General features: G+C 60.9%; 52 protein-coding genes, 1 tRNA gene and 1 pseudogene. 29 read left to right on the top strand and 25 right to left on the bottom strand.

Annotated elements, in window-relative coordinates:
• Positions 1 to 171: 171 nt before the first annotated feature.
• From K9B32_RS27185 to K9B32_RS27170, 4 genes are read right to left on the bottom strand one after another with little or no spacing between them, the layout of a single operon-like run.
• Positions 172 to 960, bottom strand: a complete 789-nt coding sequence (locus tag K9B32_RS27185) for a rhomboid family intramembrane serine protease (protein WP_224568146.1) — start codon at positions 958 to 960, stop codon at positions 172 to 174.
• A gap of 43 nt (positions 961 to 1,003) precedes the next feature.
• Positions 1,004 to 1,582, bottom strand: a complete 579-nt coding sequence (locus K9B32_RS27180) for a cob(I)yrinic acid a,c-diamide adenosyltransferase (RefSeq protein ID WP_007790737.1) — start codon at positions 1,580 to 1,582, stop codon at positions 1,004 to 1,006.
• A 22-nt stretch (positions 1,583 to 1,604) separates the two neighbouring features.
• Entirely contained in the window at positions 1,605 to 1,808 is a 204-nt protein-coding gene (locus K9B32_RS27175) for a twin transmembrane helix small protein (protein ID WP_007790735.1), read from the bottom strand.
• Positions 1,809 to 1,828: 20 nt separating this feature from the next.
• Complete coding sequence (locus tag K9B32_RS27170) at positions 1,829 to 2,662, bottom strand: SDR family oxidoreductase (protein ID WP_224568144.1); 834 nt, start codon at positions 2,660 to 2,662, stop codon at positions 1,829 to 1,831.
• 77 nt (positions 2,663 to 2,739) lie between these two features.
• Between K9B32_RS27170 and K9B32_RS27165 the strand changes: the two genes are divergently transcribed.
• The gene (locus tag K9B32_RS27165) at positions 2,740 to 3,654 is read left to right on the top strand and encodes a YihY/virulence factor BrkB family protein (protein WP_224568142.1); all 915 of its coding nucleotides are present in this window, start codon (positions 2,740 to 2,742) and stop codon (positions 3,652 to 3,654) included.
• Here K9B32_RS27165 and gluQRS read toward each other — a convergent pair.
• Entirely contained in the window at positions 3,619 to 4,500 is an 882-nt protein-coding gene (gluQRS, locus tag K9B32_RS27160; RefSeq protein WP_224568140.1) for a tRNA glutamyl-Q(34) synthetase GluQRS, read from the bottom strand. The two genes, K9B32_RS27165 and gluQRS, sit on opposite strands and share 36 nt — an antisense overlap.
• On the opposite strand from gluQRS, the gene K9B32_RS27155 reads away from it, so the two are divergent.
• Positions 4,499 to 5,185, top strand: a complete 687-nt coding sequence (locus tag K9B32_RS27155; protein WP_224568138.1) for a DNA-3-methyladenine glycosylase family protein — start codon at positions 4,499 to 4,501, stop codon at positions 5,183 to 5,185. The two genes, gluQRS and K9B32_RS27155, sit on opposite strands and share 2 nt — an antisense overlap.
• 111 nt (positions 5,186 to 5,296) lie before the next feature.
• Positions 5,297 to 5,854: an HNH endonuclease gene (locus K9B32_RS27150; RefSeq protein WP_007790722.1), complete on the top strand. Its 558-nt coding sequence runs from the start codon at positions 5,297 to 5,299 to the stop codon at positions 5,852 to 5,854.
• A gap of 21 nt (positions 5,855 to 5,875) precedes the next feature.
• Here the strand turns inward: K9B32_RS27150 and K9B32_RS27145 are convergent, their stop codons facing one another.
• From K9B32_RS27145 to K9B32_RS27135, 3 genes are all read right to left on the bottom strand, one after another.
• On the bottom strand, positions 5,876 to 6,388 hold the full coding sequence (locus tag K9B32_RS27145; RefSeq protein ID WP_224568136.1) for a disulfide bond formation protein B: 513 nt from the start codon (positions 6,386 to 6,388) through the stop codon (positions 5,876 to 5,878).
• Positions 6,389 to 6,410: 22 nt separating this feature from the next.
• Entirely contained in the window at positions 6,411 to 7,007 is a 597-nt protein-coding gene (locus K9B32_RS27140; RefSeq protein ID WP_007790716.1) for a YqaA family protein, read from the bottom strand.
• A gap of 121 nt (positions 7,008 to 7,128) precedes the next feature.
• A complete protein-coding gene (locus K9B32_RS27135) occupies positions 7,129 to 8,880 on the bottom strand; it encodes a cation:proton antiporter (RefSeq protein ID WP_224568134.1) in 1,752 nt (583 codons plus the stop codon).
• A gap of 273 nt (positions 8,881 to 9,153) precedes the next feature.
• Here K9B32_RS27135 and K9B32_RS27130 point away from each other — a divergent pair, with 273 nt between their 5' ends.
• On the top strand, positions 9,154 to 10,284 hold the full coding sequence (locus tag K9B32_RS27130) for a glycosyltransferase family 39 protein (RefSeq protein ID WP_224568132.1): 1,131 nt from the start codon (positions 9,154 to 9,156) through the stop codon (positions 10,282 to 10,284).
• A gap of 67 nt (positions 10,285 to 10,351) precedes the next feature.
• On the opposite strand, the gene K9B32_RS27125 is transcribed toward K9B32_RS27130, so the two are convergent.
• Positions 10,352 to 10,436 (bottom strand) — tRNA-Leu (locus K9B32_RS27125).
• A gap of 120 nt (positions 10,437 to 10,556) precedes the next feature.
• Positions 10,557 to 11,855, bottom strand: coding sequence for an MFS transporter (locus K9B32_RS27120; protein WP_224568130.1), 1,299 nt, complete (start codon positions 11,853 to 11,855; stop codon positions 10,557 to 10,559).
• A gap of 124 nt (positions 11,856 to 11,979) precedes the next feature.
• Here K9B32_RS27120 and K9B32_RS27115 point away from each other — a divergent pair, with 124 nt between their 5' ends.
• A complete protein-coding gene (locus K9B32_RS27115) occupies positions 11,980 to 12,564 on the top strand; it encodes a TetR/AcrR family transcriptional regulator (RefSeq protein WP_224568128.1) in 585 nt (194 codons plus the stop codon).
• On the opposite strand, the gene K9B32_RS27110 is transcribed toward K9B32_RS27115, so the two are convergent.
• Positions 12,561 to 13,355 (bottom strand): class I SAM-dependent methyltransferase, encoded by a 795-nt coding sequence (locus K9B32_RS27110; RefSeq protein ID WP_224568127.1) that lies wholly within the window; start codon positions 13,353 to 13,355, stop codon positions 12,561 to 12,563. The two genes, K9B32_RS27115 and K9B32_RS27110, sit on opposite strands and share 4 nt — an antisense overlap.
• A 72-nt stretch (positions 13,356 to 13,427) precedes the next feature.
• Positions 13,428 to 14,408, bottom strand: a complete 981-nt coding sequence (locus tag K9B32_RS27105; RefSeq protein ID WP_224568126.1) for an aldo/keto reductase — start codon at positions 14,406 to 14,408, stop codon at positions 13,428 to 13,430.
• Between the two features lie 183 nt (positions 14,409 to 14,591).
• Between K9B32_RS27105 and K9B32_RS27100 the strand changes: the two genes are divergently transcribed.
• Positions 14,592 to 16,220: an AMP-binding protein gene (locus K9B32_RS27100; protein WP_224568125.1), complete on the top strand. Its 1,629-nt coding sequence runs from the start codon at positions 14,592 to 14,594 to the stop codon at positions 16,218 to 16,220.
• Positions 16,221 to 16,235: 15 nt separating this feature from the next.
• Here K9B32_RS27100 and K9B32_RS27095 read toward each other — a convergent pair whose 3' ends face one another.
• From K9B32_RS27095 to secA, 5 genes are all read right to left on the bottom strand, one after another.
• On the bottom strand, positions 16,236 to 17,525 hold the full coding sequence (locus tag K9B32_RS27095) for a GNAT family N-acetyltransferase (protein ID WP_224568124.1): 1,290 nt from the start codon (positions 17,523 to 17,525) through the stop codon (positions 16,236 to 16,238).
• A 1-nt stretch (position 17,526) separates the two neighbouring features.
• Positions 17,527 to 18,939, bottom strand: a complete 1,413-nt coding sequence (locus tag K9B32_RS27090; RefSeq protein ID WP_224568150.1) for a lipopolysaccharide biosynthesis protein — start codon at positions 18,937 to 18,939, stop codon at positions 17,527 to 17,529.
• Between the two features lie 109 nt (positions 18,940 to 19,048).
• Complete coding sequence (locus K9B32_RS27085) at positions 19,049 to 20,152, bottom strand: D-alanine--D-alanine ligase family protein (protein ID WP_224568123.1); 1,104 nt, start codon at positions 20,150 to 20,152, stop codon at positions 19,049 to 19,051.
• Positions 20,153 to 20,176: 24 nt separating this feature from the next.
• Positions 20,177 to 20,797, bottom strand: coding sequence for a C39 family peptidase (locus K9B32_RS27080; RefSeq protein ID WP_224568121.1), 621 nt, complete (start codon positions 20,795 to 20,797; stop codon positions 20,177 to 20,179).
• 186 nt (positions 20,798 to 20,983) lie between these two features.
• The gene (gene secA, locus K9B32_RS27075; protein WP_224568119.1) at positions 20,984 to 23,698 is read right to left on the bottom strand and encodes a preprotein translocase subunit SecA; all 2,715 of its coding nucleotides are present in this window, start codon (positions 23,696 to 23,698) and stop codon (positions 20,984 to 20,986) included.
• Between the two features lie 246 nt (positions 23,699 to 23,944).
• Between secA and K9B32_RS27070 the strand changes: the two genes are divergently transcribed.
• From K9B32_RS27070 to K9B32_RS27045, 6 genes are all read left to right on the top strand, one after another.
• Positions 23,945 to 24,832, top strand: coding sequence for a peptidylprolyl isomerase (locus tag K9B32_RS27070; RefSeq protein ID WP_224568117.1), 888 nt, complete (start codon positions 23,945 to 23,947; stop codon positions 24,830 to 24,832).
• A 118-nt stretch (positions 24,833 to 24,950) separates the two neighbouring features.
• Positions 24,951 to 26,192, top strand: a complete 1,242-nt coding sequence (gene argJ / locus K9B32_RS27065) for a bifunctional glutamate N-acetyltransferase/amino-acid acetyltransferase ArgJ (protein ID WP_224568115.1) — start codon at positions 24,951 to 24,953, stop codon at positions 26,190 to 26,192.
• Positions 26,161 to 26,982, top strand: coding sequence for a GNAT family N-acetyltransferase (locus K9B32_RS27060; protein WP_411969758.1), 822 nt, complete (start codon positions 26,161 to 26,163; stop codon positions 26,980 to 26,982). The genes argJ and K9B32_RS27060 overlap by 32 nt, the downstream gene beginning before the upstream one ends.
• Positions 26,979 to 27,392, top strand: a complete 414-nt coding sequence (gene mutT, locus K9B32_RS27055) for an 8-oxo-dGTP diphosphatase MutT (RefSeq protein ID WP_224568110.1) — start codon at positions 26,979 to 26,981, stop codon at positions 27,390 to 27,392. The genes K9B32_RS27060 and mutT overlap by 4 nt, the downstream gene beginning before the upstream one ends.
• A gap of 123 nt (positions 27,393 to 27,515) precedes the next feature.
• Positions 27,516 to 27,833: a hypothetical protein gene (locus K9B32_RS27050; RefSeq protein ID WP_007790674.1), complete on the top strand. Its 318-nt coding sequence runs from the start codon at positions 27,516 to 27,518 to the stop codon at positions 27,831 to 27,833.
• A 65-nt stretch (positions 27,834 to 27,898) separates the two neighbouring features.
• Positions 27,899 to 28,063: a Flp family type IVb pilin gene (locus tag K9B32_RS27045; RefSeq protein WP_224568107.1), complete on the top strand. Its 165-nt coding sequence runs from the start codon at positions 27,899 to 27,901 to the stop codon at positions 28,061 to 28,063.
• An 8-nt stretch (positions 28,064 to 28,071) separates the two neighbouring features.
• Here K9B32_RS27045 and K9B32_RS27040 read toward each other — a convergent pair whose 3' ends face one another.
• Entirely contained in the window at positions 28,072 to 28,956 is an 885-nt protein-coding gene (locus K9B32_RS27040) for a methyltransferase domain-containing protein (RefSeq protein WP_037082237.1), read from the bottom strand.
• 196 nt (positions 28,957 to 29,152) lie between these two features.
• On the opposite strand from K9B32_RS27040, the pseudogene K9B32_RS27035 reads away from it, so the two are divergent.
• From K9B32_RS27035 to K9B32_RS27020, 4 genes and pseudogenes are all read left to right on the top strand, one after another.
• Positions 29,153 to 29,305 (top strand): annotated as a pseudogene (locus K9B32_RS27035) (ComF family protein); the annotation flags it as partial.
• Positions 29,306 to 29,337: 32 nt separating this feature from the next.
• Positions 29,338 to 29,595 carry a glutaredoxin 3 gene (grxC, locus tag K9B32_RS27030; RefSeq protein WP_224568104.1) on the top strand — a complete coding sequence of 86 codons (258 nt, stop codon included), beginning with the start codon at positions 29,338 to 29,340 and terminating at the stop codon, positions 29,593 to 29,595.
• A 9-nt stretch (positions 29,596 to 29,604) separates the two neighbouring features.
• Positions 29,605 to 30,462: a carbon-nitrogen hydrolase family protein gene (locus K9B32_RS27025; RefSeq protein WP_224568102.1), complete on the top strand. Its 858-nt coding sequence runs from the start codon at positions 29,605 to 29,607 to the stop codon at positions 30,460 to 30,462.
• Positions 30,459 to 30,887, top strand: coding sequence for a DUF1178 family protein (locus K9B32_RS27020; protein WP_007790650.1), 429 nt, complete (start codon positions 30,459 to 30,461; stop codon positions 30,885 to 30,887). Before K9B32_RS27025 ends, K9B32_RS27020 begins: the two co-directional genes overlap by 4 nt.
• Before the next feature lies 1 nt (position 30,888).
• Here the strand turns inward: K9B32_RS27020 and K9B32_RS27015 are convergent, their stop codons facing one another.
• Entirely contained in the window at positions 30,889 to 31,644 is a 756-nt protein-coding gene (locus K9B32_RS27015) for an SDR family NAD(P)-dependent oxidoreductase (protein WP_224568100.1), read from the bottom strand.
• A gap of 293 nt (positions 31,645 to 31,937) precedes the next feature.
• Here K9B32_RS27015 and K9B32_RS27010 point away from each other — a divergent pair, with 293 nt between their 5' ends.
• From K9B32_RS27010 to K9B32_RS26985, 6 genes are all read left to right on the top strand, one after another.
• Positions 31,938 to 32,513 carry a L,D-transpeptidase gene (locus tag K9B32_RS27010; protein ID WP_224568098.1) on the top strand — a complete coding sequence of 192 codons (576 nt, stop codon included), beginning with the start codon at positions 31,938 to 31,940 and terminating at the stop codon, positions 32,511 to 32,513.
• A 170-nt stretch (positions 32,514 to 32,683) separates the two neighbouring features.
• On the top strand, positions 32,684 to 32,815 hold the full coding sequence (locus tag K9B32_RS27005) for an ABC transporter (RefSeq protein WP_081499031.1): 132 nt from the start codon (positions 32,684 to 32,686) through the stop codon (positions 32,813 to 32,815).
• Between the two features lie 151 nt (positions 32,816 to 32,966).
• The gene (locus K9B32_RS27000) at positions 32,967 to 33,545 is read left to right on the top strand and encodes a hypothetical protein (protein WP_224568096.1); all 579 of its coding nucleotides are present in this window, start codon (positions 32,967 to 32,969) and stop codon (positions 33,543 to 33,545) included.
• Between the two features lie 64 nt (positions 33,546 to 33,609).
• Positions 33,610 to 34,197: a protein-S-isoprenylcysteine O-methyltransferase gene (locus K9B32_RS26995; protein ID WP_224568094.1), complete on the top strand. Its 588-nt coding sequence runs from the start codon at positions 33,610 to 33,612 to the stop codon at positions 34,195 to 34,197.
• A gap of 10 nt (positions 34,198 to 34,207) precedes the next feature.
• Entirely contained in the window at positions 34,208 to 34,993 is a 786-nt protein-coding gene (locus K9B32_RS26990; protein WP_224568148.1) for a 2-oxo acid dehydrogenase subunit E2, read from the top strand.
• Positions 34,990 to 35,847, top strand: coding sequence for an SDR family NAD(P)-dependent oxidoreductase (locus K9B32_RS26985; protein WP_224568092.1), 858 nt, complete (start codon positions 34,990 to 34,992; stop codon positions 35,845 to 35,847). The genes K9B32_RS26990 and K9B32_RS26985 overlap by 4 nt, the downstream gene beginning before the upstream one ends.
• Before the next feature lie 32 nt (positions 35,848 to 35,879).
• On the opposite strand, the gene ubiG is transcribed toward K9B32_RS26985, so the two are convergent.
• The gene (ubiG, locus tag K9B32_RS26980) at positions 35,880 to 36,629 is read right to left on the bottom strand and encodes a bifunctional 2-polyprenyl-6-hydroxyphenol methylase/3-demethylubiquinol 3-O-methyltransferase UbiG (protein ID WP_224568090.1); all 750 of its coding nucleotides are present in this window, start codon (positions 36,627 to 36,629) and stop codon (positions 35,880 to 35,882) included.
• Between the two features lie 190 nt (positions 36,630 to 36,819).
• On the opposite strand from ubiG, the gene K9B32_RS26975 reads away from it, so the two are divergent.
• A complete protein-coding gene (locus K9B32_RS26975) occupies positions 36,820 to 37,797 on the top strand; it encodes a FecR domain-containing protein (protein ID WP_224568088.1) in 978 nt (325 codons plus the stop codon).
• On the opposite strand, the gene K9B32_RS26970 is transcribed toward K9B32_RS26975, so the two are convergent.
• The 3 genes from K9B32_RS26970 to K9B32_RS26960 form a co-directional block, all read right to left on the bottom strand.
• Positions 37,794 to 40,001, bottom strand: a complete 2,208-nt coding sequence (locus K9B32_RS26970) for a CHASE2 domain-containing protein (protein ID WP_224568087.1) — start codon at positions 39,999 to 40,001, stop codon at positions 37,794 to 37,796. The two genes, K9B32_RS26975 and K9B32_RS26970, sit on opposite strands and share 4 nt — an antisense overlap.
• Before the next feature lie 171 nt (positions 40,002 to 40,172).
• Complete coding sequence (locus K9B32_RS26965; RefSeq protein WP_224568085.1) at positions 40,173 to 41,276, bottom strand: NADH:flavin oxidoreductase/NADH oxidase; 1,104 nt, start codon at positions 41,274 to 41,276, stop codon at positions 40,173 to 40,175.
• 66 nt (positions 41,277 to 41,342) lie between these two features.
• Positions 41,343 to 41,555: a hypothetical protein gene (locus tag K9B32_RS26960; RefSeq protein WP_037082229.1), complete on the bottom strand. Its 213-nt coding sequence runs from the start codon at positions 41,553 to 41,555 to the stop codon at positions 41,343 to 41,345.
• Between the two features lie 370 nt (positions 41,556 to 41,925).
• Here K9B32_RS26960 and K9B32_RS26955 point away from each other — a divergent pair, with 370 nt between their 5' ends.
• The 5 genes from K9B32_RS26955 to K9B32_RS26935 all read left to right on the top strand — a co-directional run bounded on the left by K9B32_RS26955 (position 41,926) and on the right by K9B32_RS26935 (position 48,676).
• A complete protein-coding gene (locus K9B32_RS26955; protein WP_224568083.1) occupies positions 41,926 to 43,200 on the top strand; it encodes an aspartate kinase in 1,275 nt (424 codons plus the stop codon).
• 90 nt (positions 43,201 to 43,290) lie between these two features.
• Complete coding sequence (gene ptsP / locus K9B32_RS26950; RefSeq protein WP_224568081.1) at positions 43,291 to 45,558, top strand: phosphoenolpyruvate--protein phosphotransferase; 2,268 nt, start codon at positions 43,291 to 43,293, stop codon at positions 45,556 to 45,558.
• Between the two features lie 28 nt (positions 45,559 to 45,586).
• On the top strand, positions 45,587 to 46,666 hold the full coding sequence (prfA, locus tag K9B32_RS26945) for a peptide chain release factor 1 (protein ID WP_132594054.1): 1,080 nt from the start codon (positions 45,587 to 45,589) through the stop codon (positions 46,664 to 46,666).
• Positions 46,663 to 47,544 carry a peptide chain release factor N(5)-glutamine methyltransferase gene (gene prmC / locus K9B32_RS26940; protein ID WP_224568079.1) on the top strand — a complete coding sequence of 294 codons (882 nt, stop codon included), beginning with the start codon at positions 46,663 to 46,665 and terminating at the stop codon, positions 47,542 to 47,544. Before prfA ends, prmC begins: the two co-directional genes overlap by 4 nt.
• Before the next feature lie 343 nt (positions 47,545 to 47,887).
• Entirely contained in the window at positions 47,888 to 48,676 is a 789-nt protein-coding gene (locus K9B32_RS26935; protein ID WP_224568077.1) for a DUF4167 domain-containing protein, read from the top strand.
• Between the two features lie 167 nt (positions 48,677 to 48,843).
• Here K9B32_RS26935 and K9B32_RS26930 read toward each other — a convergent pair whose 3' ends face one another.
• The gene (locus tag K9B32_RS26930) at positions 48,844 to 50,286 is read right to left on the bottom strand and encodes an FAD-binding oxidoreductase (protein WP_224568075.1); all 1,443 of its coding nucleotides are present in this window, start codon (positions 50,284 to 50,286) and stop codon (positions 48,844 to 48,846) included.
• A 315-nt stretch (positions 50,287 to 50,601) separates the two neighbouring features.
• Here K9B32_RS26930 and clpB point away from each other — a divergent pair, with 315 nt between their 5' ends.
• Positions 50,602 to 53,205 (top strand): ATP-dependent chaperone ClpB, encoded by a 2,604-nt coding sequence (clpB, locus tag K9B32_RS26925; RefSeq protein ID WP_224568073.1) that lies wholly within the window; start codon positions 50,602 to 50,604, stop codon positions 53,203 to 53,205.
• 54 nt (positions 53,206 to 53,259) lie between these two features.
• Here the strand turns inward: clpB and K9B32_RS26920 are convergent, their stop codons facing one another.
• Positions 53,260 to 55,200 carry a M23 family metallopeptidase gene (locus K9B32_RS26920; protein ID WP_224568071.1) on the bottom strand — a complete coding sequence of 647 codons (1,941 nt, stop codon included), beginning with the start codon at positions 55,198 to 55,200 and terminating at the stop codon, positions 53,260 to 53,262.
• Between the last annotated feature and the right edge of the window lie 300 nt (positions 55,201 to 55,500).

Below are 55,500 nucleotides of genomic sequence, written 5' to 3'. Positions count from 1 at the left end.
GGGTCCTTCCTTCAACTCTTTCGCCAAGAAAATGCGCGTTTCGGCGCTGCTCCGATTGTCGAATGGCGACATGGATACGCGTTTTTCCTCCAAACACAACGCTTCCATTGACGCAGACAGGCAAATTGAGCTCGTCAATATATGACGTTTACGTTCACGTCAATATTGCGGTTATTCCCTGTTCCAGGGAAGGCGCGGGCGTAATTGCTGGCCGGGCGCCACGGCCATTGCCGGGTTAGCTGTTCGCCGGTCTCTGACGGCCCTCGGTGTAACGACTTCCCGATCGAATAGAGGGACGCCGCGGCGACGCATGAAAAGGACCAACAGGCCGCCAGCGAGGATGCCGCCAACATGGGCACCCCAGGAGATGCTGCCATCGGGTTCCAAGACCAGCATCACGAATTGCTGGCCGATCCAGAGAAGGAGCGGGACGAAGGCGGGCAACGGCAATGGCACGCGCATCAGCACGAGTACCCAGACCTTTACGCGAGGATGCAAGACGACGTAGGCCGTAACTACGCCCGAGATCGCACCGGAGGCGCCCACAAGCGGTGCTTCCGATGTCGTCCCCACGAGCCCATGAACGAGAGCGCCGGCCGCCGCGCAGAGCAGATAGAAGACAAGAAAGCGCAGGTGACCCATCGCGTCTTCGACATTGTCGCCGAAGACCCAAAGGAAGAGCATGTTGGGAGCCAGGTGCCAGAAACCCGAATGCACGAAGGAGTAGGTGATGTAGGTCAGCGGTTCCGGGATGAAGGCCAGCGCCGGCTCCAGACTCGCGTGGTGAAAGGCGACCGCGGGAATGTAACCGAGGCCGACAATCGTCGCCTGCGACACGGATTGGCTGGCGACAACCCCAGTGAATAGCCAAACCACGAGGTCCACCGCAATCAGCCCCATGGTGACCCATTGGACCTTGATATGCTTCAGCGTATTGGCATCGTGCAACGGTATGAACATGAAGCCTGCCCCCGGCGGTCGCGTCACGTGGTCGAGGGCGAGGCTACCTGTTTTTTCCCGGAACCCAAAGCACATCCGCATTGCCACGGTCATTGGCGTGACGGGCGGCGACGAAGAGGAAGTCCGAGACCCGATTGACATACTTCAATGCGGCGTCGCTGACGACCTCGCCATCCGTGCGGGCAAGTTCGACCATCAGCCGCTCCGCGCGACGTGCGATCGTGCGGGCGAGATGAAGATGAGCGGCAGCCGAGTGCCCGCCCGGCAACACGAAGGATTTCAAGGGCTGCAGGTCGGCGTTCAATTCGTCGATGTCGCTCTCGATGCGCGCGACCTGGCTATCGACAATGCGCAGCGGCTCGTGTGCCGGCGGCTTGCCATCGTCCGGCGTTGCAAGGTCGGCGCCAAGGTCGAAGAGGTCGTTCTGGATCAAAGTCAGCATCCTCTCCAGGACGGGCATGCCCTGCATGTGGAGCCGTGCCACGCCGATGGCGGAGTTGGCCTCGTCGATGGTGCCGTAGGCCTCGACGCGCAGATCGTATTTCAGACGGCGCGGCCCGGAAACGAGTGCGGTGGTGCCGTCGTCACCGGTCTTCGTGTAGATCTTGTTGAGCCTGACCATGCTTACCCCTCCATTTCCTGACTTAGCTAGGGCGGCCGCCACCGGTCAGCCAGAGCGTCAGCATGATCAGGAGCACGGCGATCGCCTGCAGTAGCACGCGCAGCTGCATCAGCTTGTTGGAGAGGTTCGGATTGCCGCCCTTCATCATGTTGAAAAGGCCACGAATCAGCACCAGGGCGACGATGCCCATGACGATGATCGCGAGAATGTAGGTGACCGTGGACATGCTGGCTTTGGCTTTCCTGATTAGTCCACCCAGCGCATCAGGCGGTAGAACAGGTCTGCAGGCAGCAGCCTCTTCAGCACCATACCCTGCTTGGCCGGCGTGGTTACGGGGTAATGTGGTTTCGGATTGTTCGAGTTCAATGCGTGCTTCAGCACGGCATAGACCGCGTCCGGACCGAGCTTATGTCGATTGGGGGGGGCCGATCCGTCAAGCCGTGCAAGCTGACGGCGGTAATCTGCCGCATGCACCGAGTTTTTCACGTCGATGTGCTCATTGATCTTTGCGAGCGCGTTTGCCGTAAAACGGGAGGCGATCGGACCCGGCTCGATCAGGCTTACGTGAATGCCACTGCCTTGCAGCTCCATGCGAAGGCTGATGCTCAGGCCTTCGAGAGCGAATTTGGAGGCGGTGTAGGCGCCGCGGAAACGATACGGCACGACGCCGAGGATCGACGAGCACTGAACGATCCGGCCCTGGCCGCGCTTGCGCATCAGCGGCACGATCTGACGCGTCAACTCATGCCAGCCGAAGACGTTCGTTTCGAATTGAGCGCGCAGGGCGTCCGTCGGAAGGTCCTCGACGGCGCCGGGCTGTCCGTAGGCACCGTTGTTGAACAGCGCGTCGATGCGTCCGCCGGTCAGCGCCGTCACATCGCGCACGAAATCCGAAATCGTGTCGATGCGCGTATAGTCCATGCGGAAGGCCTCGATGCCGTGGGCTTCCAGCGGCGCCAGATCATCGATTTTGCGCACCGTGGCAAAGACCCGCCAGCCATCGGCCTTCAGCGCTCGGGCGCAGTATGCGCCGATCCCGGAAGAGCATCCGGTCACGATGATGGTGCGCTGGTCCGACATGGAATGATTCCTGTACAAAATGGGAGTGGTTTCCCATATTCGAATGGGCGACACAACGACCAAAGCCGGGAGACCGAATGCCGAAGATAATGCGCATCTTCTATGATGTGGTCTACGATGCTATCTGCCACCTGATTGAAGACGACGGCTTCGCGATGGCAAGCCATGTCGCATTGTCTACACTACTGGCTGTCTTTCCGTTTCTCATTTTCGGCACGACGCTCGCGACCTTTCTGGGCGCTGACCAATTCTCAGACCGGGCGATACATCTGATCTTCGATACCTGGCCGGAGGCGATCGCCAAGCCGTTGGTCGACCAGGTAATCCAGGTCCTAACCGTGCCGCGCGGCGGACTGCTGACTGTGTCCGTCTTGGCGGCGGCTTACTTCGCCTCGAACGGGGTCGAGGCGCTGCGGACATCGCTTAACCGCGCCTACCGTGTTCAGGAAACGCGGCCATGGTACATCACCCGCCTTGCAAGTCTTGGTTATGTCATCATCGCCGTAATCATCTTCGCGGCCGTCAGCATCCTGCTTGTGGCCGTGCCGCTTGCCCTCGATTATGCGCGCCAGTGGCTCCCGCTCTTTGCCGATACGCTCGAAGTCGTCTTCAGCTGGCGCGTCTATGGAACGCTGTTCATGCTGACCGTCGGCCTCTTCGTCGTTCACCTGTGGCTGCCGGCCGGGCGACGCCGTGTGTTCGATGTCGTGCCGGGCGTGCTGGTGACGCTGTTGCTTTGGTTGGCGGGAGCCCTGATTTTCGCCTATTACCTGGCAACGTTCGCCAACTACACCGCGACCTATGCGGGTCTGGCATCGGTGATGATCGTTCTGATCTTTCTTTATATGGTCGGTGTCATCTTCATTATCGGCGCCGAGCTCAACGCCGCCCTCCTGAAGTTTCGCGTGCGCGCGATCTTCAAGAACAACTTCCTCGGCGGGAGGCAGAATAAGACGTCAAAGCCCCACAAGGCGGCGGATGTCGGTCGGTGAAAGGCCGCGCCCGCGGAGTTCGGCTAGTCCTGTGTCCCTTTCGCTCTTGGAAAGCTTGCGGCCGCCCGCATCGGTGATCAGTCGATGGTGGTGATAGACCGGCGCCGGCAAGCCGAGCAGGGTCTGGAGCAGTCGATGAACCGAAGTCGAATGAAAGAGATCGAGCCCGCGAACCACATGGGTAACTTCCTGCAGGGCGTCATCAAGGACGACCGAGAGATGGTAGCTCGACGGCGCATCCGACCGCGACAGGATGACATCTCCCCAGGCGCCGGGATTTGCGGCGATCAGGCCACGGTCGGCGTCTCCGGTTTCCTCCCAAGAAAGGGCCTCGCCCAATGCCTCCAAAGTCTTGCCCATATCGAGCCGCCAGGCGTGCTTGAGGCCCGATGCGAGCAGTTGCCGCCGGTCGACATCGGACCGCTCACGATCGTCCGGCGGATAGAGCGGCGAGCCGTCAGGGTCTCGCGGCCAGAGCTTACCATCTGCTTCGGCGGCTGCGACCAACGTCCTGGTCTCGCCCCGGGTCATGAATGCGGGGTAGGCGAGGCCGAGGTCGATCAACCGTTCAAGGGCTGATTGATATTCTGCGAAATGCTCCGACTGCCGCCGTACCGGTCGTTCCCAGTCTATGCCGAGCCATTCGAGGTCGGCGTAGATGCCCGCCTCCAATTCGGGTGTACAGCGCGTCAGATCGATGTCTTCTATGCGTAACAAGAAGCGTCCTCCGACCGATATCGCCATGTCTCGGTTCAGAAAGGCAGAGAGTGCGTGACCAAGATGAAGCGGGCCATTGGGGCTCGGCGCAAAACGAAAAACAGGCTTTTGACGAGGATTCGCGGTCATGCTTTCTTCTGCCATGGATTCGATAGGATCGCGAGGAAGCGTGTTGATCATTCGCAGCGATGATGATGTGAGGGAGGGGCTGGAGGACCTGCTTCGTCTTGATCCGCGGCTTGCAGCCATTGCGGCCGAGGCCGGCCCCCTCCCTTTGCGGTTGCGCGAACCGGGTTTCGAGGGTCTCGCGCACGTGATCGTCTCGCAAATGGTGTCGCGAGCCAGCGCCGAAGCGATCTGGAGACGGATGCGACCGGTCGAAGGCGTGCTGACGGCGGACAACTACGTGCTTCTCCATCCCGACGCGTGGCGCGAGTTCGGCCTCTCGCGCGCCAAGGCGGAAACGCTATCGCGCATTGCCGACGCGGTTGCCTCCGGGCGCCTCGATCTCCTCGCGCTCTCCGCCTTGCCTCCTGACGAAGCGCTGGCTGAGCTTACGGCTCTCAAGGGAATCGGTCCCTGGACCGCCGAGGTTTATTTAATGTTCTGCGGCGGCCACGCGGACGTCTTTCCCTCCGGCGACGTCGCCCTGCAGAACGCGGTGGCTGCGGCATTCGGTCTCGGCGCTCGCCCGCCTGCCCGCGAGCTGGCGTCGTTGGCCCGTGCGTGGTCGCCATGGCGGTCGGTCGCGGCAAGGCTTTTCTGGGCCTATTATGCCATCAAGCTCGGTCGCGGCATGTTGCCGATCGACTGAGCGACAGCGCTTTGCATCGCGGCATTGATGCCTGAATTTATTAGACTTCACAATGCCGTCACAACCGGCCTAATATAAGAGGGCAGATGCCGAATCGATCAGGAGAGTCCCTTGACGATTGCAGTTTCCCCACAGGCCCTGCCGGCGCTCGTCCTGAACGCTGACTACAGGCCCCTGAGTTATTACCCCTTGTCGCTTTGGTCCTGGCAGGACGCGATCAAGGCGGTATTTCTCGACCGTGTGAATATCATTGCAGAATACGAACATTCGGTATCGTCGCCGAGCTTTTCGATGCGGCTTCCAAGCGTCGTCTGCCTCAAGACCTATGTCCAGCCTTCCCGCAATCCGGCCTTTACCCGCTTCAACGTGTTCCTGCGCGACAAGTTCGAATGCCAATATTGCGGCGAGCATGACGACCTGACCTTCGACCATGTCATCCCGCGTGCCCATGGCGGGGAGACGACGTGGCAAAATGTCGTTGCGGCCTGCTCCCCCTGCAATCTCAGAAAAGGCAGCAAGCTGCCGAAACAGGCTGGCATGTTCCCGAATCAGAAGCCTTACCAGCCGACGGTACAGGATCTGCACAACAACGGCCGGCTCTTCCCGCCAAACTACCTGCATGACAGCTGGCTCGACTATCTCTACTGGGACAGCGAACTGCAGCCCTGATCAGTCTCCCATCCGTCAGGCTCAGGCCGTCTTGCGGACGCCGATAAAGGCGAAGGCCGCCAGGATGAGGCTCGCAACCACGTTCCAGCCTGCGAAGGACAGGCCGAGGACGCGTAGCGCGGCGTCGGTGCAGGACGGACCCTTGATGCTGTTCAATTCACCCAATAGGTCGCCGGCGTTCTGTGTCATGCTGCCCGCCGTCGTGGAGCAGGTTGCCGGCCCTTGCCAGAACTGCCACTCGACACCGGCATGATAGACGCCCATGCCGGCGCCGACGATCATCAGGATGCCGGCGGCGAGCAGAAATGCGCGGCCGATCCAGCTGGGAAGACCGACTGCAGAAGCAATCGCGCCAAGGATCGCGATCGGAATGCCGTAGTAATAGGGCTGCCGCTGCAGCAGGCAAAGCGCACAGGGAATGTAGCCGCCAAGATACTGAAAGCCGAGCGCGGTGCCGACAACCACCGCCATGCCGAGCGCGAGCACCATCGAGTAGCCGACGACCGGGCGAGCAAGCGAAAACGAGGCAGGCATGAACGGACTCCGCGCAAATGGCTCAGTGGGCAAGTAATTTATAGGCGATCCCGAGGGCAATGGCGACGGCGGCAACAACGCCCGCAACCTGCCCGAGGCGCTTTTCGATGAAGTGGCGGATCGGCTCGCCGTAGCGGCGCAGCAGCCACGCGAGGAAGAAGAAGCGCGCGCCGCGTGCGACGATCGCCGAGATGATAAAGAAGCCGAGATTCATGTGAATGACGCCGGCGAGGATCGTCACGACTTTGATCGGCGGTAGATGCGCCAAGCCTGAGGTCACCAGCAGCAGCAGCAGGATTTCCCACTCGTCGTGGATATAGAGTCGCAGCTGCTCGAAGGCGTCGAGCTTTCCGTAAAATTCTAGAACCGGACGGGCGATTGCGTCATAAGCGTAGTAGCCGAGCATCCAGCCGGCGATGCCGCCGAGGACGGAGGCGGCGGTCGCGACCAGCGCGTAGCGATAGGCGCGCTCCGGCTTAGCGAGCGCCATCGGCAGGTAAAGAACGTCGGCAGGAACCAGGAAGACAGAGCTTTCGACGAAGGCGATAACGGCGAGCCAGACTTCGGCCGATTTCCGAGCTGCGAGAGACATAGTCCAGTCGTAGAGTCTGCGGAGCATTCCAATCCTTTCGCTTCGAGCGCATGACCTTTATGGGGCGTCGGTGCGGCTGTAAATGCTTGCTGTGTCGTTCGTAGGGTGACGTGCCAAAAAATCTTCGTGATCGCACTGAGCACGGAGCTCACGAATCGACGCGGGAGGGCTGATCGTGCTTCTGCCGCATGACGTTCATTTCCGTTCGTTCGCGTGCCATTTCGCTGACGGCCTGGCGCAAAACGGGATGCTTTGCCGTGAACATGTTGAAATCGCGCCTTTCCAGCACAAAGAACTGGCAGAAATCCACGGCGACGACGTCTGCGGTGCGGCGACCGCCGCTGAGCAGCGCCATCTCGCCAAAGAACGCGCCAGGGTCCAGTCGGATCGGCTCACCCGGCAGCTGAACTTCCACCGCGCCCGACGACAGGAAGTACATACCATCGCCTCGGTCGCCCTTGCGCATCACGCGCTCGCCGGGCAAGGCCGATTTCGGCCGAAAGAGGAGCAGCAATTCCTCCTGCGAATCCTCGTCTACTTTGGCAAAGAGTGGAAAGGTTTCGATAAGCTCCTGCATCTCGAGCTGATGCTTGTGCTCGCGGGCTTCGTTGCTCGCTCGGATCTTTTCAAGTTCGCGGCCGAGTGCCTCATGCCGACGGCGGCCGAAGTGATTGCTGAGCGCCGGCCATCTGGCGTGGACTTGGGTGTGCAGCGCTTCGGCGCCCCTGCAGACGAGCGGATTGAGCGTGATCGAAATAATGGCGGACGCGAGGATGATGTCCTGCCCGTCATTCGGCAGCAATCCGAGAGAAACGCCGAGACTAGCAAGAATAAACGAGAATTCACCGATCTGCGCCAGTCCGCCTGATACGGTCAACGCCATTCCGATCGGATAGCGAAGCATGACCACGATGAGGAAGGAGATGATGGTCTTGCCGATGATGATCAGCGCCAGGGCGCTGATCACGGCCATCGGCTGGCGCACCAGGATCGAAGGATCAAACAGCATGCCGACCGATACGAAGAACAGCACCGAGAAGGCGTTCTGAAGCGGCAGCGAATCGGCAGCGGCTCGATGGCTGAGGTTGGATTCGCTCATGACCACGCCGGCGAAAAAAGCACCGAGCGCGAATGAAACGCCGAAGATTTGCGCGGAACCGAAGGCGATGCCAAGGGCTATGGCAAGGACTGCTAGCGTGAAGAGTTCGCGAGAACCCGTTCGTGCCACCAGCGTCAGAAGCCAAGGGACGATCTTCGGGCCGAGAAAGATCGCCATGACCGCAAAAGCGCCGACTTTCAGCAGCGTCAGTGCAATCGTCAGCGGAAGAGGCAGCCCCGCACTTTGTGCAAGGCTGCCGCTGTCGGCATGGCCGCCGAGCAATTCGGCGACGGCGGGCAGAAGCACCAATGCCAGAACCGTGGCAAGGTCTTCGACGATCAGCCAACCAACGGCAACGCGACCGCTGGCCGAGTTGAGCAGATTTCGCTCCTCCAAGGCCTTCAGCAGCACAACCGTGCTTGCCACCGACAGGCTGAGGCCGAAGACGATCCCCGCGCCCAGGCCCCAACCCCACCATTTGACGAGCACGACACCGAGCAGCGTAACGATAACGATGCGGGCGATTGCGCCCGGCACGGCGATGCCGCGTACCGCGAGGAGATCGGCAGTGGAAAAATGTAAGCCAACGCCGAACATCAGCAGGATGACGCCCATTTCTGCCAATTGACTGGCCAGCCCGGCGTCGGCGACGAAGCCGGGCGTCATCGGCCCCATAACGATACCGGCCAACAAGTATCCGACAAGCGGCGGCAGACGCACTCGATCGGCGATATAGCCGAGTATCGCCGCACAGACGAAACTCACAGCAACTGTGGCAATAAGCGATACTTCCTGATGCACGCGCGCACTTTCCCTCTTGGCGGGCGCAGTTTGGCCGAAACGCCCGAGAAATTAAACAGTTGATTTGCCACGTCCGACCAATTGCTGGGTAGAGCGCAAGTGAGGCAGCAATGTTGTGAGCGCTGGTGGCGCAGGCGTTGCAGTGAGGCAACACACTTCGTCGGAACGGCGCTGGCAAGTGCCTGAAATGGCGGGTGAACCGCTGTACAGTCTATCAGAAGAATTGCATGTTCCTGTCAGTGAAGATTCGATCAAGCCGATCGTGGGGCCGAATTGACTGATACTGCTGATGGTTCATACGTTTCCGCGCCACGCGCTGCGCGGCTGGACGCGCTTCTGCCTGTCCTACTATTGGCGACGTACTTCACGGCAAGCTTTGCCCTTAGGCTCCTTCGCGGCGGCGATCTCGGGTCCGACGAGGCAGAACAGATCAGACTCGCGCATGCCTTGCAACTGGGATACGGCGATCAGCCGCCCCTCTACAACTGGCTGTTCTACTGTTTTGGCAAGGTCTTCGGCGTGTCGGTCGACACACTCGCCTTCTTGAAAAATGCCACGCTGCTGGTGAGCTGCATCTTTCTCGGCCTGGCGGCCCGCAAAGTGGTGGGGGCGCGCGACACTGCTTGGATCGCCGTCCTCGGCCTGCTCAGCCTGCCCGCGATCTTTCTGCTCTCGCAGCGGGATTTGACTCATAGCGTTGGCACCTTCGCTGCCGTTGCATTCTTCCTGTACGTGCTGGCGCTAATGGCGGAACGGCCGTCAACCGGCAACTATGCGCTTCTCGGGACGGCTGCCGGTGTTGGATTCCTTGCGAAGTACAACTTTGCGATCATCCCCGTCGCGACCGTCGTCGCGCTCCTACTTGAACCCGGTATGCGGCGATTGATCCTCAACTGGCGGCTGGCGGTGACCATCGCGATTGGTCTCGCCGTGGCCGGGCCACATGTCTACTGGGTTATGACCCATCTCGATGCGGCAACCGGCGACACGCTGACGAAGATGCGGGGAGTTGCAAGCCATGAGGCTCCCGTTCAACTGGTGGCCGCGTGGCAGTTGCTGGCATCGATTGTCAAATGCTCTGCGTTGACGCTGGCTATCCTTGCCGTCGTCTATCGTGGTCATATCCGCACGATCTTAGCCGCGAGCAGCGAATGGACGCGGGTGATCGGCCGTATGCTTCTCATCAGCATGTTTCTGGTCTTCGTAATCATGCTTGCCGTCGATGCGACGATGATGCGTCCGAAGTGGATCTCAATCTTCTTCGTGGCTTTCCCGCTCTATCTGGCATTTAAGGTCGATGCGGCAGGCGTTCAGGTTCCTGGTGCAACCGGGAAGCTAATGGCGCTTGTGGGGGCTGTGATTTTTATCTCCCTCGGCGTCGTTTTCGCTGAGAGTTTCCACTGAAGCCTGCCACGCCTCCGGCCGAAAAGCACGGGAGCGGATCGCACGATGACACTTTCGGGGATGTCGGTGGTGCCCCATGCCGGGGTCGAACCAGCACTTCTTTCGAAACTCGATTTTGAGTCGAGCGCGTCTACCAATTCCGCCAATGGGGCAACGGATACCGACGAGGCGGCTGTCTAGCATGCGTTCGCCCGCGCGCGCAAGACGGCGGGCGAAGTTCTCGACTTGATTTATTGGAGTTTCCGGCCTGCCACCTGCGGCCGGAAACAGCATCAATGCGCGCCAGCGGCGGCGGGCTGGTGGAGACCCGACTTCTTCAACGTGATCGCAAGGATCGAGGCGAGCAGGCAGAAGGCGCCGGCGATGAAGAAGGCGGGCAGATAGCTCTGCAGTTCGGTGCGCGACCAGCCGGCGCCGTAGGCGGCGGTTGCCGCTCCCAGCTGATGTCCGGCGAAGACCCAGCCGAAGACGAGGCCAGCCTTTTCGCGGCCGAAGCGGTCGGCGGCGATCTTGACCGTGGGTGGAACGGTGGCGATCCAGTCGAGGCCGTAGAAGACAGCAAAAATCGACAGGCCGTAGAAGCTGAAATCGCTGAAGGGCAGGAAGAGCAGCGAGAGGCCCCGCAGACCGTAGTACCAGAAGAGCAGCCAGCGATTGTCGAAGCGGTCGGAGAGCCAGCCGGAACCGATGGTACCGAAGAAATCGAAGATGCCCATGACGGCGAGGACGCTCGCGGCAGCGACCGGCACGATGCCGAAGTCACCGCAAAGCGTGACGAAATGCGTCTGGATCAGGCCGTTGGTGCTGAGGCCGCAGATGAAGAAGGTGGCAAAGAGAATCCAGAAGGTCGACGTGCCGGAGATTTCCTTGAGAACCGTCATCGGAGTTGCCAGCATCGCCAGCAGGCCGGACTGCGTCGGCGGCGGCTGGGTGACGTGTTCTTCACCGAAGGCGGGCAGGTTGAGGTCCGAGGGGCGGTCGCGCATGAAGGCCAGCACGATGAGGGCGGCGAACATGATCATGCCGCAGACCAGAAAGACCGTTGCGCGCCAGCCGTAGCGCTCCGTCAGCTCGGCCATCAGCGGCAGGAAGACCAGCTGCCCGGTCGCCGAGCTTGCCGACAGCATGCCGACCACGAGGCCGCGATGCTTGGTGAACCAGCGGGCAGATACGGTTGCTGCGAGCACCATTGCGGTCAGTCCCGTGCCGAAGCCAACGACGACGCCCCAGAGCAGAAGCAGCTGCCAGAGCTCAGTCATGAAGAGCGAGCCGACGAAGCCACCGCCGATCAGGGCCATGGCGAAGACGATGACCTTACGGATGCCGAAGTAGTTCATGAAGGCGGCGGAGAACGGTCCCATGAGGCCGAACAGGATCAGGCGGACGGCGAGTGCGGAGGATATCTGCGAGGTCTCCCAGCCGAACTCGTCCTGAAGCGGCTTGATGAGGACGCCGGGGGCGCCCATCGCGCCGGCGGTCACCAGCATGGTGAGGAAGGTTGCCGCGACAACCACCCATCCATAGTGGATGTTGCGTCGCGCCAGCGATGAGGCAAGTGCAGTCGATACCATGTGGCCGTCCCGTCTTGAGGTTGTCGGAGACTATCGGAAGCTTTTAGATGATGGTCATCATAATTGTTGCGTATTGATGATGGACGTCATATAAATTGTCAAGCTGCTAATTGCGGAGAAGCGAATGCGGGTCAGCCGAGAGAAATTTGCCGAAAATCGCGAGAAGATCCTGCAGGTCGCAGGCGTGCTGTTTCGCGAAAAGGGCTTCGACGGCATCGGCGTCGCCGAGATCATGAAGGCCGCCGGAATGACGCATGGCGGGTTCTACGGTCATTTCGATTCCAAGGAAGAGCTGGCGCTGGAAGTGAGCCGCACGCTGATCGAGAAGGTGAAGATCCGCTGGAATGAGATCATCACTTCGGCGCCGGGGCGGCCGCTCGATGCGCTGCTCAATCACTATTTGTCGCGTTGCAGTGTCGACGATCCGGGCGGCAGCTGCGTCTTCGCCTCGCTTGCCCAAGAGGTTAGCCGCAGCCGCGGGGCGGTGCGCGAAACCTTCAACGATGGGCTTTCAATGCTCGTCGACGTTCTGTCTGAGATCGTTCCCGGCGAGACCTCGGAGGAGCGACGCGAGAGGGGGTTTGCGACGCTTTCCGCGATGATGGGGGCGGTGATTCTGGCGCGCGCCGTCGAGAGCCGCGAACTCTCCGATAGCTTTCTTAATACGACGCGCGACGCACTTTCCCTTGCAAACAGGACCGACGCTTAGCCTCGGCGCGCGATCAGACCGCCGATTTCCACCACCTCCGCGAACGTGCCCTCGGGCGAAAGTTTGAGAAGGGTGGCGCGAAGTTCGGTCTCGAAGGCTGCAGTCCTTTCGCCGAGCGCCTGTGGCGACGTCACCGAGGTCGAGAAGGCCCGGCCAACGATATCGTCGAGGCTGAGCCTGCGTTCCCTGACAACGGAAATTCGTTCCAGATCATTAAAGGTGGAACGGAGCAGGATGCTTTCGTGCTCGATCCAATCCGGTCCCTTTCGCCGTTCGCGATCGGCATTGCGCTCCGGCGCGAAGGTTTCTGCCAGCGTATTGACGGCCTGCCGCCAGTCCGGCGTCGAGGAGATGTGACGGTCGCCGAACAAGACGACACAGCCGTCGGCAACGATGATCTCGTCGAGAGCCTTTAGCGTCGCCGGGCGGTCCATCCAATGAAACGAACGTCCCATGACCGTCAGCTTGAGGGGCGCGAAACGCGAATCGAGATCGTAGGAAGAGCCCTTGATGAAGGTGACATCGACACCGGCGGCGGTTGCATCGGTGCGCGCCGCATCCAGCATTTCCGGTTCGGGATCGAGGCCGGTCACCGCGGCTTTGGCAAGTCGCGCGAAGGCGATGCCGAGTTGACCGGGGCCGCAGCCGAGGTCAAGCACGCGCTCGCCGACTGCGAGTCCGGCATGGGCCGCGACCCGCTCGATGAGTTCATCCGGATAAGGAACGCGATAGCGCGTGTAGTAGGCGGCCGTGGACTGAAAGCGGCGCGCCTCGAAGGGAATGGTCGTCATGGCAATATCCTTGAGCGGAACGGCCGGTCGCCGGCTCAACACAAGCGACCGGGCATTCTCCAAACGATCTCGTTATTTGAAGCCTTCGACCCTGTGAGGAACGTAAGGTTCTTCCAGCGCCGCAATGTCCTCGGTCGTCAGCTCGACGGACAAGGCGGCAACCGCGTCGGCCAGATGATCGGCTTTCGACGCGCCGATGATCGGCGCCGTAACAGCACCTTTCTGCAGGATCCAGGCGGTAGCGATCTGAGCGCGGGAGACGCCATGTTTCTCGGCCAGCTTGCCGACGATGCCAATGATGGCGCGATCGGCCTCTTCCGCCTGCTTGTAGAGTGTCTTGCCGAATTCGTCGGTCTCGCTGCGGACGGTCTTCTCATCCCAGTCGCGCGTCAGCCGGCCGCGGGCGAGCGGGCTCCACGGGATCACCGCGATCTTCTGATCCTGGCAGAAGGGCAGCATTTCGCGTTCCTCCTCGCGGTAGAGCAGGTTCAGGTGGTCCTGCATGCTGACGAAGGACGCCCAGCCGTTGGCGCGCGAGGTGTAGAGCATCTTGGCAAATTGCCAGGCATACATGGAGGAGGCGCCGATATGGCGCGCCTTGCCGGCCTTCACGACATCATGCAGGGCTTCCAGCGTTTCCTCGATCGGCGTCGTGTGATCGAAACGATGGATCTGATAGAGGTCGACATAGTCGGTGCCGAGGCGACGCAAGCTATTGTCGATCTCGTCAAAGATGGCTTTCCGTGAGAGGCCGGCGCCGTTCGGGCCGGGTCGCATGCGATTGAAAACCTTGGTCGCGAGCACGATGTCGTCCCGCCTGGAGAAGTCCCTTATCGCCCTGCCGACGATCTCCTCCGAGGAGCCATCCGAATAGGTATTGGCGGTGTCGAGAAAGTTGATGCCGAGGTCGAGCGCCTGCTTGATCAGTGCACGGCTGTCTTCTTCACCGAGCGTCCAGCTGTGGTTGCCGCGGCCGGGCTCGCCGAAGGTCATGCAGCCCAGGCAGATTTTCGACACTTCCAGCCCTGTGCCGCCAAATTTGACGTAGTCCATGAAATTGCTCCAAACATTAGATCGCTACCCAGCGCGTCCTTTGATCTAGCGCGGCAAGCGCGAAAGTGTCGGCCACTCACACAAAAGTTTTGTGACCGATCCAAAGACGTCCGGCAGGTCTCGCGCTTGCGTAGGCCGGGTTCTGGGTGTTAGCTGCTGCAGCATTTGACTGGATTTCTGCCGATGAGACTGCCGCAGCGCGATCGCTACGAAGACCTTTACCGCGATTTTGAGTGGGACATACCGCAGGATTTCAATATCGGCCGTGCGGTCAGCGACGACTGGGCCGCGCGGGCGCCGGGTCGCGTGTGCCTCGAGCATTTCAGCCCTGGTGGCAGTCATCTTTCCATGACCTACCGGGAGCTGGCAGATCGATCGTCATCGCTCGCCAATGCGCTTGTGTCACTGGGGTTGAAGAAGGGCGATCGGGTCGCGCTGCTGCTGCCGCAGTCTTTCGAGACGGTCGTCGCGCATGTCGCGATCTACAAGATGGGCGCGATCGCATTGCCGCTGGCTTTGCTCTTCGGCGTCGAAGCCTTGGAGTACCGGCTGCGCACGGCGGGTGCTTCCGGCGTCATCACCAATGCATTCGGACTTGAGCGCATCAGCCTGATCCGGGAACGACTGCCTGACTTGGCCGAGGTCATCAGTGTTGACGGCGATGAGCCCGGCGCACGATCCTTCGCGGCGCTGGTGGAAGGCCATCCGCCAGTCTTCGAGGTCGCGAAGACCGCGCCACATGATCCGGCATTGATGATCTTCACGTCGGGAACGACAGGTCCGCCGAAGGGAGCCCTTCACGGCCACCAGGTGCTTGCCGGACATATACCGGGGATGCAGCTTGCCCATGAGGGCTTCCCGCAGCCGGGCGACAAGGTCTGGACGCCATCCGACTGGGCCTGGGCTGGCGGCTTGCTGAATGCGCTCCTGCCCAGCCTGCTGCTCGGCGTTCCCGTCGTCTCGTCGCCGGCGCAGAAGTTCGATGCTGACATGGCTTATCGCATCATGGCCGAGATGAGGGTGCGCAACGGCTTCATCCCACCGACGGCACTCCGGCTACTGAAGTCGGTGCCCGATCCGCGCTCGAAGTACGACCTCGTGCTGCGCACGATCGGCTCGGCGGGCGAGTCGCTCGGCGGCGAAACGCTGGAATGGGCCAAACGCACGCTCGGGATCACCGTCAACGAGTTCTACGGCCAGACGGAGTGCAATTTCGTGCTCTCGTCGAATGCCGCAATCGGTGTCAGCCGTCCCGGTGCGATCGGTCGGCCGGTGCCGGGGCATTGCGTCGCGATTATCAGCGAAACAGGCGAAGAGCTGCCGGCTGGCGAAGCGGGGCAGATCGCGATCCGTCGGCCGGATCCGGTGATGTTCCTCGGCTATTGGAACGATGGCGCGGCGACCGAACGGAAGTTTGTCGGGGACTGGCTGCTGACGGGCGATATCGGGCGCCAGGATACGGACGGCTATGTCACCTTCTTCGGGCGGGACGACGATGTCATCACGTCCTCAGGTTATCGCATCGGACCGGCGGAAATCGAGGATTGTCTTATCGGCCATCCGGCTGTGCAACTCGCTGCCGCCGTTGGTAAGCCCGATCCCGTGCGCACCGAGATCGTCAAGGCCTATGTCGTACTGGCGCCGGGCTTCGAGCCAAGTGGCCGATTGGCCTCCGATATCAGGGAGTGGGTGAAGATGCGGCTCTCGATGCATGAGTATCCGCGCGAGGTGGAATTCGTCTCGGAACTGCCACTGACGACGACAGGCAAGGTGATCCGCCGCATACTTCGCGAGCGCGCCAGTGCTAGCTGAGACCGTTTGGCGTGACTACTGAGGAGACTTGCCGCGCCTGGCAAGCGACATGATCTTCTGGCGCAGCATCTTCGCAACATTGCGGGTGCTGCTGTACATATGAAGTTGCGCTGCCACCTGGCGAACGTCGCGGTCACCGTTCTGGTGAAGCCCGATCACCATGGTGCCCATGTCCTCCCGCTCCTGCCAGAAGCGGTTGATCATCGGATGATCGGGAATAGCGCAGGAGTCGGAGCGCACGATGTTAGCGTCGTCGAGGTGCCATTCCGTCAACTCGCCCATCAGCAGCTTGCCTGGCGAATAGCGCGCGTAGGCTTCGTCGTAGGCCGTCTTCCACGTATAAGCCTCGCTGCCCATCATCAAGACCACCATCGAGGCGAGCGCCTTGCCGTTGAGGTCGATCGTGTGGATACGCACCGCATCGACCGCTGCGAGATTGGAAACGGCCTCGCGGGCAAAGGCGGTGTGGTAGCGGTCGGTGACCAGGGCGGTGCGCTTCTTGCCCTTCCAGCCGCCTGCTTCAAGCGCGAGAAATTCCTCGAAGCGCATGTGGATGTCACGGGGCTGGCGGGCGACGCTGTAGACCACTGGGCCCTGCTCCTCGAGCAGACGCCATTGCCGGCGCATCTCCTTCAGATGCGATGAAGAAATCGCATCGCGCAGATAGGTGGCTGCGTCCTCGTCGCTCTGCAGCATGGCACGTTGATAGGGATTCGCTATGGTGATCGGCAGGTTGCGGCTGATGGCGACTGCCCTTGCCATGCGCGCAAAGATGCCCTTCAGCCTGACATCCGGCAGCACGAGGATTGGCGGCAGGCGCAGGTCGCGATGGGTCAGACCGTCATAGAGATTGTCCAGCGTCTCGCCTGCATCCTCGGCATCGATGAGTGGCGTGCCGAGCGGCGCAAAGCTGTTCGACCAGACACGCACGATCGAGGGGCCGACGGCGAAGCCGGGCTTTTCCACGGAGAACGGCATCAGGAAGCGCATCCGGCTTCGCGTGTCGCTCTGGTCCCGCAATAGGGCGAAGTTCACCTGTCTGTCGTCCAGCCTCGGCATGGCCGGCGCGAGAAAGCGCCCAGTGAAGAAGACATTCGGCTCCAGCGCGCGGTTGGACAGGAAATCAAGCTCTTCCTGCAACTCGTAGCCCAGCTTGCCGGAGTACAGGCAGAGCTCGCGGCCCGTGCGGCCGACTTCCACGCGGGCATCCGCCTGCGGCCTGTCGAAATCGAGAGCTGCGAGCTCGTGAACCATGCGGTTCGTTGTAAGATCGGTCGTTTCGCTGGCTGGGGGATTGCGCACCATTCTATCGGGCTTCCATGTCTGTTTTGGCCGGAGGCGTGGCAAGTGCGAAGAGCGCGATGCCAAGCGCGCGCCGGACGGCAAAATGCAGGAGGATGGCTTCCACGCCCATGGCCGAGGCCGTGGCGATGGCGGCGCCCTTGATACCCAGTCCGGGAATGAGGAGCACGTTGAGGCTGATATTCGCGATCAGGGCTCCGGCATAGAGCAGAACGCAGATGTTCTGCTTGCCGGCCATCATCAGCAGCGTTTCTGCCGGTCCGACCAGCGCCTTGGCGAGAATACCGGCCAGCAGGATCGCCATCACGACATAGCCGGCCGTGAAAGCGCCGCCAAACAGGGAGAGCAGAAAGTGACCGGTGGCGACGACGGCAAGGCCGATGGCCAGCGCAGGCCAGAACGTCCACCTGGCGGCGTCGATGGCGGCGGCCGCGAGCTGCTGGCGTGTCCCCCCGGCGATGAGGCTTGAGAAGCGTGGACCGGATGCCGCCTTTACCGAAAAATTGATAAAGTGGACCAGCGCCATGGTCTTGGCGGCGGCAAAGTAGATGGCGACGTCGTGTGGTTCGAGAAAGATGCCGACCACGACGACGTCCGAATTGGTCAGGAGGAAGCTGACACCCTCGATGAGGAAGATCGGGAAGGCGACGCCAAGCCAGCCGAGAAAATCGACGTCGCGCGGACCTTCCTGGTAGTGCCGACGCAGGCGCAGGAGGGTTGCCACGTATTGCCCGACGGCGGTGACATAGGTAGCCGCGAGCGCGGCTTGCATCGCCGTCACCGCCGTATGCGGGGCGCCGAGGCCGATCGCGGTCAGCATGAAGAGGATGATGAGGATCGGCCGGACGATGTAAGCGGGGCTCAACGCCATGACCGGCCAGTGATTGGCGCGCGACGTGCCTTCCAGAATATCGCCGAGGGCGATCATCGGCATGGCGATCAGTCCGAGGAAGATCGGCACGACGTAGTAGTTCTCGATCCTGTCGCGGAAGACTTGCAGGGCGATCATGCCGATGGCAAGCGCGGCCGTGCCGGAAAGCAATCCGAAAATGCGGGCGGTGCCCGTCAGTCCGCGGATCTTCTCAAGAGCGCCTGCTGCCTTGTATTGCGGCAGGAAGCGGACGATGGCGGTGTGGAAGCCGAGGCAGGAGAGATCGCCGAAGAGGACGATCAGCACCCAGACGAATACAAAGATTCCGTACTCGTATTCGCCCATCAGGCGCGCCAGGACGATCTGCGACAGAAAGGCGAGGGCGGCGCTGGCAATGCGGATAGAGAAGGCGATCAGCGCCATGCGCTGGGCGGCGGCCTTCTCGCCGCGCGCGGTGAGAACGTCAGCGAGGGAGCGCAGCATACGACTCCCCGCCGGGCGCAGACCCGCAGGCAGCATCTTTTCCGCCGTCTCAATGACTGCCATCACAAACACGCAAAACTCTTCAGGCAAATCCTAGCGGAAGTCTTGCCAGAACAGCGTTAAGAAACGGTTGTGACAGCGTCATTCGGCCGAACCGCTGGAGCCGCTGATATCAGCGATCTGGCCGGGAAAGCGCACGTTCGATCAACCGGTCGAGAACCTCGGCATAGCTGACGCCGCTCGCCGCCATGGCCTTGGCATACATGCTGATATTGGTGAAGCCAGGTATGGTGTTGAGTTCGTTGACGACGAAGGACATGTCGGGCGTTAGAAAGAAATCAACCCTCGCCATTCCATCGCAGCCGAGCGCCTTGAAAGCACTGGCGGCGGTGCGGCGCAGTTCGCCCTCGATCTCTTTCGGCAGTTGTGCTGGGACCCTGAGCGCTGCGCCGTTCTCGTCGATATATTTGGCCTCGTAGCTGTAAAAGCCGTGGGCTTCGGCTGGCGCTATCTCGCCCGGCAGTGACACGAAGAGCGAGCCATCGGCATGTTCCAGCACACTGAATTCGATCTCGCGGCCGGCGATGAATTCCTCGGCGAGCAGCTTGTTGTCGTGCCGGAAGCCTTCGACCAAGGCGGCTGCGAAGCTTTCGGCTCCCGTTACCTTGCTGACGCCGACGGAGGAGCCCTGGCGCGCTGGCTTGATGAACAGCGGTAGACCGAGTTCCTTTACGACATCGTCGAAGGACGGCTGCGCGTCTTCTTCGATGCAGACGGCCTTCGCCACTGGCACACCGGCCTCCTTCAGCAGGCGTTTGGCGATGTCCTTGTCGATGGCGGTTGCCGAGCCGAGGATGCCACAGCCGGCGAGTGGTATGCGGGCGACAGCGGCCAGCCCCTGGACCGACCCATCTTCTCCGTGCATGCCGTGCAGGACCGGAAACAGGATATCGATCGGTGGCACTTCGTAAGGGGCTGCATTCTGAGGAATGGCGAGCAAGCGACCGCGACCGCCGGGCAGCAGTGCGAGTTCCGGGGCGTCGCTAGCAATCGCCGCGGTCGCCAGTTCCGTCTGCCGTGCCGTCAGCATCCACTGACCTTCCTTCGTCACGAAGACGGGAAGAACGTCGTAGCGGTCGGGATCGAGGGCATTGACGACATTGGTTGCCGACAGGATCGAGACATCATGTTCGGGCGAGCGCCCGCCGAACAGGACAGCTACCCGCAAGCGCGAGGATGGGGGCCGGTCACTTTCGACAGAACGCGTGGTCGCCATGATGATCGTTCCCTGTTGATGTTGTCAGAGCGTGATGGCCACGCCGCGATTAGCGAAGAAGCGGTCGAAGGTCGAGAGCGACAGCACGACGTCTGCCTGGCTTCGAACGTCATGGCCGGATGGATTGTGGAAGCGGATGGTCTCGGGCGTTGCCGCCGTCACCAGTACGAGATGGCCACCGCGCGACGGCGGCTCGCGATCCGGCCACCGGATCTGGCTATTGACCGAGGCGACGAAGAATGTGTGCCTCCGGAGCAGATCGGGAATATCAGTGGTCGGCAGATTGGTGATCGTTTCGGCCTTGAGGCCGAAGCTCTGTCCGACGAAGGTGACGAACGGCGCGTAGATCAGCCCCTTGATCGATTGGTCCGCCTCGTTGACGACGTATCCGCCAAAGGTAGTGCAGGCCCGCGCCAGATCGATTGTCCGGTGCGTCTCACCGCGTGCGGCAAGTGCCATCTTCAGGCAAGCCATGCCGCAGATATTGACGGCCCAGCGGGCATATTCCTCGCCGGTCTCGGCGCCTGACTGGCGCCAGAGCGGGTCGTTCATCAGTGCACACGCCCCGCTTTCAAGTACGGGCAGCGTCATCGACGCCGTTTCCCATTGACTGAAATAGGGAGCCGCCAGGGCACCAGTGTTCATCACGTTCTCGGCAATCTGGTTGAATATGGCGCCAAGCTCGACAAACAAAGCGACGGTTATGTGGCTGAAATTTGCGAGGGTTATAAAATCAAGAGTTGTGGATGGGCCGGAGCGGGCATCCGGAGATGAGAAAGCCCTTGCGACGTTGCCATCGCAAGGGCCTTGTACTCAGCGTGCCGGCCAGGCTCAAGCCTGTGCGAAGGCGCCGTGGCAGTGTTTGAACTTCTTGCCGGAGCCGCAGGGGCAGGCCTCGTTGCGGCCAACATGGCCCCAGGTTGACGGATCGGCTGGATTGCGGTTTTCCGGGGCGACAGCCACTTCCGAGGCCAGGTAGGCGGGCGCGAAATCATCTTCGCCGGTATCCGGATCGAGGTGGTGCGCCTGCATGAATGGCGGTTCCGGCTCGGCCGGCGCCTGCTGCACGAGCTCGACGCGCATCATCTGTGCGGTCACTGCTTCGCGCAGGTTGTTGAGCAGCGAGGTGAAGAGCTCGAACGCTTCCGACTTGTATTCTTGCAGCGGATCGCGCTGCGCGTAGCCACGGAAGCCGATGACGGAGCGCAGGTGGTCGAGGTTGACGATATGCTCGCGCCACAGGTGGTCGAGCGTCTGCATCACGATCGAGCGCTCAACGTAGTGCATGATATCGGGACCGAAGCGCTCGGTCTTCTCGGTGAAGGCCGCATTCGACGCTTCCGTCAGGCGCTCGCGAATGTTGTCCTCGCCAATACCTTCTTCCTTCACCCAGTCCTCGATCGGCAGATCGAGATTGAGCAGAGCGGCGGTCCGTTCCTTCAGGCCGGCGGCATCCCACTGCTCGGCATAGGCGCGTTCTGGAATATGCTTCTCGACAAGGTCCTCGATGACCTCACGGCGCATATCGGAAACGGTCTCGGAGATGTTCGGCGATTCCATCAGCTCAAGGCGCTGTTCGAAGATCACCTTGCGCTGATCGTTCAGAACGTCGTCGTACTTCAGGAGGTTTTTACGGATATCGAAGTTGCGGGCTTCGACCTTCTTCTGCGCGCGCTCCAGAGCCTTGTTGATCCAGGGATGGACGATGGCTTCGCCTTCCTTGAGACCGAGCTTCTGCAGCATGCTGTCCATGCGGTCAGAGCCGAAGATGCGCATCAGGTCATCCTGCAGCGACAGGTAGAACTTCGAGCGGCCGGGGTCACCCTGACGGCCGGAACGGCCGCGCAGCTGGTTGTCGATGCGGCGGCTTTCGTGGCGCTCGGTGGCGATCACGTAAAGGCCACCGGCGGCAAGCGCCTTTTCCTTGAGCTGCTTGATCTCTTCGCGGATCGCTTCGGCTTTGGCGTCGCGTTCGGGACCGGGGTCAACTTCGCCAAGCTCGCGCTCGACACGCATTTCAAGGTTGCCGCCGAGCTGAATGTCGGTACCGCGGCCTGCCATGTTGGTGGCGATCGTCACCGCACCCGGCACACCGGCCTGCGCGACGATATAGGCTTCCTGCTCGTGGTAGCGGGCGTTCAGGACCTGAAAGTCCTTGAAGCCTTGCTTGCGCATCAGATCGGCCAAGTATTCGGACTTTTCGATCGAGGTCGTGCCGACAAGAACCGGCTGGCCGCGCTTCTGCGCGTCGGCGATCTCGGCGATGATCGCCTTGTACTTCTCCTCGAAGGTCCGGTAGACCTCGTCGTCCTCGTCGGTACGCTGGATCGGCAGGTTGGTCGGCACCTCGATGACGTCGAGGCCGTAGATGTTGCCGAACTCCTCCGCTTCGGTCTGCGCTGTACCGGTCATACCGGCCAGCTTGTCATACATGCGGAAATAGTTCTGGAAGGTTATCTGGGCCAGCGTCTGGTTTTCCGGCTGGATCTGCACCTTTTCCTTGGCTTCCAGCGCCTGGTGCTGGCCTTCCGAATAACGGCGGCCCGGCATCATGCGGCCGGTGAATTCATCGATGATGACGATCTCGTCGTTGCGGACGATGTAGTCCTTGTCGCGCTGGAACAGCTTGTGGGCCTTGAGCGCGTTGTTGACGTGATGGACGATCGCCACGTTCTCGATATCGTAGAGCGAAGCGCCCTTCAGCAGGCCAGCCTGACGTAGCAGGTTCTCCAGCTTTTCCGTGCCTTCCTCGGAGAAGTTGGCGGAGCGCTGCTTCTCGTCGATCTCGTAGTCGCCTTCCGACAAAAGCGGGATGAAGGCGTCGATCGTGTTGTAGAGATCGGAGCGGTCGTCGAGCGGTCCCGAGATGATCAACGGCGTGCGCGCTTCGTCGACGAGGATCGAGTCCACTTCGTCGACGATCGCGAAGTTATGGCCGCGCTGGACCATCTGGCTCTTCTCGTACTTCATGTTATCGCGCAGATAATCAAAGCCGAGTTCGTTGTTGGTCGCGTAGGTGATGTCGCAGTTATAGGCTGCTGCGCGCTCTTCGTCCGAGAGGCCGTGGACGATGACGCCCGTGGTCAGGCCGAGGAAGCCGTAGATCTTGCCCATGGTGGCGGCGTCGCGGCGGGCGAGGTAGTCGTTTACGGTGACGACGTGCACGCCCTTGCCGGCGAGCGCGTTCAGGTAGACCGGCAGCGTGGCGACAAGCGTCTTACCTTCGCCGGTCTTCATCTCGGCGATGGCGCCGTCATTGAGGATCATGCCGCCAATCAGCTGTACGTCAAAAGGTCGCATGCCGAGAACGCGGCGCGACGCTTCGCGCACGACCGCAAAGGCCGGAACGAGGATGTCGTCCAGCGTCTTGCCGTCTGCAAGCATCTTGCGGAACTCGACCGTCTGCGCAGCCAGCTGCTCGTCGCTCAAGGCCTTCGTCTTTTCTTCGATGGCATTGATGGCTGCGACGTTCGGCTGGAAGGACCGCACGCGGCGATCATTGGCAGAGCCAAATATTTTGCGGGCTATACCGCCAAAGCTGACCATATGACTGGTCCTTTCTCAATATTCTTCCCCGGCTGTTCTTATCCGTAGCCCGGCCGAATTTCAGGCACACGTCTCGAAACGCCAGGAAACTTTTCTGGACGCGAGGTTGCGTGACAGATAAGAGGGGGGTCGAATGATGTCAACGGATTTGGCTGATATAGAAAGGCCACATTCCGGTGTTGATGGCTGTTTCAGGCTGGATTCACGACGTTGAAGCCGGTGGGTTTAACTGTGAAGGGTTATTTGATGTTGAACTACAACAAAATCGCTGTGATGGCGTTCGCAACGTTCGTTGCGTTTCAGGCGCCGGTCAAAGCGGAAGACAAGCCGGATGCCGTCGTTGCCAAGGTCGGCGATGTCGAGATTCATCAGTCTGATCTCGATCTGGCCGTCGCCAATCTCGACCCGCAACTCGCACAGCTTCCGGACGACCAGAAAAAGGTAGCCGCCCTGTCCGCTGCCATCGACGTCAAGCTGCTGGCGCAGGACGCGATTGCCGAAAAGCTCGACCAGACAGCCGAATTCAAGAAGCGCATGCAGTATCTCGCCGATCGCGAACTGCACAATGCTTATTTCAAGAAGCACGTCGTCGATACGGTCACCGATGAGGAAGTCAAGGCGCGCTACGACAAGGAAGTCGCAGCACTCCCGAAGCAGGAAGAAGTGCACGCCCGCCATATCCTGGTGAAGACCGAGGATGAGGCCAAGGACGTCATTAAGCAGCTCGACGCCGGCAAGAACTTCGCGGACCTGGCGAAGGAAAAGTCCACCGATCCGAACAAGGCTGACGGCGGCGATCTCGGCTATTTCACCAAGGGCCGCATGGTCAAGGAATTCGAAGTGGCTGCCTTCGCACTTGAGAAGGGTACCTACACCAAGACCCCTGTGAAAACCGATTTTGGCTATCACGTGATCCTCGTCGAGGATAAGCGCGACGCCCCTCCGCCGGCCTTCGATCAGGTCAAGGACCAGGTTCGCCAGCTCGTCATGCGTGACAAGTATCTCGCGCTTCTCGCTGCCGCCAAGGAAAAGTCCAAGGTCGAGATCACCGACGAGGCGCTGCGCAAGGGCTACGAGGATGCCAACAAGCAGCCGCAGCCAGGTGATGAGCCCGCCGCGCAGCCGCAGCAATAATCTAGAATGCAGGGCCCGGTTCTTCCGGGCCCTTCACTATAATAGTTGTCGTATTTCCGCAGGGCGAGCCGGCTTATACTTCGCCCGGAAAATCCTTCCACCCACCAGGTCGATCGCCATGTCCGGTTCCGTTTCTCCGCTCGCTCCGAAATCCTATGCCACCGTGCCCGCCTTGCGTGGCGTGCGCATGGCCACTGCATCAGCCGGCATCAAGTACAAGAACCGCACCGACGTGCTGATGATGGTGTTCGACAAGCCGGCCGCGGTCGCCGGCGTTCTTACCCGCTCGAAGTGCCCGTCGGCACCTGTCGACTTCTGCCGCGCAAACCTGCCGCATGGCGCTGCACGCGCCGTCGTCGTCAATTCCGGCAATGCCAATGCATTCACCGGACTGAAGGGCCGCGAGGCGACGGCGCTGACGGCAAAGTCCGCTGCTGCCGCTGTCGGCTGCGGCGAGGACGAAGTTTACCTCGCTTCCACCGGCGTCATCGGCGAACCGCTGGACGCGACGAAATTCTCCGGTGTTCTTGACCAGATGTACAAGGATGCGACCGGCGACTTCTGGTTCGAGGCAGCCAAGGCGATCATGACTACCGACACCTATCCGAAGGTCGCCACCCGCAGCGCGGAGATCGGTGGCGTGAAGGTGACGATCAACGGGATCGCAAAGGGCGCTGGCATGATTGCGCCTGATATGGCGACCATGCTCTCTTTCGTCGTCACCGACGCTGATATTGCCCCCGCCGCGCTGCAGTCGCTCCTGTCTGCCGGTGTCGATCCGACGTTCAATTCGATGACGGTCGATAGCGATACCTCGACATCGGACACGCTGATGCTGTTTGCAACGGGTGCGGCCGCCGAAGACGGTCAGGCTCGTGTTGAGAACGCCGATGACGCGCGCCTTGCCTCCTTCCGCGCTGCCCTTAACGATCTTCTCAAGGATCTTGCGTTGCAGGTCGTTCGCGACGGCGAAGGCGCGACCAAGATGCTCGAGATCACCGTGACAGGCGCCGAAAGCCATGCCGCCGCGAAGAAGATCGCGCTCTCGATCGCCAATTCGCCACTCGTCAAGACCGCAGCCGCCGGCGAGGATGCCAACTGGGGCCGCATCGTCATGGCCGTCGGCAAGTCGGGCGAAATGGCCGACCGAGACCGGCTGGCGATCTGGTTCGGTGATGTGCGTGTTGCCGTCAACGGCGAGCGCGACGCCGGCTATTCCGAAGAAGCTGCAACCAACGTGATGAGAAAGCAGGATATTCCTGTGAAGGTGGACATTGGTCTCGGAAACGGGACCGCCACGGTCTGGACGTGCGACCTTACAAAGGAGTATGTCGCCATCAACGGTGACTACCGGAGCTGATCTTTCATTGACTGAAACATTACCCAAGAAGGCGAATCTGCCGCTCGTGCGCAGGCTGGAGGCCGTCGGCTTCCGGGCCTGGCCTGCCTCATCCGTGCAGTATGACGGCAGTTGGCAGGTACGGCTAACCGCGGGGCACCCGTCCAATCGGCTGAACTCGATCGTGCCGCTCGATCCGTCGGATCACCGCGACGTCGAGATTCGGCTTGCCAAGGCAAGCCGCAAGTTCGAAGCTTATGGTCGCCCGGCGGTCCTGCGGCAGACGCCGCTCGCCTCGCCGGTGCTGATCGACCTCGTGCGGGAGCAGCAGTGGACCTCGTTCGACGAGACGATCGTCATGACCTGCGATCTCGCGCACGCAGACCTGCCGGACACGCTCGATCATCTGCCAACGCACGATATCGGCCGTTTCGTAGATGCCAATCTGGCCACCGACGGCGTCTCGTCCAAGCTCAAGCCGGCGCTTGCGGAGATCATCAATGCGATCAAGCCGCCCTCGGGCCTGTTCATGATCGAGGATCCGCAGACGGGGCCGCTTGCGACCGTGCTTTGCGTCCAGGACAATGATCTTGCCGGCATCATGTCGCTTTCCGTCGCCAAGGAGCGCCGCCGCGAAGGGCTTGGCCTGGAAATCCTGACGTCCGCCCTGCGCTGGGCGAGGATGCGCAGCGCCCGTTCTGCCTGGTTGCAGGTGAAGGCGACGAACGCTCCGGCCTTGGCGCTCTACGAACGGCTCGGCTTCCACGAGGCTTACCGCTATTCCTATTGGCGGCAGGAGCCGTCGCGATGAGCGACGCCACCCGAAGCATCCTTCTTGTTGCCGCATGCGCGCTGATCGATTCCGACGGGCGCATTTTGCTGGCGCAGCGCCCCGCGGGAAAGTCGCTTGCCGGACTTTGGGAGTTTCCGGGCGGCAAGGTCGAGCCGGGCGAGACGCCGGAGGAATCGCTGGTGCGCGAGCTTCACGAAGAGCTTGGGATCACGACCAAGGTCGCATGTCTGGCGCCGCTCAGCTTTGCCAGCCATACCTATGAGAAGTTCCATCTTCTGATGCCGCTCTACGTCTGCCGGCGCTATGAAGGAATTCCGCACGGGAAAGAAGGGCAAGCGTTGAAATGGGTGAAGCCGCAGGCTCTACGCGACTACCCGATGCCACCCGCTGACGAGCCGCTTATTCCGATATTGCAGGATCTACTTTAGAAGCTTCTGATTATTATCCTGCGCGCGTCCAATTTGCGTGTGGATATTAATCGATCGTTTAACACCTTCTGCCAAATATCGGCCTCAATCAAGCAACTGGCGTGTGTGTAGAAGGCTTGACGCATGGACGACGATTTCTGGAAAGCTGTGAGAGAGAAAGAACAGGCCTCGACTGCCTCGAGCAGAACGGGAGTGCTGAACATCGCGCTGCTGTTTGGTACAGCTGTTGTTGCCTTGACTTTGATCTTGACGCCGATGCTTGCCGACAAGTCCAAGTCGAGCGTCTTCGCGAGTGCGCCGTCGGAATTCGATACAATTACGACGGGCTCAATTCCGAAGACCGAGAGCGGCAAGCGCTATACGATCCGCCGGAGCGTCCTTCAGGAGACGCCAGGTTCCGTTTGCGTGGTGCAGGGTTACGGAAGCGGGGCTGGCTGCTGAGACTGGCGTTGCTGCAGCGGCAGCCGCAACGTGATAGATGACTGCCGCTTAGCGCCGAGGTGGGTATGCGAGTAGTAAGGGCATTTCTGGCAGACATCCGTGGCGCAACCGCGATCGAATACGGCCTGATTGCGGCCCTCATATCCGTCGCTCTCATTGGTGGGGCGCAGGCGCTTGGCGGTGATATCAACAGCATCTTGAGCTATATCGCCAACCAGTTCCCAAACTAAGCCGGTTTCTACTGCTTCAGCTTATGCTCCTCGACCTTCAGTGCGTCGGCGAGCCTCACCTTTGCCGAGCCAGGGCGAAGCGGCTTTTGCTGGCTTTCGTGCGGCGCCCATCCCGAGACATAGATAATTGAGAAGGTTGCTCTGATCCGGCCGTCCGAATCGGCATAGCGTTCGGCATAGATTTCAGCCGCCCGCATGAAAAAGGCGCGCGTCAAAGGCTTGCGACTGCGCGCGACGAGCGGATTGGTCATGCCCATTGCCCGCAGGTCCCTCATCAGCGGAAAGATCGAATCGTAGCGAACCGTATAAGTCTCGGCGTCGATCACCGGCAGGGCAAAGCCGGCGCGCTGCATCAGACCGCCGACATCGCGGACGTCAGCGAAGGGGATCACCCGCGGGCTCGCACCACCCGTCATCTCTATCTCGGTTGCGAGCAGCACCTCGCGCAATTCCTGCAACGTGCCCGACCCGGGAACCGCGGCAAGAAAGAGCCCATCTGGCTTGAGGGCGCGACGAATCTGGATGAAGACGCCGGGGGTGTCGTTGGTTAGGTGAAGGCTGAGCGGCGCCAGCACAAGGTTGACCGACTGCGGCTCCAGGGGAACCTCCTCCAGCGCGGCTTCGATGAAGGCCTCTTGCGCCTCAGCATAAGCTCGTTCGCTCTCGACGCGCGTCAGTTGTCCGATCTTGCCGGTCGCGATCGCAGCGCGGGCCGCAGCACCCGTGGCGCCATGTAATTCGACCGCGTGCTCGAAGGTCCGTTCGACCACGGCGAGGCGCTCGCCGAGTTCTTCTGCGGCGATATCGAGGAGGAAGGTCGCCTTCGGGTCGTGGTTGAAAAGGGCGCGATGCCGGTTCGTGGCGATCCGGGCCTGGTCGAAGATGATATCCATGGCGCGTTGCATAGTCCCGCAGAACCAGTGCCGCAAGGCGATTTTCCTCAGAGGCGAAACGCGCTAGTCTTTCCCGACAGGGTTGAGGGGCCAATGGGACCCAGGAGATTGCGATTGCCCATGCAGCTGAAAGGGTTGCTTCTAATGCGTCCCTTCGGGCTGCTGGTTGACGGCAGCTATCGGCTGGGAGGTGCGGGACAGCGACGTCTTCGGCAAACGGCTTATCCTCGTCGACGATGTCAACACGACCGGTGCCAAGGTTGCCGCGGCAGCGAAGGTATTGCGCAGGGCAGGAGCGGCGGACATCACGGTTTTGACCTTTGCAAGGGCTCTTTCAGAAACTATATGACGGAAAGATAACCTGTATTGTCTGGAGTCCTCATGGCACCCGTTACCATCTATACGCGCCAAGCCTGCGGTTATTGTGCGCGCGCCAAATCGCTGCTGTCCGAAAAGGGCGTCGATTTCCTCGAGCACGATGCAACCTCTGCGCCGGAGCTTCGCCAGGAGATGATCGGCAAGTCCAATGGTCGCACGACCTTCCCGCAGATTTTCATTGGCGAGCAGCATGTCGGCGGATGTGATGATCTCTATGCGCTGGATCGTGCCGGTGGGCTTGATCCTCTGCTTGCTGCGTAAGGAAGAGCGATGACGTTTACGGCGGCCGCCATTCAGATGTGTTCCGGCGTCGATCCCGAGAGGAACGCGGCGGCGATGGCACGCCTCGTCCGCGAGGCTGCGGGCCAGGGCGCGACGTATGTGCAGACACCTGAGATGACAGGCATGCTGCAGCGCGATCGGGCGGCTGCCAAGGCGCTCCTGCGCGACGAAACCACTGATGTCATCGTCCGGACCGGTTCGGAGCTAGCACGGGAGCTGGGCATCTTCATGCACGTGGGATCTACCGCAATCGCGCTGGATGACGGGAAGCTCGCTAACCGCGGCTATCTCTTCGGCCCTGATGGCAAGATCCTCAATCGTTACGACAAGATCCACATGTTCGACGTCGATCTCGACAACGGCGAAAGCTGGCGCGAGAGCGCGGCCTACCGCCCGGGATCCGAGGTGCGTGTATTGTCGCTTCCCTTCGCCGAAATGGGTTTTGCGATCTGCTACGATGTTCGCTTCCCCGCACTTTTCCGCGCCCAGGCCGTTGCGGGCGCTGAAGTGATGACGGTGCCTGCCGCCTTCACGAAGCAGACCGGCGAAGCGCATTGGGAAATCCTGCTGCGCGCGCGCGCAATCGAGAACGGCGTTTTTGTGATTGCCGCTGCTCAGGCGGGTCGTCACGAGGACGGACGAGAGACTTTTGGTCATTCGATGATCATCGATCCGTGGGGCCGTGTACAGGCTTCGGCCGGCCCCACTGACGAGGCCGTCATCATCGCCGACATTGACACCGCTGCCGTCAAGGCCGCTCATGACAAGATTCCGAACCTGAAAAATGGCCGTGACTTTTCCATCGAGAGGGTTGCAGGGGCAGTCGCAGGAGGTGTGGCCGCTTGATCCGTTATTCCCTGCGTTGTGAAAATACCCATGAATTCGAAGGCTGGTTTTCCGAAAGTGCCGATTTCGATCGCCAGGTCGCATCAGGATTTCTAACCTGTCCCGTCTGCAATTCCGCGTCCATCTCCAAGCTCCTGATGGCGCCGTCCGTTTCGACGGCGCGCAAGAAGGACGAAATGCAGACGCTCGCGATGGATACGATGCGTCGGGACGCGTTCCAGAAGCTGAAAGAGGCCGTTGCGACGATCAAGGCGAATTCCGAGGATGTCGGAACACGGTTTCCCGAGGAAGCGCGCAAGATCCACTATGGGGAGAGCGACGCCCGCGGGATCATCGGGCAGACCACTATGGATGAAGCGCAAGCACTCCTTGAGGAGGGCATCGAGATTGCCGCCCTGCCTGTTCTGCCCGACGATGTGAATTAAGCTAGTGCGCGCTGTATGCTCCGTCCACGAGATGGTAGCTGCCAGTGATGAAGCTTGCTTGCTCTGACAACAGGAAGCAGACGAGCGCTGCCACTTCCTCCGGTGTGCCGCGCCGTCCCATCGGCTGCAGTGCCTCCATGCGGCGACTGCTCGCAATATCGCGATGCTCTGACGAAAGCGGTGTTTCAATCCAGCCGGGGCCGACCGCATTGATGCGGATGCCCAAGCGCGCATATTCGATAGCCGCGGCCTTTGTCAGGCCGACGACGCCGTGCTTGGTCGCCGTATAGGCACATGCAATTGGCAATGCGACGGCACCGAGCACGGACGACACGTTGACGATCGCCCCGCCACCGCCGGCCAGCATGGCCGCGATCTCGTACTTCATGCAGTAGAAAACGCTGTTGAGGTTGACGTCCATCAGTTTGTGCCAGTTGTCGAGCGGGTAGTCGCCCGTCGCCCTGCGCACGCCGTCGACGCCGGCATTGTTGACTGCAAGATGCGGGCCTCCGCACATTTCGGCGACCGTTGTAATCAGCTTTTCAACCGCCGCCGCATCGGTGACATCGACGACAAAATGGCGAGATTTGCCCCCCTTTCCGCGAATCTCCGCGGCAACGCGCTCTGCTGCTTCGGCATTGATATCCGCGACAACAACCTCGGCACCTTCCTCGGCCAATTGCCGTGAGATGGCCGCGCCGATGCCAGAGCCCGCGCCGGTGACAATCGCTACTTTTCCTTCGAAACCAAGATTCATCGTTTCTTGCTACCGCTCCCTTGCAGCCAGACCAATTCAAACGCGAACAGTTGCAACCTCCCTGAAAGCCCGTGTAGGGCACCGGCGCTACGGCGCGAACCGCTCCAACCTAGCTTTGCGGCACCTGTTGCCGCAAGAGGTGCCCTTTGACGGGACGACATTATGAAGGACTTATACAACGATAGGGAGGTTTCTGCACAGAAGAGCGCTGGAGCGGTCCGCCGATGACTTGGCCTGAAAACAACGGGATGCTAAAGGAAAACGATAGGGCTCACCATTATCAGCAGGTAACGATGGATAACGACCATATTACGCGCCGCGGCCTAATCTTGGGCTGTGTGGCTTTGATGGCCTCTGGATGCACGACGGCGAGTTGGCCGATAGAGAATCCCTTTTCTTCGACGAGTTCCCGTATCCGGCGACGGGAGGTTGCATATTCGGGCAGCGAGCAGCCGGGCAGTATCGTTGTCAACACCTACGAACGTTACCTTTACTACGTCGAGCCAGAGGGCCGCGCGACACGCTATGGCGTCGCAGTCGGCGAGGAAGGTCTTACTCTGAAGGGCAGTGCCGTTGTCGGGCGAAAGGCCGAGTGGCCATCGTGGACGCCGACTGCTAGCATGATCGAACGCAAGCCGCGGTTGGCGCAGTATGCCGGCGGGGTTCCCGGAGGGGAAAACAATCCTCTCGGTGCGGCGGCACTTTATCTCTACCGCGGCGGGCAGGATACCTACTTCCGAATCCATGGAACGAACGAGCCGTGGCTGATCGGACAGGCGGTGTCGAATGGTTGCATCCGAATGACCAATGAAGACATCGTTCACCTCTACGGTCGGGCGCCCGTGGGGACCAGCGTTTTGGTCATATGATACTTACATTTTGTATCGATATTGCCACCGTCTGTTAGCATTGCGGGTCGCTTGCGCGACGCGACGGCCGCACTGTGCCCTTTCTGCACTTGGCTTGGGGCTATTTTACCGCTATTAGTAGAATCGTTGCCTTCGATAACCTATTCCATGCTAACGGAGAGGACTACTTGATGAGCAGAATCCTAATAATGTGCCTTGTTGCGTTGTTTTCCGTTTCGAGCCTGACGGCTTGCGGATCAGTTGGTAAAGGCAAGGGCAAAGCCCCGCCGCCAGTGGCAGAGGCCGCACCAATCACCAAATAACATCTGACCTTTGAGGAAGGGGGAGGGACTTCGTGGCCCCTCCCCCAAATCGTTGTCGGAGCCGGGCTGCCTGCGGGCAAATGCACAACCTTAGGCTGGCACTTTTGCTTGGTGGTCTGTGCTCATTCGATCTCGGAGATGAAGCGTAGTTATGACGCTTGCAAAAGGCCACCAATCCCTCCTGTTTCTCATCGCTCTCGCGCTCACTTCTTGCCAATCGGACGACAAGCCGCCGCAACCGAGGTTCACCTCGAACTCAAGTGGTGCGCAAGTCGGCAAAGCCTCCCAGCGGGAGGGCCAGTATTTCATCGAATTCCGTTCACGCTACGCGCTGACCTATGGCCATACCTATGCGGTCTTCGGGCGCCTGAACAAGGCCGGCGGGATGATCAATCCGCAGGTCGCCGGGCTTGCGCCTGCTTCTGAAGACGCCGCACCTTACGTTCTCGGGCACTTCATTCCCGTTCCCGCGTCGACGGGGGCGACTGATGGAGACCTTGAAGAAGCCTATCGTTCGGCAAGTTGGCGCATATTGTTGACGGAAGCCGAGTACAACAAGACCGTCGCCTTCATTCGCCAACTGCAGGCAAAATCGAAGTTGTGGCAGGCCACGGTCGACAATTGCAACAATTTCGTCGGCGAGATCGCAGGTTCCATGGGATACAAGACACCCAGCATCTGGCTTCGTCCGCAAGAGTTCATTACAAAGCTTCGAGAGATGAATACGTGACTGCGGAGCGAGCCCATCGGGTCATCGCGTCTGCATGATTGACGAAGGGCTCCGGTGATCTGAATTGAGCGTTGCTCTCATTGGTAAAATTGTGTGGGTACTTGGCATTATCGCCTGGTACGCAATTCGCTATCCTTCGGAACGTCGCGCGAGGCGAACGAGGGTCGTCAGCGACCGTCGCTCGGGAGTAGAAGCGGTAGGTCTTTCGGCCGCGCTCCTGGGGCTTGCCTTTGTTCCCGGCTTCTATGTCGCGACGGGGAAGCCGGAGGCTGCCGACTATACGGCGCATTCATGGGCGGTGATCCTTGGCGCAATATTGTTTTGCACAGCCATGTGGGTCTTCCGCAGGACGCACAAGGCGCTCGGCCGCAATTGGTCGATCACCCTGCAGATTCGCGAGAAGCACGAGCTGATTTCCCACGGTCCCTACGCATTTGTGCGTCATCCCATGTACACGTCCTTTCTGCTGATGGCGCTCGGCCAGGCATTTCTGCTGGCAAACTGGGTGGTCGGGCTGGCAGGCGTGATCGGCTTCGCAGTCCTCTTCTTTTTGCGGGTGGACAAGGAGGAGCGCATGATGCTGGAGATTTTTGGCCCTGAGTATCGTGCCTACATGGACCGGACAAAGCGAATTATCCCCTACATCTACTAGAGGACGCATGATGCGGGGACGTGCCATCAAGCTTTCGCCATCACGACGTCTGGTCGGAGATCTCATGCGGTTCTCGATCGGCGTGCCGCGCGTCACGGTGCAGCGGCAGATGAACCTCGGGCCATTACAGCAAGCAAGGATGGTGCAGCAGAGCAAGACATCCTGGACCGTGTTGTTCCTGAAGGGTTATGCGCTTCTCAGCCAGGACGTGCCGGAACTGCGGCGCGCTTATGTCAAGCTGCCCCGGCCCCAGCTCTACGAATATCCAGTCAGTATTGCCTCCGTCGCTCACGAGCGCGAGCACGAGGGCGAGCGGATCGTGCTATTGAGCACGATCGAAGATCCGGAGCATCGGTCAATAGGGGAGATCGAGGAACTGTTTCTGGCCGCCAGGTCAAAGCCTGTTCAGGAGATCAAGCAGTTCCGCAAGGCTCTGAAATTTGCGCGCGCGCCTGGTCCGATTCGTTGGCTGCTGATGTGGCTGGGGCTCAACCTCGGGCGGCAGCGCGGACGCCGCTTCGGTACATTCCAGCTGTCGGTCTATTCGGGCCTGGGCGCAGAATCGCTGAACCCGCTGACGCCGCTGACCACCATTTTCAATTATGGCTCGATTTCCGAAGACGGAACGGTCACCGTCCGCATCCACTATGACCATCGGGTGATGGATGGCGCCAATGTAGCCCGCGCCCTGATTCGCTTCGAAAACATCCTGAACGGAGCCATCACAGATGAAGTCCGAGACATGGCTTCAAGTGGAGCGATCCCCGGGGAGGCGGCGTCGGGAAAGGCATCATGACAGACAAACAACGTGAAACTTTGCGCCCCGCCGTCGTTGTGGTCGGCGCGTCCCGCGGCATTGGCCGGGCGATCGCTAAGGTCGCCGCATGCGAAGGTGCGACTGTCGTGCTCGTTGCGCGGTCGTTGGACGGGCTGGCTGCCGCCGCAGACGATGTGAAAGCGGCCGGTGGCGATGCATTCACCTTCTCGCTCGACCTCCTCGCGGCCGACGCCTCGACGCGACTGAAGGACTTCCTCACGGCCAACGGCTTGATCTGCGACGTTTTGGTGAACAGTGCCGGCTATGGTCTGCGCGGTCCGGCGACAGCGCTTCCGATTGCAGACCAACTCGGCATGGTCGACGTTAACGTTCGCGCCCTGACCGATATGACGCTGCATTTCCTGCCGGGAATGGTGGCCCGTGGGCGCGGCGGCGTACTCAACCTCGGTTCCATTGCCGGCTTCACCCCGGGTCCGAACATGGCGCTGTACTACGCCAGCAAGGCCTTCGTTCGCTCCTTTTCGGAGGCGTTGCATCAGGAGGTCAAATCGACCGGCGTGACGGTGACCTGTGTCGCGCCCGGACCTGTTGCGACGGAGTTCCTGGAGCGGTCAGGCGCGGGCCGGGCTGCACTGTTCAAGATCCTGCCCAAACTCAGCTCCGACTATGTGGCCGAGCGCGCGTGGCGCGGGTTCAAATCCGGCCGTCGCCTGGTGGTGCCAGGTCTTTCGGCAAAGCTGGCGGCTTTCGTGGCATCGTCGCTGCCGTCGGCGGCGAAGGTGCGCTTGATCGGTCGTCTGCAACGGCGCAGCCGCGACCTGTGCCCATGCGGCTCCGGCAAACCCTTCAAGGAATGCTGTGGCTCACGGTAGGCACGCCGAGGGGCAGCTGCCCCCCGCAAACTCTATACGACGGCACGTTTCGCCAGCATCATGTAGTTTACGTCCATGTCCTTCGACAGATTCCACTGATTTGACAGCGGATTGAAGAAGACGCCCGTGCGATCGATGATCGAAAGGCCGTTTGCCGTCACGGGCTTTTCGATCTCTTCCGGTCGGACCAGCTTCTCATACTGATGCGTGCCACGCGGCAGCCACCGCAGGATATTTTCTGCGGCAAAAATGGCGAGTGCGGCTGCCTTCATCGTCCGATTGATAGTCGCGACGAACATCAGGCCACCCGGGCGAACCATCCCGGCGCAGGTGGTTAGGAAAAAATCGACGTCGGCGACGTGTTCCACGACTTCCATGTTGAGGACGATGTCGAAGGTTTCGCCGGCCTCCGCAAGTTGTTCGGCCGTCACCGCCTGATAATCGACAGGCACACCGGAGGCCTTCGCATGCGTCGAGGCAATGCCGATGTTCTTCTCCGATGGATCCGCACCGACGACGCTGGCGCCCATCCGCGCAACCGGCTCCGACAGCAAGCCGCCACCGCAGCCGATATCGAGGACGCGAAGGCCGTCCAGCGGCTTCGCGCTACGGATGTCGCGTCCGAAGTTTTCCGCTGCTTTGTCGCGGATGTAGGCGAGCCGTACGGGATTGAACTTGTGCAGCGGCTTGAACTTGCCGGTAGGGCTCCACCATTCCGCCGCCATCGCCGAGAAGCGGTCCACCTCTTCCTGATCGATCGTGCTTTTTGCCGCTTCGCTCATGTTTCCGTCCTCGCATTTCGTTCCGAGTGAAGTCGGACGAAGCTGTGAGGAAGTCAAGAGCTGACCGCGGACGCAGTGTCGCAAGCAACTTTCAAATGAGGCGAACTGCAGCGCTGCCTACACCAAGAAGATGAGGAGACGTTAAAGTTAACAATATGCTAATATACTGATAGTTTGTTGGGGGTCGACCATGTCTCGCTTCTGTGGTGCTGTCGCTGCAGGTGTCCTTTTTGCTTTGCTTGGTCCGATGCAGGCCTTTTGCGCCGAGCCGGTGGGGCAGGCGACACTGATCCGCACCGAGGTGACGGGTGAAACCGGTCCGCTCGTCGTTCGATCGCCGGTTCACCGCGACGAGCGCATTCGAACCTCTAAATCGGGCCTCGGGCAGTTCATATTCAAGGACGGTACGAAGCTCGCTGTCGGCGCTGGCTCGACGGTTGTGATCGACAAGTTCGTCTATGACGATTCCGCGTCTGTGAAGCGCCTTTCGATCAAGGCGGCGAAGGGGACGTTCCGGTGGATCAGCGGCAATTCGGCCTCCTCGGCCTATTCGATCGTGACGCCGGCCGGGACAATCGGGGTACGTGGCACGGCCTTCGATTTCTACGTCGGACCCAACGGCACGACCGCCATCGTATTGCTCAACGGAGCGGCAAGCTTCTGCGGGCCGGGTGGCTGCAGGCAGTTGCGTCAGCAGTGCGATTGCGTGATTGCAACACGTGGCGGCAGGATGACCGATCCCAGCAAGGTCGACCGCCGTACACTCCAGACACTCAGCAATCCGCGAGCACTGCCATTCCTTTCGGGTGATCAGCAGCTTTCCGGGGCGCTTGGCGGCATCCGCACCAGTTGTGGGCTGGCATCGCTGCGCCAGGACCGCCAGGATCGGCCGCAGCCACAACAACAGCAGGAGCGACCTGCGCCACAGGCACCACAGCAAGCACCGCAGGCTCCGCAGCAGACGCCGCAACAGGCACAGCAACAGGCACCGGACACGCCAGATCCGCCGGATAAACCGGATAAACCGGACAAGCCTGATCATCATCATGACCGGGATCACCACGGTCGAGACCACCATGATCGCGATCATCGCGGACATGACGGGGACGACAACGATCACGATCGCGACGGTCGTCGTGGTCGCGAAGGCCGAAGCGGTAATTATTAAGGCTCAAGATGCACCTTGGGTTCGCGCGGCAAGCCCGCACGAGTGCTGTCATCGTCGTTGCCGGGACTGTCACGGAAGTGTTCGGCCCGGCGCCCGAGGCGGCTGTAAAACTGAGGTAGAGTTGCCGTTAGTTCCGCCGCCTTGAGTTTGGCGATGCTGAGCATTTTCCGGCTCTCCGCCGAATGGGCGCGGAGTGCCGTGACAAGCTCGGTGTGAATGCGCTGCATGTCAGCAAAGGCGCCGGAGCTTCGAACCTGTTCGCCGCCGACAACTGCATAAAGGTGCGCCCTGCTGCTCTTGCCCTTCAGTCCAAGTAAGCCGGCGTCGAGGAGCGCAAAATGCAACAACTCGCCAGCCGTGTTCTCGGAGACGAGAATGTCGAAACCAACCTCCTTGCAGGCGGACTCGATGCGTGCCGCGACGTTGACGGCATCGCCGACAGCGGAATAGTTGAAGCGCGTCTCGGCCCCCATGTTGCCTACGCAGGCAAGGCCTGTATGAATGCCGATACCGATGCCAACTTGGTACTCCTTGCCGAAGCCGAAGGCATCCGATGCGTTAAGTGAGGCGAGCGTCTCACGCATCGCAAGGGCTGCTCGGACCGCCTTGGCAGGATGGTTCAGGACATCCACCGGGGCGTTCCAGAAGGCCATGATCGAGTCGCCGATAAACTTGTCGAGCGTGCCTTCATTGGCGGTCACGTGGCGACTCAGCGCATCGAGCAACGTGTTCAAGAAGCGCACGACTTCGGCCGGCTGCAGCCGCTCGCTGAGTTCGGTGAAACCGCGAACGTCGACGAACATCACGGTCAGTTCGCGGTCGTCGCCTCCGAGGCGCATCGCATCGCGGGTGTGCTCGATCCGATAAAGCAGTGAGGGCGAAAGATATTGCCCGAAGGCGCGGCGGACTTCGCGCCGTTCGCGGTCGATGACGAGAATGCGAAAGGAGGTCGCGGCGAAATGGATGATCGAGCCGGCGATGATTGGTGCGAGCGGATCCAAAAGCAGGCCCCAGGCGGAAAAGGCAAACCATGAGGCTGCAAGCGCCAGCGCCGTAATGCAGAGGCCACAGGCGAGCGCCACGGCCGGGCTGACGAAGGTGGTCAGCACAACCAGGATCGTGCCCAGCACGGCAATCGCAAGGATTTCCATTCCATCCGCCCAGTCGGGCCGGGAGAGAAAATGACCGGTCAGGATCTGCTCGACGGTCTGGGCATGCATGGAAACACCAGGGACGTTCTGGCCGAGAGCCGTCGTCCGGATATCCTGCAGACCGGCCGAGGACGTCCCGACAAAGACGATGCTTCCTGCGATGGCGGCAGCGATTTGCGGATCCACGCCCTGCGGGGCCAGAATCTTGCCGGCGGAGATATAGCGCTCTGCAACATCGGGACTGGTATACAGCCACAGTTCGCCGCTGGCCGTCACCGGCACGATGAACTCGCCGATCTTGGCCGATGTCAGTGTGTCGGGAGCTTCGGGCGCGGCCGCCAGCACATAGGTTGAAGCGCCTTGGGCAACGCGCAGAGCCTCGATCGCCAGATTCGGATAGAGCTGCTCGCCGTCCGTCAAAAAGAGCGGCACCTTGCGTACGACAGCGGAGGGATTGCCGGGATTGAGGCTGATATGGCCGAGACCCGTGGCATTGATCTGCAATTGTGGGCGTACCGGTGTCGCCGCATCGAGGCGGGGAGGAGCGTTAACCGGGCTTTCGCCGGTAAAGGCAAAGCCCGCCTTGACCGGTGGTCGGTAGCTACCCTCGGTCGTCAGGCCGAAGCCGAGCACGACGGGGCGTCCGGCGATCGCCTCGGCGAAAAGCTCGTCATTGTCAGGCAGCCGGCTTAGCAACGTCGGGTCAACGCCGGCAACATCGCGCATGACAGTGCGCGGCGATAGGCGGTCAGGCTCGGCGAACAGGACGTCGAAGGCGATCGCAGCAGCACCTAGATCCGATAGCCGTTCTACGAGAAAGGCCAGCCGGTCGCGCGGCCAGGGCCACTGGCCGAACTCCTTGAGCGATGCCTCGTCGATGTCGATAATGCGGACCGGCGTTGGCTCGAAAGCGCGTGGTGAAATGCGCTGATATTCGTCGAAGGTGATGTCGCGGATCTGCCGCAGGAGTGGCGGATCGCTTGCCCGCAGCACCGTGAAGGCCGCGACAATGGCGAGGCCAATGATTACGCCGATCTGCTGCGCACGCGTCATATGCGATCGAAGCCCTTGCGTCGGAGCCGATGGACGCAGGTGGACGGCCGGCGTCTTCTCGGCGCAGTCAGGCTGCCTGTTTCCGTGGCGCGATGCAACTGCGCCTTTTGGGCGGTTGGAGCTCCGACATATGGTCCCGGCTGAATGCTTACGGGGCCGGTGCGCGCGCCGTCAGGTCATGAACAGCGATTTGAACTGCGGCGGCTGGCAGCGAAGATATTGATTGGCGGCCTTCACCTTGCCGCCGAGTTTTGCTGCAGCGTGCCAGGGCCAACGAGGATCGTAGAGCACCGCGCGGGCGAGAGCGATGAGATCGGCATCGCCGGTAGCGACAATAGCCTCGGCCTGTATAGGCTCGGTGATCAGGCCAACTGCGACAATAGGTATATCGACGGCAGATTTGATCGCACGTGCGAGCGGCACTTGGTAGTTGGGTGCGACAGGAATCTGTTGGGCCGAATGCAACCCTCCACTCGATACGTGGATTGCATCGCACCCCCTTGATTTGAGATTCTCGGCAAAGGTTATGACTTGGTCGATGTCCAGGCCGCCCTCTACCCAGTCTGTCGCTGAGACCCGCATCGTGACAGTTCTGTCGGACGGCAGGGCCGCTCTGACGGCATCGAAGACTTCAAGCGGAAACCGCATGCGGTTTTCGAGCGAGCCGCCATACTCGTCGGAACGGCGATTGGATAGCGGCGATAGGAACTGATGCAGCAAATAGCCGTGCGCGCCATGAATTTGAACGGCATCGATGCCGATCCTTGCTGCGCGTACGGCCGCGGCGGCGAAGGCGTCCCGCACGCGCTTCAGGCCTTCCTGGTTCAGCGCCGTCGGCGGCACATAGCTGGGATTGAAAGCGATCGCTGATGGTGCCTGGGTCTGCCAGCCATGCGAATGATCGGGTGGGAACTGCGCGCCACCGCGCCACGGAACCTCCGTGGATGCCTTGCGGCCTGCATGGGCAAGCTGCACGGCAATTGGTATATCGGACCAGCGGCGGATGGCTTCGAGAGTGCGGGCCATCGCCGCTTCGGTGGCATCGTCGTAGAGCCCGACATCCGCAAACGTGATCCGCCCTTCGGGAACGACAGCCGTCGCCTCAATGGTCAGCAACGCCGCGCCCGACAAAGCCAGTTGGCCGAGATGGATCATATGCCAATCGGTCATGCAGCCATTTTCGGCAGAGTACTGGCACATCGGCGCAATCACGATCCGATTTGCAAGCTCAACATTGCGGACGCGAAACGGGGTGAACAGAACGGGCTGTGACAAGCGTGATCCCCTCTAAATACGGACGCTAGGCGGGACGGGCGCCGGTTCTTCTGTCGTCCTGATATGCTAATGAACGGTGCCGGAACGGAGGCCCATCGTCAGCCTGAATTCAATCTCTGCGACGATTTGAACGGCTTCCTCGACAATTTCATCGGCGACCGGATTGGCTGCTTCGGCCACGTCGTCAAGACTGTCTCGCAAAAGTGCCTGCACCCGCGTCATCGCCACGCAGAGCTTCGTGTTCTCGTTCGCATTGGCAAGAGGTTTCAGGATTGCCATCAGTCCTTCTAGGTGCACCAAGCTCCGCCGGCGCTCAGCGTGGTTCATTTCGCGCACAACAAATCGCTCCCTATGCTGTCCTGTCTGCGTCAAAGGTGGAGGCCGATGGGGGAATTAGCGCCGCGCCCACCCACTTCAAGGATAGCCATCCGCCTTCGGCGCCAGTACGCCGCCATTCTCCTTTCCACACCTTGCCACCCCCCCACAAACTCGCTAAGAGACGCGGCAACTTGGGCCCTTGGGGCGCAAGGCTTTAGAAGGGTTCCAGAAACTCCCAATTCCTGGCTCTTCGGCCGTGCGGTTCCGTGTGGGGCTCGTGATGCCGGGTCTGGCTTTGGTCTCTCTCGGCACTAGGTCGTGGTAGAGGCATATGGCACGCATCGTAATGAAATTCGGCGGAACCTCCGTCGCTGACCTGGACCGCATCAAGAACGTTGCCCGCCATGTGAAACGTGAAGTCGATGCTGGCCATGAAGTGGCGGTCGTCGTATCCGCCATGTCCGGCAAGACCAACGAGCTGGTCGGCTGGGTGCAGGGAACGCCGAAGGTCGTTGGCGCCAATTCGCCGTTCTACGATGCGCGCGAATATGATGCGGTCGTCGCGTCGGGCGAGCAGGTGACCTGCGGATTGCTCGCGATCGCGCTGCAGGCGATGGATATCAACGCCCGCTCCTGGCAGGGCTGGCAGATCCCGATCCGCACTGACAATGCCCACGGCGCCGCGCGCATTCTCGATATCGATGGCTCCGACATCATCAAGCGCATGGGCGAGGGGCAGGTGGCCGTCATCGCCGGCTTCCAGGGTCTCGGCCCCGACAACCGCATCGCGACGCTTGGCCGCGGTGGCTCCGATACGTCAGCGGTGGCTATCGCCGCTGCGGTCAAGGCCGATCGCTGCGATATCTATACCGACGTCGACGGCGTCTATACGACGGACCCGCGCATCGTGCCGCAGGCACGCCGCCTGAAGAAGATCGCCTTCGAGGAAATGCTCGAAATGGCCTCGCTTGGCGCTAAGGTTCTGCAGGTGCGTTCCGTGGAACTCGCTATGGTGCACAAAGTTCGTACCTTCGTGCGCTCCTCTTTCGAAGATCCCGATGCTCCGGGCATGGGTGATTTCTTGAATCCGCCCGGAACGCTGATTTGTGACGAGGATGAAATCGTGGAACAGGAAGTAGTCACCGGCATCGCCTATGCCAAGGATGAGGCTCAGATCTCGCTTCGCCGTCTTGCCGACCGGCCTGGCGTTTCCGCAGCGATCTTCGGACCGCTGGCCGAAAGCCACATCAACGTCGACATGATCGTCCAGAACATCTCCGAAGACGGCTCGAAGACCGACATGACCTTCACGGTTCCTTCCGGCGATGTCGAAAAGGCGATCAAGGTTCTCGGCGAGAACAAGGAAAAGATCGGCTACGACGTCGTTCAGAACGAATCGGGCCTGGTGAAAGTCTCCGTCATCGGCATCGGCATGCGCAGCCACGCGGGCGTTGCCGCCACAGCGTTCAAGGCGCTGGCCGATAAGGGCATCAATATCAAGGCGATCACGACGTCGGAGATCAAAATTTCGATCCTGATCGACGGTCCTTATGCGGAACTCGCTGTCAGGACTTTGCATTCCTGCTACGGTCTGGATAAGAACTGATTCTGAACAGGCTTGCCGCGCGTTCAAGTTGAGAAGTCACGCGGCTGTTGGCTGTGAGACTTTGATGTTTGTTTTGGAGCTTGAGACGCAATGAGAGACCTTTCGGGCGGTCCGCGCGTGCTGCTCAAGCGGCTACGCGAGTTGATGGCGGAGCCGTTGGAGCCGCAGGAGCGTCTCGACCGGATCGTTCGCCAGATCGCGGGCAACATGGTGGCGGAGGTCTGCTCCGTCTACGTGTTGCGCGCCGACGGCGTCCTCGAACTCTATGCAACCGAAGGTCTGAAGAAGGAAGCGGTCCACCTGTCCCAGCTCAAGATGGGGCAGGGCCTAGTCGGTACGATCGCCGCTTCGGCGCAGCCGCTCAATCTCTCTGACGCGCAATCGCATCCGGCCTTCCGCTACCTGCCGGAAACCGGCGAAGAGATTTATCATTCCTTCCTCGGCGTGCCGATCCTGCGCACCGGCCGTTCGCTCGGCGTTTTGGTCGTGCAGAACAAGGCAAGCCGCACCTATCGCGAAGAAGAGCTCGAAGCGCTCGAGACGACCGCGATGGTGCTTGCCGAGATGATCGCCACCGGCGAGCTCAAAAAGATCACCAAGCCCGGGCTCGAACTCGACCTGACACGTTCGGTGACCATCGACGGCGACACCTATAACGAAGGTATCGGCCTGGGTTACGTCGTGCTGCACGAGCCGCGTATCGTCGTCACCAACCTGCTGAACGAGGATTCCGAGAAGGAAATCCGCCGTCTCAGCGAGGCGCTCGGATCGCTGCGCATCTCGATCGATGACCTTTTGTCGCAGCGCGACGTTTCGATGGAGGGCGAGCACCGCGAGGTCCTCGAAACCTACCGCATGTTCGCCTATGACCAGGGCTGGGTGCGCAAGCTCGAGGAAGCGATCCGCAACGGCCTGACGGCGGAAGCTGCGGTCGAGAAGGTGCAGAGCGACACCAAGGCACGCATGATCCGCATGACCGATCCCTATTTGCGGGAGCGGATGCACGACTTCGAAGATCTTGCCAACCGGCTGCTGCGGCAGTTGACCGGCTATACGGGCCGCACCGCGGGGGATGGTTTCCCGAGCGACGCCATTATCCTGGCCCGTGCGATGGGCGCGGCCGAGCTACTGGACTATCCACGCGCCAATGTGCGCGGCCTGGTGCTGGAAGAAGGCGCGGTGACGAGCCATGTGGTGATCGTCGCGCGTGCCATGGGCATTCCCGTGATCGGCCAGGCCGCCGGCGTGGTTGCGCTTGCCGAAAACGGCGACGCCGTCATCATCGATGGCGATGGCGGGCATGTGCATCTTCGCCCCATGCCGGAGCATCAGCGTTCCTACGAGGAAAAAGTACGGTTCCGCGCCCGTCGGCAGGAGCAGTTCCGGGCGCTGCGCTCCGTCGAGCCGCGCACCAAGGACGGGCAGCGCGTGTCATTGATGATGAATGCCGGGCTGCTGGTCGATTTGCCGCAGCTTTCGGACTCGGGCGCCGAAGGCATCGGGCTGTTCCGCACCGAGCTGCAGTTCATGATCGCTTCCACGATGCCGAAGGCGGAGGAGCAGGAGCTGTTCTATCGCAACGTGCTGAAGCAGGCGGCCGGACGGGTCGTGACGTTCCGCACGCTTGATATCGGCGGCGACAAGGTCGTTCCCTATTTCCGCGGCCATGAAGAAGAAAATCCGGCTCTCGGCTGGCGGGCGATCCGCCTGTCGCTCGATCGTCCGGGTCTGTTGCGCACGCAGCTGCGCGCCATGCTGAAGGCGGCGGCGGGCATCGAGCTGAAGCTGATGGTGCCGATGGTGACCGAGGTTTCCGAGATCGCTGCGGTGCGTGAGCTCCTGCAGAAGGAAGTGCAGCATCTCTCCCGCTTTGGCCATGGCCTGCCGCGCAAGCTGCAATTCGGCGCGATGCTGGAGGTGCCGGCGCTGCTCTGGCAGCTCGACGAGCTGATGTCGGCGGTCGATTTCGTCTCGGTCGGCTCGAACGACCTGTTCCAGTTTTCGATGGCGGTCGATCGCGGCAATGCGCGCGTTTCCGACCGCTTCGATCCGCTTGGCAAGCCGTTCCTCAGGATCCTGCGCGACATCGTGCGGGCGGGCGAGCGCAACAACACGCCGGTGACGCTGTGCGGCGAGCTTGCCGGCAAGCCGATCTCGGCAATGGCACTGCTCGGCATCGGCTTCCGTTCGGTATCGATGTCGCCGGCGTCAATCGGTCCGGTGAAGGCGATGTTGCTCGGTCTCGACGCCGAGGCGCTGGCCAAGGTGATGAACGAGGCGCTTGACGATACCAAGTCAGCGACCCCGATACGCGACGTGCTTGCCCACTTCGCCGATGCTCACAATATTCCTCTTTAGTTTAAGACAAGCAGAATCGGAGTGAAGGGTGGCGAAGCTTCCCGTTGAAAAGATGCGCGAGCTGGAACGCCGCTTTGGCGAGATCGAAGCGCGCATGTCGGCTGGCCCCTCGGCCGATGTCTACGTCAAGCTCGCCTCCGAATATTCAGAGCTGCAGCCCGTCGTCACGAAGATCCGCGCCTACGAGAAGGCAATTGCGGAGCTTGCGGACCTCGAAACCCTGCTAAATGACAAATCGGTCGACCGCGAGATGCGCGATCTGGCCGAGCTGGAGCTGCCTGAGGTGAAGGAGCGGCTAGAAGCGCTGGAGCAGGAAATCCAGATCCTGTTGCTGCCGAAGGACGCCGCCGACGAAAAGAGCGCGATTTTGGAAATCCGCGCCGGAACCGGTGGTTCGGAAGCCGCACTCTTTGCCGGCGACCTGTTCCGGATGTATGAGCGCTATGCCGCCGCTCACGGCTGGAAGGTGGAAGTGCTGTCGTCGAGCGAAGGCGAAGCTGGCGGTTTCAAGGAAATCATCGCGACGATCACCGGCAAGGGCGTGTTTGCCAAACTGAAGTTCGAATCCGGTGTCCATCGCGTCCAGCGCGTGCCGGAAACGGAAGCGGGCGGCCGCATCCATACCTCGGCCGCGACGGTCGCGGTTTTGCCGGAGGCGGAGGAGATCGACATCGAGATCCGGCCAGAAGACATCCGCATCGATACGATGCGCTCCTCCGGTGCTGGCGGTCAGCACGTCAACACCACCGACTCCGCCGTGCGCATCACCCACCTGCCGACCGGCATCGTCGTCACCAGCTCCGAGAAGTCGCAGCACCAGAACCGCGCCAAGGCGATGCAGGTTCTGCGCTCGCGGCTCTATGACGCCGAGCGTCAACGCGCCGACAGCGAGCGTTCTGCCGACCGCAAGAGCCAGGTCGGCTCCGGCGACCGTTCCGAGCGCATCCGCACCTACAACTTCCCGCAGGGGCGGGTGACGGACCACCGCATCAACCTGACGCTCTACAAGCTCGACCGGATGATGGTCGGCGAGATCGACGAGGTGGTCGACGCGCTGATGGCCGATTATCAGGCGAGCCAATTGGCGCAACTTGGCGAGCAGCAATGAGCAAGAGCGGGAAACAGGCCGAGGCTACGGTTTCCCGAATGCTGGTTGAGGCTCGCCGTCGCTTCACCGAAGCCGGAATCGAGAACGCTGCCGCAGATGCCCGCGTGCTGATCGCTGGGCTGCTTGGACTCTCGACGACTGCTATCGTGACGCGCGGTGGCGAGACCGTCGCCACGGAGCAGGCGGCCTTGATCGAACAAGCGATCGAACGCCGGCTGGCGCATGAGCCGGTTCATCGCATTCTAGGCGAACGTGAGTTCTATGGCTTGCCGCTATCGTTGTCCGCACAAACCCTTGAGCCCAGGCCTGATACGGAAATTCTCGTCGATACGATGCTTCCTTATCTGCGCGATCTTGCAAATACCGAGGGCCGTATCCATATCCTTGATCTAGGAACCGGAACCGGGGCGATATGCCTGGCGCTATTGAGCCAATGTCCGGAAGCGTCAGGCGTCGGCAGCGATATATCGACCGATGCGTTGAGGACGGCGAAATCAAACGCGGAAAGAAACGGATTGCAGGATCGCTTCGAAGCCATTCGGTCCAGCTGGTTTGAAAATATCCACGGCGCGTTTCATGCGATTGTCTCAAATCCGCCCTATATCGCTTCTAAGGTTGTTCACACTCTCGCTCCCGAAGTGACGAAATTTGATCCACCTGCCGCACTGGATGGCGGCGCGGATGGGCTTGACGCCTACAGAACCATCGCCAAGGATGCGGCAAGGTTCATGCAGCCGAATGGCGTTGTGGGACTTGAGATCGGCTACGACCAGCGAAGCGACGTGACAGACGTTTTCGAGGCCGAAGGCTTCAAGCTTCTGGAATCCGTAAAGGATTACGGCCAGAATGACCGGGCGCTTGTGTTCGCGCTCAAGTGATGCGCGGCAACTTAAAGCATTGAACAGGACATCAGTGTCATTGCGAAGAAAAGGCTTGGATTTCCACGGGAAGCAATATAGGTTGACCCCACGCGTTGGAGAGATAGGACAGAACGGTGAGTCGTTCGATACTAGCTCGGCCTAGGGGTCCGCTCTTTTAAACGAGAGCTTCAAAGGTTGAACACGACCCAATGCGTGAATCAGTCAAACTGACTTGAGAACAAGCGGCAGGTTGGCGCGAAGGCGCAGTATGCTTGCGGCACGAAGGCCCTGAGCCGGTGAACCGGCCACGGCGGTCGGTGCCTTAACTCCACAACAAACAGAGAATTCAGGTGAACGATCTATGAGGCCAGGACAGCAGAACAAGCGCGGTCGCGGGCGTGGCAACAACGGCGGCGGTGGCGGTGGAAATAACAATAACAACAACTTCAACCGCAAGGGCGGCAATCCGCTGACGCGGACCTATGACAGCTCCGGCCCAGACGTTAAGATCCGTGGTACCGCGCAGCATATCGCTGAAAAGTATGCGCAGCTCGCTCGCGACGCGCAGAGCTCGGGTGACCGTGTTATCGCCGAAAACTACCTGCAGCACGCCGAACACTACAATCGGATCATTGCCGCCGCACAGGCGCAGATGCAGGAGCGCTTCCAGCGCGACGACCGCAATGAATTCAGTGAAGGCGCCGAGCGTGAGGGAGACGATGTCGAGGGCATCGACAACGACGATGTCGTCATCGTCCAGCCGCCGCGTCAGCAGCACGAGCATCAGCAGCGCCGTTCGGACGAGCAGTCGCAGCGTCGCCGAGATGAGCAGCCGCGTCGCAACGACGAGCAACCTCGCCAGCCGCGACGTCAGGAACAGCAGCCAGCTCCGGTTGAAGCCGTTGCTGTAGCGCCGCAACCCGAAGCCATCGATGGCAGCGGTCCGCAGCCGGAGATCGAAGGTATCCCGGTGGAGGTTTCGATGGACGAGGAAAGCGCCGCAGGCCAGCCGCGCGAACGTCAGCCACGTCGCCGCGCTGCCGGCAGCCGCCCGCGTCGTTCGCGTCGCGCTGCGGAAGGCGAGGCTCAGGACGAGGGAGAAGCCGCTTCCGGCGAACCGCCCGTCCTGGTAGACGTGACCTCGGATTAATGGATTGCACTTGCCCTTAGGGAGAAGTGGGGCCCTAGGGAGAAGTGGGGAATGAATGAGAGGTCGTCCTGGGACGGCCTCTTTTTTGATGTCTAATGGCCTTTACGGTCTTGGCGTCTTGTCTGGCATTGTCGCCGGATCCTGGCCGCCGCCGCTTTGCTTGCCGGTCAGCTGGCAGCCCGCATTTCCGTCTCCGGCTTTACATTCTGGTTCATCCTAAAAAGGTTCTGCGGATCGTAGTGCTGCTTGATCGCCGCTAGGCGTCTGTAATTGGCACCATAGGCCGCTTCAACACGATCGGCTTCATCCTCCGGCATGAAGTTGATGTAGGCAGTGCCGATGGCATTCTTCTTTGTCGCCTCAAAGAGCGCGCGCGCCCAACTGATACAAGTGTCATCCATCGACTTCTCACGCCAGCGTGCATGAACGTTCATGACGAAATGCGAGTTTCGCTGCGGGAAGGCTGTGGCCTCCACAGGGATGCGGCCTGCCGCCCCGCCTACATGGCCAATGAAGATTTCGCACTCCGGACCGGGAAGCTTATGTACGGCGTCGAGAAGTATCGCGATCGTCGCGTCCGAAAGCTCGGCGAAGTCCTGGCTCTTCCAGTAGTTGCGCGCACCCGGTGTTAGCAGCGGATCGAAGGCCTGCTGCCAGGCGGCGAAGGGCATCGGAGCGACGACGTCGGCGATCGGACGACCGATGGCGCGAAGCTCGGCGGTCGCTGCCTTTCCCTTTTCGACGTCGCCGCAATAGCACATGGCAAGCACCACGATTTCCTTGCCATGCCATTCTGCTGGCAGGAAGGGAAGCGGTGGTGCCCTGCGCATGACGACCCAGCACGTCAGTTCGTCAGGGGCGGTTTCGAGTGCCTGGCGATATTGCTTGAGCACGGTCTCTGCATCGGCGAAGGGATGAACGACCAGACCCGCAAGGACATCACCAGGCAGGTCGTGAAGTCGGAATTCGAAGGAGGTCACCACACCGAAGTTGCCGCCACCGCCGCGTAAGGCCCAGAAAAGGTCCGGCTCCTCGCGTTCACTGGCGCGCATGAACTTCCCTTGCGCTGTCACGACGTCCATCGAAATGAGGTTGTCGATCGTCAGTCCAAATTTGCGGGTTAGCCATCCAAAGCCGCCACCGAGTGTCAATCCCGCGATGCCGGTCGTGGAGTTGATGCCGGTGGGCAGGGCAAGCCCGAAAGCCTGCGTCTCTCCGTCCACGTCGGCGAGTGTCGCGCCCGGCTCAACGCGCAGGCGTCTCGTGCCTGGATCAACCCTTACCGATTTCATCGGCGACAGGTCTATAACGACGCCGCCTTCGCAGACGGCATTGCCGGCGATGTTATGCCCGCCGCCGCGAACAGCCAGTAGGAGTCCATTGTCGCGCGCAAACTGAACTGCTCGCATGACATCGGCTGCGCCAGCGCAGCGCGCGATAAGGCCGGGGCGCCGGTCGACCATGGCATTCCATATTGCCCGCGCCGCGTCGTAATCTGCATCCTTTCCACTCAGCAACTTGCCGCGCAACCCTGCCGCAAGGCCTTCGATGACCACGTCTTTCACTAACGCTTGGCCCTTTTTGAGGGTCGTGAGGTTCAGGTCGTCCATGATTTTCTCCCCAAGGCGAGATAGCGCGTTTCCGCCGCGGCATCTTGCGCTCCGAGTCCGCCTTTCACAAGTGATAGCTAATATTCTGTCGGCCGAGAAGCGCGGCGACCGCTTCCATCAGGCCCTGGCGTTTGATGTCGTGGTTTTTCGCCTGGTAGCCTCTTTAAACTGTTAAAATCCTCCACCATATCCAGCCAAAGTTCGTCGGCCGCAAATCCCAACCGCGGCGGAACAATGGGCTTGCCATTTAAGGGAGCTCAATCTCAGTCATCGGCCTGTGCCTTATGAGGGCAGGGCGATTCATGGAGGTACAGTATGAATATTGAAAAATACTCCGAGCGGGTGCGCGGGTTCATTCAATCCGCCCAGACCTATGCGCTTGCGCAGGGGCACCAGCAGTTCACCCCCGAACATGTTTTGAAGGTGCTGCTTGACGACGATCAGGGCATGGCCGCTTCGCTGATCGAGCGCGCAGGCGGTGACCCGAAGGCTGCGCGTCTTGCCAACGATGCCGCCCTTGCTAAGCTGCCGAAGGTTTCCGGCGGCAACGGGCAGATCTATCTGGCTCAGCCGCTTGCCAAGGTTCTTTCGACTGCTGAAGAGGCAGCGAAAAAGGCTGGCGACAGCTTCGTCACCGTCGAGCGTCTGCTGCAGGCATTGGCGATCGAGTCTTCGGCGTCGACGTCTGCCACGCTGAAGAACGCTGGCGTGACCGCGCTTGCGCTCAATCAGGTGATCAACGAGATCCGCAAGGGCCGCACGGCCGACAGCTCGAATGCCGAACAGGGCTTCGATTCCTTGAAGAAGTACGCACGCGATCTGACTGGCGAGGCTCGCGAGGGCAAGCTCGATCCCGTTATCGGCCGTGACGACGAAATCCGCCGCACGATCCAGGTTCTCTCGCGCCGCACCAAGAACAACCCGGTGCTGATCGGCGAGCCCGGCGTCGGCAAGACCGCCATCGTCGAAGGTCTTGCGCTGCGCATCGTCAACGGCGACGTGCCGGAATCGCTCAAGGACAAGAAGCTGATGGCGCTCGACATGGGCGCGCTGATTGCCGGCGCAAAGTATCGCGGCGAGTTCGAAGAGCGGCTGAAGGCCGTACTCAACGAGGTGCAGGCCGAGAACGGCGAGATCATCCTGTTCATTGACGAAATGCACACGCTGGTCGGTGCCGGCAAGGCGGATGGGGCGATGGACGCCTCCAACCTGCTGAAGCCTGCGCTTGCCCGCGGCGAGCTGCACTGCGTCGGTGCGACCACACTCGACGAATACCGCAAACATGTCGAGAAGGATCCGGCCCTTGCCCGCCGCTTCCAGCCAGTCATGGTCGAGGAGCCGACGGTCGAGGACACGATCTCGATCCTACGCGGCCTCAAGGAAAAATACGAGCAACACCACAAGGTCCGCATCTCGGATTCGGCCCTGGTTGCGGCTGCGACCCTTTCCAATCGCTACATCACCGACCGCTTCCTGCCCGACAAGGCAATCGACCTGATGGACGAAGCTGCTGCGCGGCTGCGCATGCAGGTGGATTCCAAGCCTGAGGAGCTGGACGAACTCGATCGGCGCATCATGCAGCTGAAGATCGAGCGCGAGGCGCTGAAGAAGGAAACCGACACGGCATCCGCCGACCGGCTGGTGCGGCTTGAAACCGAGTTGACGGGTCTTGAGGAAGAGGCCGATGCCCTCACGGCCCGCTGGCAGGCGGAAAAGCAGAAGCTTGGCCTTGCCGCGGACCTGAAGAAGCAGCTGGACGAAGCACGCAACGAACTCGCGATCGCACAGCGCAAGGGCGAGTTCCAGCGTGCCGGCGAGCTGACGTATGGCGTCATTCCGGAACTGGAAAAGAAGCTTGATGAGGCCGAACAGCAGGATAGCGATCGCAGCGCCATGGTGCAGGAGGTTGTGACCCCCGACAACATTGCGCATGTCGTCTCTCGCTGGACCGGCATCCCGGTTGATAAGATGCTGGAAGGCGAGCGCGACAAGCTGCTTCGGATGGAAGACGAACTGGCGAAATCGGTGATCGGTCAGGGTGACGCGGTTCAGGCCGTGTCGCGTGCGGTGCGCCGTGCGCGTGCTGGCTTACAGGATCCGAACCGGCCGATCGGCTCGTTCATCTTCCTCGGCCCGACCGGTGTCGGCAAGACGGAGCTCACCAAGGCGCTTGCCCGCTTCCTCTTCGACGACGAGACGGCAATGGTGCGCATGGATATGTCCGAGTACATGGAGAAGCACTCCGTGGCCCGGCTGATCGGCGCCCCTCCCGGCTATGTCGGCTATGATGAAGGTGGTGCGCTGACGGAAGCCGTTCGCCGCCGGCCGTATCAGGTCGTGCTGTTCGACGAGATCGAGAAGGCGCACCCTGATGTCTTCAACATCCTGCTGCAGGTTCTGGACGATGGCCGCTTGACGGATGGTCAGGGCCGGACTGTCGATTTCCGCAACACGATGATCATCATGACGTCGAACCTCGGTGCCGAATACCTGACCCAGCTCAAGGAAGGCGACGACAGCGAGGTGGTTCGCGAGCAGGTGATGGAGGTCGTGCGCGGTCACTTCCGGCCGGAGTTCCTGAATCGCATCGACGAGATCATCCTGTTCCATCGCCTGAAGCGCGAGGAAATGGGCGCGATCGTCGACATTCAGCTGAAGCGTCTGGTGGCGCTGCTTGCCGAGCGCAAGATCACGCTCGAGCTCGACGACGATGCCCGGACCTGGCTCGCCAACAAGGGCTACGATCCGGTCTATGGCGCGCGGCCGCTGAAGCGGGTGATCCAGAAGTATGTTCAGGATCCGCTGGCCGAACAGATCCTCTCCGGCCAGGTGCCGGATGGATCGACGGTGAAGATCACCAGCGGTACCGACCGGTTGTTGTTCCGCACCCGGAATACCGCGGTCAACGAAGCGGCCTAAGATCCTTCGATCTCAGTAAGAAAATGGCGGCCTCGGCCGCCATTTTTGTGGATGCTATTTGCTTGCCACCTGCGGCGGCGGCTGGTTACCGAGAAGGGTGTCGATACGCTGCCGCTCGTCTTCGAACTTTGCCAGCGCTTCACCCTTCAACGACTTGCCACCCGGAAGGCGCACGCGCAGGGGATCGACCTTGGTGCCGTTGACGATCATCTCGTAGTGCAGATGCGGGCCAGTGGATTCGCCTGTCGTACCGACCCAGCCGATCACCTGGCCCTGGCGCACCTTGGCGCCGGGAATGATGCCCTTGGCGATGGCGCTCTGGTGATTGTAGGAGGATTCGTAGCCATTGGCGTGGCGGACGATGGTCTGGTTGCCGTAGCCGCCAGAATCCCAGCCCGCCTTTTCGACGGTACCGTTGCCGACGGCGATGATCGCCGTGCCGCGCGGAGCGGCCCAATCGACGCCGGTGTGCATGCGGGCAAAACCCAGGATCGGGTGCCGGCGCATGCCGAAGCCCGACTTGAAAATGCCGTTCGGCACGGGATTGCGCAGCAGGAATTGCCGAATGCTCTTACCGTCCTGATCGAAGTAGTCGATCGAACCGTCTTCCGGATCCTGGAAGCGGTAGAAGCGGGTCTGCGTGTCGCCGAAGCGCGCATTCACGTAGAGAAGCTCGGAATCGGCAGTTGCCAGTCCGCTGGAATCGGCGACCGAAAAGAAAGCCTCCAGAGTGTCGCTCGGGCGCAGTTCCGCCTGGAAATCCACGCTGCTCGCCAGCAGCTTGATGATCAGCGCGGTCATGTCCTTGGTCATGCCGTATGAGAGCGCAGCACGATAGATGCCGTCATAAACGCGCGGCAGGTTCTGGTTGGACGGGATTGATGTCGAGTTGTCGTCGAAGGCGGTCGTGACCGCATCGATTTGCGGAGGCTCGTGCCCGGCGACGAACCGGTCGTGGTCGTCGAGCGCCACGGTGACAAGATGGCGGGTGCCGCGATAGACGCTGGCGCGGATGATCTTGGCCTGCTCGCCTCTTTGCAGGATGCCGATCCGCAACACATCGCCCTTTGAGAGATCGTCCGATCCGATCATGGGCGACAGATAGGCAGACAGGCCTTTGGCCTGCGGCTCCGGATAGCCCGACTCCGTCATTGCTTTGATGATCGAGGTCTCCTGGCGTACCGGGATGATGTCGTCGGCAAACTCTTCCGTCTGCGGCGTGATCGATTCCGGTGCGGAGACCGTCATGTTCTGCTCGAGGACACGGGCCGTCAGGCCAGCCGTCAGGTCAACGTCGTTGTCATCGTTGGAGAAGCGGCGCGGGTCCACATAGTAGAGTGCTGCGACCTGGGCCGCACCGTCGGTCAGGACGGAGCCGTTGGAGCGCACGTTCTCCTCGATCTCGTCGAGGGTCATACCGGCTGCTACCTGGAGATCGGATTTTGCCGTGGGGTAGGCTACCGTTTTCAGACTGACCTCAGACTCCACGTCCGAACCGTAGATCTGTCCGGTGCGAACGTTTGGCTGTGCATCGGGCTCGTCCGCCGAGAAGATCGTCAGCGGGTTGAAGCTTGGATAGTCCTCGGTCGCGACGTGGTTGGCGGCAAGCGTCATCTTCACACGTGCAAAGGGCTGGCGGCGGACAACCTCTTTGTCGCCCTCGTGGACGACGGTCGAGACCTCCATGATCTTGCGGTCCGACGGCTTGGCGGCAATCGCGGAGGCAATCAGGCGGCTGCCGCGCGTCACGTCGGTATCGGCATGCGCCTCGGCATTGATATTGGCGTAAGCCTCGGCAGGGATCGCCAGCTGCTGGCGACCGTCGAGTGCGGCGAAGAGCGCCACGCCCATCAGCACGCTCGATGTTATGCCGGTGAGGAACGTACCCGAAAGCCAGCGCAGTGAAACCTCGCGGCGGTCCGGCGCACGTCTGCCATCGGCGAGAAGCGGCGGCTCGTTGCCGAACGAGCGGATCATCATCTTCTCCGTCATCATGGCAGGTGGATCCGCGTCCTTTCGATGGGCGTCTTCGGGCAGCCTTGGCTGGCGCCGAAAAGTGCATAGTTTGGCAATAGAAGTCAAATGGGCCGGGTGCGCACACCCAAATCATTCGCCCTTGAGACCATCTGAATGTGAAGATGTGAGGGCGAAGAACCTCGCGATTGCGTTTTGGGACCCTATTTTCCTAGAAATGATCCCGCTGTCCGCGCAATCGCAGGGCTAAGAAGCTGGTCTCTGGAAATCCGCGTTAAAATTCAATACGATGCAAGAAATCTCGTTTTTTTTGAAAACCGC

Source organism: Rhizobium sp. 3T7 (genome assembly GCF_020166565.1).
Taxonomy (GTDB): domain Bacteria; phylum Pseudomonadota; class Alphaproteobacteria; order Rhizobiales; family Rhizobiaceae; genus Rhizobium.
This window is presented reverse-complemented; position numbering and strand designations above follow the sequence as displayed.

Coding starts and splice junctions, on each gene's coding strand:
- K9B32_RS27155 (WP_224568138.1), top strand. CDS start 4,499: ATGCTTTCTTCTGCCATGGATTCGATAGGATCGCGAGGAAGCGTGTTG.
- K9B32_RS27170 (WP_224568144.1), bottom strand. CDS start 2,662: ATGTCGGACCAGCGCACCATCATCGTGACCGGATGCTCTTCCGGGATC.
- K9B32_RS26935 (WP_224568077.1), top strand. CDS start 47,888: ATGAGGCCAGGACAGCAGAACAAGCGCGGTCGCGGGCGTGGCAACAAC.
- K9B32_RS27180 (WP_007790737.1), bottom strand. CDS start 1,582: ATGGTCAGGCTCAACAAGATCTACACGAAGACCGGTGACGACGGCACC.
- K9B32_RS27080 (WP_224568121.1), bottom strand. CDS start 20,797: ATGAACACTGGTGCCCTGGCGGCTCCCTATTTCAGTCAATGGGAAACG.
- prmC (WP_224568079.1), top strand. CDS start 46,663: ATGAGCAAGAGCGGGAAACAGGCCGAGGCTACGGTTTCCCGAATGCTG.
- K9B32_RS27005 (WP_081499031.1), top strand. CDS start 32,684: ATGAGCAGAATCCTAATAATGTGCCTTGTTGCGTTGTTTTCCGTTTCG.
- gluQRS (WP_224568140.1), bottom strand. CDS start 4,500: ATGACCGCGAATCCTCGTCAAAAGCCTGTTTTTCGTTTTGCGCCGAGC.
- K9B32_RS26920 (WP_224568071.1), bottom strand. CDS start 55,200: ATGATGACGGAGAAGATGATGATCCGCTCGTTCGGCAACGAGCCGCCG.
- K9B32_RS26970 (WP_224568087.1), bottom strand. CDS start 40,001: ATGACGCGTGCGCAGCAGATCGGCGTAATCATTGGCCTCGCCATTGTC.
- K9B32_RS27185 (WP_224568146.1), bottom strand. CDS start 960: ATGTTCATACCGTTGCACGATGCCAATACGCTGAAGCATATCAAGGTC.
- K9B32_RS27145 (WP_224568136.1), bottom strand. CDS start 6,388: ATGCCTGCCTCGTTTTCGCTTGCTCGCCCGGTCGTCGGCTACTCGATG.
- K9B32_RS27165 (WP_224568142.1), top strand. CDS start 2,740: ATGCCGAAGATAATGCGCATCTTCTATGATGTGGTCTACGATGCTATC.
- K9B32_RS27115 (WP_224568128.1), top strand. CDS start 11,980: ATGCGGGTCAGCCGAGAGAAATTTGCCGAAAATCGCGAGAAGATCCTG.
- K9B32_RS27140 (WP_007790716.1), bottom strand. CDS start 7,007: ATGCTCCGCAGACTCTACGACTGGACTATGTCTCTCGCAGCTCGGAAA.
- K9B32_RS27045 (WP_224568107.1), top strand. CDS start 27,899: ATGCGAGTAGTAAGGGCATTTCTGGCAGACATCCGTGGCGCAACCGCG.
- K9B32_RS27175 (WP_007790735.1), bottom strand. CDS start 1,808: ATGTCCACGGTCACCTACATTCTCGCGATCATCGTCATGGGCATCGTC.
- K9B32_RS27090 (WP_224568150.1), bottom strand. CDS start 18,939: ATGGCAGTCATTGAGACGGCGGAAAAGATGCTGCCTGCGGGTCTGCGC.
- grxC (WP_224568104.1), top strand. CDS start 29,338: ATGGCACCCGTTACCATCTATACGCGCCAAGCCTGCGGTTATTGTGCG.
- K9B32_RS26955 (WP_224568083.1), top strand. CDS start 41,926: ATGGCACGCATCGTAATGAAATTCGGCGGAACCTCCGTCGCTGACCTG.
- ubiG (WP_224568090.1), bottom strand. CDS start 36,629: ATGAGCGAAGCGGCAAAAAGCACGATCGATCAGGAAGAGGTGGACCGC.
- K9B32_RS27110 (WP_224568127.1), bottom strand. CDS start 13,355: ATGACGACCATTCCCTTCGAGGCGCGCCGCTTTCAGTCCACGGCCGCC.
- K9B32_RS27060 (WP_411969758.1), top strand. CDS start 26,161: ATGTCGCCATCAACGGTGACTACCGGAGCTGATCTTTCATTGACTGAA.
- K9B32_RS27025 (WP_224568102.1), top strand. CDS start 29,605: ATGACGTTTACGGCGGCCGCCATTCAGATGTGTTCCGGCGTCGATCCC.
- K9B32_RS27100 (WP_224568125.1), top strand. CDS start 14,592: ATGAGACTGCCGCAGCGCGATCGCTACGAAGACCTTTACCGCGATTTT.
- K9B32_RS26985 (WP_224568092.1), top strand. CDS start 34,990: ATGACAGACAAACAACGTGAAACTTTGCGCCCCGCCGTCGTTGTGGTC.
- K9B32_RS26990 (WP_224568148.1), top strand. CDS start 34,208: ATGCGGGGACGTGCCATCAAGCTTTCGCCATCACGACGTCTGGTCGGA.
- K9B32_RS26975 (WP_224568088.1), top strand. CDS start 36,820: ATGTCTCGCTTCTGTGGTGCTGTCGCTGCAGGTGTCCTTTTTGCTTTG.
- K9B32_RS27070 (WP_224568117.1), top strand. CDS start 23,945: ATGTTGAACTACAACAAAATCGCTGTGATGGCGTTCGCAACGTTCGTT.
- K9B32_RS27015 (WP_224568100.1), bottom strand. CDS start 31,644: ATGAATCTTGGTTTCGAAGGAAAAGTAGCGATTGTCACCGGCGCGGGC.
- K9B32_RS27010 (WP_224568098.1), top strand. CDS start 31,938: ATGGATAACGACCATATTACGCGCCGCGGCCTAATCTTGGGCTGTGTG.
- ptsP (WP_224568081.1), top strand. CDS start 43,291: ATGAGAGACCTTTCGGGCGGTCCGCGCGTGCTGCTCAAGCGGCTACGC.
- K9B32_RS27050 (WP_007790674.1), top strand. CDS start 27,516: ATGGACGACGATTTCTGGAAAGCTGTGAGAGAGAAAGAACAGGCCTCG.
- K9B32_RS26930 (WP_224568075.1), bottom strand. CDS start 50,286: ATGGACGACCTGAACCTCACGACCCTCAAAAAGGGCCAAGCGTTAGTG.
- K9B32_RS27085 (WP_224568123.1), bottom strand. CDS start 20,152: ATGGCGACCACGCGTTCTGTCGAAAGTGACCGGCCCCCATCCTCGCGC.
- K9B32_RS27095 (WP_224568124.1), bottom strand. CDS start 17,525: ATGGTGCGCAATCCCCCAGCCAGCGAAACGACCGATCTTACAACGAAC.
- K9B32_RS27120 (WP_224568130.1), bottom strand. CDS start 11,855: ATGGTATCGACTGCACTTGCCTCATCGCTGGCGCGACGCAACATCCAC.
- K9B32_RS26960 (WP_037082229.1), bottom strand. CDS start 41,555: ATGGCAATCCTGAAACCTCTTGCCAATGCGAACGAGAACACGAAGCTC.
- argJ (WP_224568115.1), top strand. CDS start 24,951: ATGTCCGGTTCCGTTTCTCCGCTCGCTCCGAAATCCTATGCCACCGTG.
- K9B32_RS27040 (WP_037082237.1), bottom strand. CDS start 28,956: ATGGATATCATCTTCGACCAGGCCCGGATCGCCACGAACCGGCATCGC.
- K9B32_RS27105 (WP_224568126.1), bottom strand. CDS start 14,408: ATGGACTACGTCAAATTTGGCGGCACAGGGCTGGAAGTGTCGAAAATC.
- K9B32_RS27000 (WP_224568096.1), top strand. CDS start 32,967: ATGACGCTTGCAAAAGGCCACCAATCCCTCCTGTTTCTCATCGCTCTC.
- mutT (WP_224568110.1), top strand. CDS start 26,979: ATGAGCGACGCCACCCGAAGCATCCTTCTTGTTGCCGCATGCGCGCTG.
- secA (WP_224568119.1), bottom strand. CDS start 23,698: ATGGTCAGCTTTGGCGGTATAGCCCGCAAAATATTTGGCTCTGCCAAT.
- clpB (WP_224568073.1), top strand. CDS start 50,602: ATGAATATTGAAAAATACTCCGAGCGGGTGCGCGGGTTCATTCAATCC.